Here is a 57,037-nt window from a genome sequence, read left to right as displayed (position 1 = left end):
TAGACGAGCAGCTGCGTCGCGACGTGATGAGCGACATCGTTTTGCTCAAGATTATCGGCATGCGCCCCGTCATCGTGCATGGCGGTGGTAAAGCCATCAACGAGGCGCTGAGCCATTACGATATGCCCGTCGAGTTTAAGAACGGTCAGCGCGTGACCACGCCGGCGACCATGGATATCGTGCGCGAGGTGCTGGGCGGCAAGGTTAACCAAGAGCTGGTGGCGGCAATCAACCACCACGGTAACTTGGCCGTGGGCGTATCGGGCAGCGACGCCGGCACGCTCATCGCCGAGCCGCTCGACCCCGAGCTCGGACGCGTGGGCAAAGTGACGCATGTCAACACCGACTACATCGAGAACTTGCTCGATAGCGAGTATATTCCCGTCATCGCTACCGTCGCGGCGGGGGAGGACGGTGGCTTCTTCAATATCAACGCCGACACCGCCGCCGGTGCCGTTGCGGCGGCGCTCCACGCGCACAAGGCGATCTTTTTGACCGACGTCGACGGCCTGTACAAGGACTTTAGCGATAAAGACTCGCTCATCTCCAACCTAACGCTCGACGAGGTTAATGAGATGCTCTACGGTGGCGAGGTCGATAAGGGCATGATTCCCAAACTGCGCGCGGCCGTCGATGCGCTTGTCGGCGGCGTATTTCGCGCTCACATCATTAACGGTACCACGCCGCATTCGCTGCTCCTGGAGCTGCTGACCGATGCCGGCGTCGGCACCGTGATCCACTCTACCGAGACGGCCTACGAATTTGATACGCACCCGCACCCGCTTTCGACCTTTGCGGCGCGCCTGACCGAGAACCTCGACGAGGTCGAGAAGCTCCAGACGGTCTAGCTGGTTAGAAATCGTCACACCGTTACACCCACAGTCCGCGCCACCTGGCGCTTAACGAAAGGCATCTCATGTCACTTGCAGCTCAACAATCGCTCGAATCCCACTACGTTATGCAAACCTTTGGCCGCTCGCCGGTCGAGTTTGTCGAGGGCCACGGCATGAAGCTCACCGGCGACGATGGTCGCGAATATCTCGATTTTCTTGCAGGTATTGGCGTATGCAGCCTAGGCCACGGCAACCCGGCGGTGCTCTCGGCGCTCGAGGCCCAGGCCAAAAAGCTCCTGCATGTCTCCAACTACTTCTACATTGAGCAGCGCGGCCAGGTCGCGGCGTTGCTGTCCAAGCTCGCCAACGACGATGCGGACGGTGCGCGCGTGCTTGCCGACGCGATTGCCGCTGGCGACGAGACTACGGCGGCGGCGCTTGGCGCTCCGGCTGCGGGCGAGCAGGTGTGGGAGACGTTCTTTGCCAATTCCGGTGCCGAGGCCAACGAGGGCTCTATGAAGCTCGCGCGTCTGTATGCCAAACGTGCTGGCAACGGTGGCAACACCATCGTGTGTATGCGCGGCGGATTTCATGGTCGTACGCTCGAGACCATTGCGGCGACCATGCAGGATTGGCTGCAGGACAGTTTCCGCCCGCTGCCGGGTGGCTTTGTGGCATGCACACCCAACGATGTAGATGAACTGCACGCAATCTTTAAGCAGTTGGGAAGCGAGATTTGCGCTGTGATGCTCGAGCCGATCCAGGGCGAAAGCGGTGTGCATCCCATGACCGAGGAGTTTATGGCTGCGGCGCGCGACTTGGCACACGAGGTGGGTGCCGTGCTTATCGCCGACGAGGTCCAGTGTGGTATTTTCCGCTCCGGCAAGCCGTTCGCGTTTCAGACTTATGGTGTGGAGCCCGATATCATGAGTCTTGCCAAGGGCATCGCTGACGGCGTGCCCATGGGTGCCGTGGTGGCAAAGAAAGAAATCGCTGACATCTTTAAGCCCGGCGACCATGGTTCGACCTTCGGCGGCAGCTGCTTGGCCATCGCGGCGTGTGCCGCGACGCTCTCCGCGCTTGTGCGCGGTGACTACGCAGACCATGCCGCCAAGGTGGGTACCTATATGGAGGCAAGGCTCGCCAAGCTGCCGCATGTTACCGAGGTGCGTGGTCGCGGCCTAATGCTCGGCTGCGATTTGGACGATGCTGCGGGTGATGCGCACGACGTTGTGGCTCGCGCATTGGTGGCTGGTACCGTGATTAACGCTACAGGTGCACATACACTGCGCTTCTTGCCGCCGCTCGTGTGCGAGGAAGCCGATGTGGACAGCCTAATCGAGATTCTGTCGGGTGTCTTGGGCTAACGCGGCGCAATAACTCAATTTGGACCGGATTCCGGACTGCGGACGTGCCCCATGCGGCATGATTCAGCGGTCTGGAGCCCGTTTTGCCTTAGATTTGCTAAGGCAGGGAGACCTGCTGGTCAAAAAACATCAAATATGAGTACTGTTACCGATTTGGTAGCAGCAATTTTGGACTAATAAGGCCAGATGGCAAGTCGAAATGGCGATGAATACACGATTTTGATCTGACTGTTAGTCCTTATAATGGACATATGTTGCGTAACCTAAGCAAACACTATCTGTTTATATGTTGCAAGCAAAGTAGCAGTACTCATTTTTGCCATTTTTTGACCACGGACCTTGAAATAAGGGGTCCTTAGGGTTCGAATCCCATGCGCCGGGCACAAAAAAGAAAGGCCTCCAACACCGGAGGCCTAACAATTCAATGGTGGGCGATGAGGGATGTCCGCGTGCGGCTGGCGCCGCCCGCATCCGCTTCGTCGCTCCGCTCCTCGCGTGCTGCGCTGGAAAACGCTTCGCGTTTCCTCAGCTTCGCACCCTGTCGGGTTCGAATCCCTCTGCGATGGGTCCAAAAAAGAAAGGCCCCCATTGCTGGGAGCCTATCAAATCAGTGGTGGGCGATGAGGGATTCGAACCCCCAGCCTTGTGCGTGTAAAGCACCTGCGCTAACCGTTGCGCCAATCGCCCGTGCGGAGAGAGTATAGCAAAACAATCGCCCCATTCACCTCATATCCATTAAAGGTAACCGGCGCGTGTCACAGCGGAGCTGATTCAGTTGAGATTGCCTGAACATTCCGCCCCTCTTTACGCCCTCGGGTATACTTAAAAGCTACTGATTCGATTTGATGCCCAGCAACAGCAGAGGGGATAGTATATGTGCGGTTTTGTCGGTTTTGTCGGTGGGACGGATAACCAATCCGAGGTGCTCACCAAGATGATGGACCGCATCGTCCATCGCGGTCCCGACATGGGCGGTCAGTTTATCGACGGCCGCGTTGCCCTCGGCTTCCGCCGCTTGTCGATCCTTGACCTGACCGAGGCTGGCGCCCAACCCATGGCCAACGAGGACGGTAGCGTCGTCATTGTCTTCAACGGCGAGATCTACAACTTCCAAGAACTCCGTTCCGAGCTCGAGGCCAAGGGCTACAAGTTCCACTGCGGCGCCGACACCGAGAGCCTCCTGCACGGCTACGAGGAGTGGGGCGAGGCCGTCCTCGATCGCCTGCGCGGTATGTACGCCTTCGTCATCTGGGACAAAAAGAAGAACAAGCTTTTTGGCGCCCGCGACATCTTTGGCATCAAGCCGCTTTACTACTATCCCATGGCCGATGCGGGCGACGGCGCTCCGGGCGTGCTCTTTGGTTCCGAGATCAAGAGCTTCCTGGACTACCCGCACTTCCACAAGGCGGTCAACAAAAAGGCTCTGCGTCCGTACATGACGCTGCAGTATTCGGCAACCGAGGAGACCTTCTTCGAGGGTGTCTACAAGCTGCCGCCGGCGCACTACTTTACCGTCGATATCCCGACCGGCAAGATGAACATCGAGCGCTACTGGGATTGCGATTACTCTGCCGTCGAGAAGCCGTTCGAAGAGTATGTCGATGAGCTGGACGAGGTCGTGCACGAGAGTGTCGAGGCCCATCGCATCGCCGACGTCAAGGTCGCGTCGTTCCTCTCCGGCGGCGTCGACTCCAGCTATATTGCTGCTTGCCTCATGCCCGACAAGACCTTCTCGGTGGGCTTTGACTACAAGAACTTCAACGAGACCAACTACGCCAAGGAGCTTTCCGATAAGCTCGGCGTCGAGAACGTCCGCAAGATGATTACCGCCGACGAGTTCTTCGGTGCGCTCGAGGATATCCAGTATCACATGGACGAGCCGCAGTCCAACCTGTCTTCTGTGCCGCTGTGGTTCTTGGCCGAGATGGCCCGCAAGGACGTCACCGTAGTGCTTTCGGGCGAAGGCGCCGACGAACTCTTTGGCGGCTACGCCTACTACGAGGACACGGTCCCGGTCCGCAAGTACAAAAAGATGGTGCCGCTGCCCATCCGTCGCGCGCTCGGTAACCTGGCGCTGCATATGCCGTACTTCAAGGGACATAACTTCCTGGTCAAGGGTGCCGAGATCCCTGAGAAGTCGTTCCTGGGACAGGCTCTGGTATGGCCGGAGCGCGAGGTCGACGGCGTGCTCAAGCCCGAGTACAACACCGGCGATGGCGCCTTCGAGCTTGCCGCTCCCATCTATGCGCGCGTGAAGGGTCAGCCCGAGCTGGTCAAGAAGCAGTACCTGGACATGAACATGTGGCTCCCGGGCGACATTCTGCTCAAGGCCGACAAGATGTGCATGGCACACTCACTGGAGCTGCGCGTGCCCTTCCTGGACCGCAAAGTCATGGAGTTCGCCGAGCACATTCCCGACCGCTACCGCATCAACGAGAACGGCAACAAACAGGTACTCCGCCACGCTGCCAACAAGTCGCTGCCCGATGAGTGGGCCACCCGTCCCAAGGTGGGCTTCCCGGTGCCGATTGTCTACTGGCTGCGCGAGCAAAAGTGGTACGACTATGTCAAGGAGTACTTCACCGCGCCGTGGGCAAGCGAGTTCTTCAATACCGACGAGCTCATGCACCTGCTCGATCTGCACTTTGCGGGCAAGGGCGATTTCCAGCGCAAGATCTATACGCCGCTCGTGTTCCTAGTGTGGTACAAGCGCTTCTTTATCGACGAGGGCCAGCCTTCTGTTCAGGCTGCCTAGCCTCGGCTTACGAACGCCTGCGCGTAACGGCTCCTCCGGGAGCCGTTTTTGCATGGGTGCGTTTCAGTTACTATAAAAACCGTCCCTGCCAAATGGCTGAGAAAGGTGAAAGATGCACCATTCGGATTCCGCGACCGTGACCACGGTCGATACGCTTGCCAAGCTTCTCGACGTGTGCGGCGAGCTGCGCGCATCAGAGCAGGTTGACGAGCGTGCCGTGACCGGCTGCTCGTTTGATTCGCGCGTGGTCTCGGCAGGTGACGTATTCTTTTGCAAAGGTGCTGCCTTTAAGCCCGCGTTTTTGAGCATGGCGCTCGATGCGGGCGCCGTCGCATTTGTGTGCGAGGAGTCGCTGGTCGAGTCTCTGGAGCCGCTGGCGCAGGAGAGCGGTGCTGCGATGCTGGTTGTTGATAGTGTTCGCACAGCCATGGCCCTGTTGCCGCCGGAGGTCTACGACCGTCCTGACCACGACGTCAAGATCGTGGGCATCACCGGCACCAAGGGAAAGACCACGGCCGCTTTTATGCTCCAGTCCATCATCAAGGCGGCGGGCGAGTCCTGCGGCATGATCGGCTCGGTGAGTACCGACGATGGTATCGAGTGCTACGAGAGCACCAACACCACGCCCGAGGCCCCCGAGGTTTGGCGCCATATCGCCAACTGCCGCACGTCCGGTCGCCAGTCCATGGTCATGGAGGTCTCGAGCCAGGCGCTCAAGTATCAACGCGTCGAGAATCTGCCGTTTGACGTGGCGTGCTTCCTCAACATCGGCCGCGACCACATCTCGCTGATTGAACACCCCACGTTTGAGGATTATTTTGAGAGCAAACTCAGGATCTTTGACCAGGCAAAGACCGCCGTGGTGAATCTGGGCACCGAAGAGGTCGACCGTGTGCTGGAGGCAGCGTCGACGGCCGAGCGCTTGGTGACCGTTGGTGTCGAGCATCCCGAGGCAAGCCTGTGGGCGAGCGACGTGCGCATGGTCGGCTTTAGCATCGAGTTCAACTTGCATGGCCTGTGTGCCGACGAGTCCGAGGCGGGGGAGAAGATCCTGCTGGGTATCGCGGGAGACTTTAACGTGGAGAACGCGCTGGTCGCTATCGCCGCCGCGCGCGAGATCGGTATCGGTATCGAGGCCATCAAGAAGGGCCTCTCCAAACTGCGTGTGCCGGGCCGTATGGAGGTCGTGGAGTCGAAGGACGGCCGCGTGATCTGTGTCGTTGACTATGCGCATAACCAGCTTTCGTTCCGTTCGCTTTTCTCGTCGGTCAAGCGCGCGTTTCCCGCTAGTCCAGTCATTGCGGTGTTTGGCGCTGCCGGCGGCAAGGCGCAGGAGCGCCGCGAGCAGCTTCCGCGCGAGGCCGCACCATATTCCGACCTGATGATCTTTGCCAACGAGGACCCGGCTCACGAGGACCCGATGAAGGTCTGTCGCGAGCTTGCCGAACATGTTCCCGACGATACGCCGAACAAGATCATCCTCGATCGCGAAGCCGCTGTGCATGCGGCGTTCAAGGCGGCGCGCGAGGAGTACGTCAACCCCGATGCTCCCACCATTGTCTTGCTGCTGGCAAAGGGTGACGAGGAGCTCATGCACGTGGGCGACGAGTTCGTGCCCATCGAGAGCGACCTTTCGTTGGCCAATCGCCTGATCGATGTTACCCAGTTTGACTAATGAACCATGATGGCGGCGGCGCCCTGAGTGCGCTGTCGCCATAAGCGTGTTCCCTCAATCAAAACATGCCGTCCAAGTCCAAACCCTTCTACGTAAACGGAGTGACCATGTCCCACAACACCCTGCCGACCGTTGCCGAGCTTTCGGGCGAGATGCGCGAGCGCCTTGCCAAGGTCAAGTACGTCTTTACCGATCTGGACGCCACGATGCTCGCGCCCGGCTCGTGCGTGCTGCGCGACAACGACGGCAATCCCTCGACCAAGCTCGTCGAGGCCGTCGTGGCGCTTTCCCGCGCTGGCATCCAGGTAATTCCCACCTCGGGTCGCAACCGCACCATGATCCACGAAGATGCCCGCGTGCTCGGCCTCAACTCCTACATTGGCGAGATGGGTGGCCTGGTCATGTACGACCTCAAGGCCAACGACTGGGAGTATCTGACCGGCGACATGCCTTACGACCCCGCCTGCGGCCTCACGCCGCACCAGGTGATTGAGCAGACCGGCGTGTGCGAGAAGATTCTCGCTCGCTGGCCGCACAAGATCGAGTACCACAACGACATGTCGACTGGCTATAAGTACCGCGAGGTCACCGTCGGCATGCGCGGCGATATTCCCGATGACGAGGCGCAGGCCATCCTCGACGAGGCCGGCTGCGGTCTGGTCTGGGCCTGCAACGGCCACTTGACTCATCTGTCCAAGCCGACGACCCTCGAGCTCGATCGCGTCGAGGACGGTCGTGCCTTTAACATCAATCCGTCGGGTCTCGACAAGGGCGTGGCGGTCGCGCGTTTCTGCGAGCGTCTGGGCATCGAGCGCGACGAGACGCTGGCACTCGGCGATTCCGAGTCTGATTTCTACATGGCCGACCACGTGGGCACGTTCTGCCTGGTCGAGAACGGCCTGACCAGCGCCGGCGCGTCCGAGTTTCTTGCGTCCTGCGATAACGCCTTTGTCACGCGCGGCAGGATCGTTGACGGCTGGGCGGCGACGGCGGAGCTGCTCGTCGCGGCCCGTTCATAGCGCAGTGCCGTTACGCTTGGCCATATCTTTTCGAGAGAGAATCTGGTGAGGTAATGTCCGATATCGAGAATCTGGCCGGTGATACGCGCCCCATCGGCGTGTTCGACTCGGGCCTGGGCGGCTTGACGGTTGCGCGCGCGATTGCGACGGCGCTTCCGCACGAGTCCGTCTACTACTTTGGCGATACCAAGCGCTGCCCTTACGGCACCCGCACCGAGGACGAGGTGCGCTCGTTTGCGCTACAGGCGGGGCGCTGGCTTTCGAGACACGACGTCAAGATCATGGTCATCGCCTGCAATACGGCGACGGCAGCGGCGCTTCGCCTGGCTCAGCAGGTGCTCGATGTCCCCGTGATTGGCGTAATCGCGCCGGGCGCGCGTGCCGCCATCAACAGCACCCGCACGCGCCGTGTGGGCGTGCTCGCCACCAACCTCACCATCCGCTCGGGCGCCTACACGCGCGCCATCCAGGACTTGGATGCCGGCGTGGACGTGTATGGCTGCCCTGCCTCGAGCTTTGTCGAGGTTGTCGAGCACGAGCTCGCTTCGGGCGCGCATCTGCAGGAGCAGTGGCTCGAGAACGAGGATATTTTTGATACGCCAGCCGTTCGCGCGCTGGTCAACGCCACAGTCGAGCCACTGCACGATCGTGGCATCGATACCGTGGTGCTCGGCTGTACGCACTTTCCGTTGCTGGTGGGCCCCATCCGTCATGCGTTGGGGCCCGGAGTGCGCGTGGTGAGCTCCGCCGAGGAGACCACCCGCGAGCTGACCGATATCCTCACGCGCCGTGAGCAGCTGGCGGGCAACACCGCCGAGCCGCAGCATCGCTTTGCCACCACGTCCGACAACATCGCCGAGTTTGCGGTGGCGGGCAGCTTTATCTTTGGCCAGCCGCTCAAAAGCATCGAGCATGTCGATATCGACGAACTCGGTTAGGCACGCAACGTCGCCGGAGTCTTCGCCACTCTTTTGCCGAAAGGATAGTTCCATGGAATATATGCAGGTCAACCGCGCCAACGGCCGCGCCGCAAACGAGCTGCGTCCCGTTAAGCTCACCCGCGGCGTCATGAAGCACGCCCACGGCTCGTGCCTGGCAGAGTTTGGCGACACGCGCGTGCTGTGCGCCGCCACCATCGAGGAGGGCGTTCCGGGCTGGCGCAAGGGCGCCAAGGCCGGTTGGGTAACGGCGGAATATGCGATGCTGCCGGCGTCGACCGGCAAGCGCTGCAAGCGCGAACATGCCAACCGCAAGGGCCGTTCCATGGAGATCGAGCGCTTGATCGGCCGCAGCCTGCGCACCGTCGTCAACATGAAGGCGCTCGGCGAGTACACCGTTACCGTTGACTGCGATGTGATCCAGGCCGATGGCGGCACGCGTACGGCGAGCATCACCGGCGCCTGGGTGGCGCTGCACGACGCCCTTGCCATGTGGGTCGAGGCGGGCAAGCTCGAGCGCATTCCGCTTACCGGTCAGGTTGCCGCTATTTCCATGGGCGTCGTCGACGGCAACACCCTGCTCGACTTGGATTATTCCGAGGACAGCCACGCCGAGGTCGACATGAACCTCGTCGCCACCGACTCCGGCGAGATGATCGAGCTCCAGGGTACCGGCGAGCAGGCGCCCTTCGACCGCAAGCGTCTCAACGCCCTGCTCGATCTGGGCGACAAGGGCATCGCCGAGCTCATCGAGCTTCAGCGTCAAGCCCTCGCCTAACCTGCCAAAAGGGGATGTTGATTTTGGCAGGTTTAATCTGCGAAAACGCCGAAGTATAAGACTGCCGTTGATTGAGAGGGGAGAGGCCGAGGCCCTCGTCGTCCTCTACACGGCATTGCTATAAGAGACAAGGAGGCCAGCTATGGCACTTGAGAAGATTGACATCGACACCCTCGACCCGGCGGCGACCATTGTTGTGGCCACGGGTAACGCCCATAAGCTCACCGAGATCGAGGCCATTTTGGGCAAGGTCATGCCCGAGGTGCGCTTTGTGGCGCTCGGCCAGCTGGGCGATTTTGAGGACCCCGAGGAAAACGGCACGACGTTTTTGGAGAACGCCATCATCAAGGCGCAGGCTGCGGTCGAGGAGACGGGCCTTATGGCCATCGCTGACGATTCCGGCTTGGTCGTCGACGCGCTGGACGGCGAGCCGGGTGTGTATAGCGCGCGTTATGCGGGCGTACACGGCGATGATGCCGCCAACAATGCCAAACTACTCGTTAATCTGGAAGGCGTGGCAGACGAGGATCGCACCGCACGCTTTATGAGTGTCGTTGCGCTCATCGACCAAGACGGCCTGGTCACCTATGGCGAGGGCGCCTGCGAGGGCGTTATCGCACACGAGGGCCGCGGCGACCACGGCTTTGGCTACGACCCGCTGTTCCTGCCGGTCGATACGCCGGGCAAGACTATGGCCGAGCTCACAGCGGACGAGAAGAACGCCATCAGCCATCGTTTCCATGCACTCGAGCACCTGTCCGCCAAACTCACGGGCGAGGAGTAGGCCGTGCGTGCGGTGGTGCAGCGCGTGCTCAACGCCGGTGTGACGGTCGACGGCGAGTGCGTGGGCCGCATTGGGCGCGGCTATCTGGTATTGCTGGGTGTGGGCCATGGCGATACGCGTGCCGAGGCCGATAAACTATGGGGCAAGCTCCGCGGGCTGCGTATCAACGAGGACGAGAACGGCAAGACTAACTTGGCGCTTGCCGATGTCGACGGCGAGGTGCTCGTGGTGTCGCAGTTTACGCTGTTTGCCGATTGCCGCCACGGCCGTCGTCCGTCGTTTACGGATGCTGGCGCGCCCGATGTCGCCAACGAGCTTTATGAGTACTTTCTGACGCTCGTCGCCCAGGACGTCGACCACGTGGCGCACGGCATCTTTGGCGCCGACATGAAAGTCGACCTGGTCAACGACGGCCCGTTCACCATTGTCCTCGATACCGACAATCTGTAAGTAGCCTAATTAGCTACTTGCGTGGGGTTGTAACAGGGTGCTATAGTATTAGAGTTTTGTCTATCTTAGGGGTATTATCCCCTTTTTGAATTGCACCTTCTGGAGGCCCTGTTCATGGAAGAGATGGAAGTCAATTACGTCGACGACATCCACGAGAAGCTGACCGATATGGTGGGCGATCGCGTCAAGGTGAAGGCCAACATGGGCCGTACCCGCGTTGTCGAGCGCATGGGTACCATCAAGAGCGTCCACCCGGCTGTCTTTATCGTCGAGGTTGACGAGCGCCGCGGCCGCAAGTCGCGTCAGTCCTACCAGTACATCGACGTCCTTACCGGTCAGGTTGAACTGTTCGACCCCGAGAGCGGCGAGCACATCTTTACTCCGCTCGGCAACCAGCTCGAGGAGCATTAACGGTGACCGATCGGTCCCTCATCCTTACTGCGCCGGCAAAGATTAACCTCTACCTGGGGGTTCATACCGAGCGCGATACCCGCGGCTACCACAAAGTCGATTCCCTGATGGCAGCTGTCGGCCTAGCCGATACCGTGACGGTCACGCCGGCGCAGGCGTTGACCGTCCAGACGGTTCCGGCATCAGATTTTCCCATGCAAAAGAATACTGCCTACCGCGCCGCCGTCGCCATGGCCGATCATTTCGGGCGCGAGGCAAACGTGTGCGTGACGATTGAGAAGCGCATCCCGCTGTGCGCCGGCCTGGGCGGCCCCTCGACGGATGCCGCGGCGGTTATCGTTGCCCTGGCTGAGCTGTGGGGCATCGACCGCACTGATCCTGCGCTGGATGAGATTGCGCGTGGCATCGGCGCCGACGTGCCGTTCTTTTTGCATACGAGCCCCGCATTCTACGTGGGTGGGGGAGACGTTCTGGCAACTGAGTACCCCGCGCTTCCTGTGACGCCCGTTGTGCTGGTCAAGCCGCGGGAGGCGAGCGTTTCGACAATTGAGGCCTATCGACGTTTTGACGAGGCCCCGGTGCCCGCGACTGCGCCCGGTGCCATTGCATCGGCTCTTAGCGTGAGTGATGCGAAGATGGCGTATTCGCTCATCCATAACAACTTGGGCGTCATTTCTGCTTTGATGGAGCCGCAGATCCAGGCGGTTCTCGACTGGCTGAGCGAACAGGAGGGAACCGTTGCCGTGGACGTGTGCGGGTCGGGTGCCTGCTCGTTTGCCATTTGCGACACCGCCGCCACGGCCGAAAGGCTTGCCGGGGCTGCCCAGCAAAATGGCTGGTGGTCCTGCGCGACTGAGCTTATTCACAACACGGTTCAAATCGACGCGCCAAAGAAATAAAAATTTCTCTAGCACGCGGCGAAAATCTTTGTTACTATAGTCGAGCTAACGGGTTGTGGCTCAGTTTGGTAGAGCACTGCGTTCGGGACGCAGGGGTCGCTGGTTCAAATCCAGTCAACCCGACCAGAGCATGAGGAGGGACCGCTTCTTGCGGTCCCTTTTTTTAGCTATTGTTGTGATACCGCGATACCCGCGGTATACTCATTCGAGCTTGTCTCGCTGTTTTGTGGAGGTCTACATGTTTGGACTGAGGGCTCCTGAGCTCATCATCATTCTCGTCGTTGTCCTGATTATCTTCGGGCCCAAGAACCTGCCGAAGCTCGGCAAGTCCCTCGGCTCTACCGTCAAGAATATCCGCGAGGGTATGGAGGGCGACGATAAGGACGAGACCAAGCAGGCCGAGGACGTTGTGGTCGAGGAGTCCGAGGAGGACAAGAAGATCGCAGAGCTCGAGGCCCAGCTCGCCGCCGCCAAGAAAAAGAAGGCAGAGGACGGCGACGCGGACGCAGAGTAGTCCCATCCCTTTGGGGTGAGCACCTGACCGGCTTGCCCGCAGGCTAGCCGGTCTTTTTCGTTATGTTGACAGTTGATTGTTACATCATAGTTGGGGAGATATCCGTATGGACGCAAGCCAGATCGTACTGACCGCTGAGGGCCGCCAGAAGCTCGTCGAGGAGCTCGCTTGGCGTGAGGGCGATTACGCCAAGGAGATCGTCGAGGACATCAAGGAAGCCCGCGCGTTTGGCGACCTTTCGGAGAACTCCGAGTACGATGCCGCCAAGGACAAGCAGGCTCAGAATGCTGCTCGCATTGCCGAGATTCAGGCTATTCTCGCCAACGCTCAGGTTGCTGCCACCACGGGCGATCTGACCGTCTCCATCGGTTCCACCGTTTCGCTGATTGATCCCAACGGTGAGGTCATGGAAGTCACGCTCGTCGGTACCACCGAGACCAACTCGCTCGAGCACAAGATCTCCAACGAGTCCCCGGTCGGCCACGCCATCATCGGCCACGGCGAGGGCGACTCCGTCGAGGTCGTTACGCCTTCCGGCAAGACTCGCGTCTACACCATCGCCAAGATCGCACGCTAGACCACGGTCCCGCGTAAAGGTATGTTTTCGCTCCCTGGGACCGAATCCTGGGGAGCGTTTTAGTTTGAGGAGCTAACTTATGGCAGAGAACCAAAACGCCGCCGAGCAGGCATCGACGCTCAACGACGAGCGCGCCACGCGCCTGGCCAAGCGCGCCGCCCTGTTCGAGGCGGGCCAGAACCCCTATCCCGAGCACTCCGAGATCGAGGACTACGTTGCCGACATCGAGGCTAAGTATGCCGATCTTGCCGATGGCGAAGACACCGAGGACGTCGTGAAGATCGGCGGCCGCGTGGTCGCCAAGCGTGGTCAGGGCAAGATCATGTTCATCGTCGTGCGCGACGCAACGGCCGAGATTCAGCTGTTCTGCCGCATCAACGACATGGACGAGGCAGCCTGGAATACGCTCAAGGCCCTCGACCTTGGCGATATCCTGGGTGTGACCGGTGTGGTTGTGCGTACTCAGCGCGGCCAGCTCTCCGTCGCCCCTAAGAGCGCGACCCTGCTCTCCAAGGCCGTTCGCCCGCTGCCCGAGAAGTTCCACGGTCTCTCCGACAAGGAGACCCGCTATCGTCAGCGCTATGTCGACCTGATCGCCAACGACGATGTTCGCGAGACCTTCCGCAAGCGCTCGCAGATCCTCTCCACCTTCCGTCGCTTTATGGAGTCCGACGGCTACATGGAGGTCGAGACCCCCATCCTGCAGACCATTCAGGGTGGCGCTACGGCTAAGCCGTTCATCACGCACTTCAACGCTCTCGATCAGGAGTGCTACCTGCGCATTGCTACCGAGCTGCACCTCAAGCGCTGCATCGTCGGTGGCTTTGAGCGCGTCTTCGAGATCGGTCGTATCTTCCGTAACGAGGGCATGGACCTCACCCACAACCCCGAGTTCACCACGATGGAGGCCTACCGTGCCTTCTCCGATCTCGAGGGCATGAAGGCGCTCGCCCAGGGCGTCATCAAGGCTGCCAACAAGGCCATCGGCAACCCCGAGGTCATCGAGTACCAGGGCCAGACCATCGATCTGTCCGGTGAGTGGGCAAGTCGTCCCATGACTGATATTGTCTCTGACGTGCTCGGCAAGAAGGTCACCATCGACACGCCTGTCGAGGAGCTTGCTGCCGCCGCGCGCGAGAAGGGCCTGGAGATCAAGCCCGAGTGGACTGCCGGCAAGATCATCGCCGAGATTTACGATGAGCTGGGCGAGGACACCATCGTCAACCCGACCTTCGTGTGCGATTACCCCATCGAGGTCAGCCCGCTCGCCAAGCGTTTTGAGGACGATCCGCGTCTGACCCACCGCTTTGAGCTGGTCATCGCCGGCCACGAGTACGCCAACGCATTCTCCGAGCTCAACGACCCGGTCGACCAGGCTGAGCGCTTTGCCGCCCAGATGGCCGAGAAGGCCGGCGGCGACGATGAGGCCATGGAGTACGACGAGGACTACGTGCGCGCCCTCGAGTACGGTATGCCTCCCGCGGGTGGCATTGGCATCGGTATCGACCGCGTGGTCATGCTGCTCACCAACCAGGCTTCCATCCGCGATGTCCTGCTGTTCCCGCACATGAAGCCCGAGAAGGGTTTCCAGTCCGGTGCCGCTGCCGCCAAGGCTGCCGAGGCCGGCAACGCCGCGAGCCCGTTCGTTAAGTCGCTCAAGCCCACGCTCGATTACTCCAAGATCGCCGTTGAGCCGCTGTTTGAGGAGTTCGTCGATTTCGATACCTTCTCCAAGAGCGATTTCCGCGCTGTGAAGGTCAAGGCATGCGAGGCCGTCAAGAAGTCCAAGAAGCTGCTGAACTTTACGCTCGACGACGGTACCGGTGCCGACCGCACCATCCTCTCCGGCATCCACGAATACTATGAGCCCGAGGACCTGGTCGGCAAGACCCTGCTTGCCATCACCAACCTGCCTCCGCGCAAGATGATGGGCATCCCCAGCTGCGGCATGCTCATCAGTGCCATCCACGAGGAGGAGGGCGAGGAGCGCCTCAACCTGATCCAGCTCGACGCCTCCATTCCCGCCGGCGCAAAGATGTACTAATTGGTTCCGCCGTTCTACCGAACGGCGGACCAGCCGACGCTGCGCGCCGCCCAGGGCGACAATTTGTCATTCAAAAGGCAAGGCATGACCAGAAGGTCTATGCCTTGCCTTTTTCATGCCAACTTGTTCGCCCTGGACGTCGCTCGCTGTCGTTGCCAAAACATCGGCGTTGCCGGAGTAGTCGTTGGGGACGTTCTTAAACGACTACCCAACGGCTATTGTGCACATGTCTCGCATGACAGTTGTCTCTTTTATGTTTCCTTTAGCTGTCGCTGTCTAGGATGGGGGTTAGTCGGCAGGAAGGGAGCGCCTATATGGACGATGCGAGCGAGCGCGCAATCGAAGAGGACATGCTCGATCAGTTCAATTACTTTGATGATGAGGACGAGGAGCTGATCGACCGTCGCGAGCCAGCGCCGCTTGATTCCTTTGATCTGGTCGCTGAAGAGGCTGATGAGGTTGAGGACGAATCAACGGAGTCCCCACAGTCTTCGCGCCTTAACTCGCTGCTTTCGAGAGCCCCCATGCACCACGGCGTTCGTGCCGGCGCGCTCCATATGAAAACTGACTGGCACCAGATCGTGACGGCAGGCGATGAACTTGCCGTCGATGCGCCGCTCACCGATAAATCATCCATCGTCTGCCGCACCGGTATGCTTATGCTCGCGAGTGGAACGGGTGCCTGGCGCGTACGCGATACCATGAATCGAGTCGCCGCCGTACTCGGTGTCACCATCCATGTTGACTTAAGTCTCCTGTCGTTTGAGTGTACTTGCATCGAAGATGGCCACTGCTTTAACGAGGTCGTCAGTCTGCCGACAACCGGCGTCAACACCCATCGCATTTGGATGATGGAGAGCTTCCTCAAGGAAATCGAGACCTATGGTCGTCGCTTCACGGTGCACGAGTACCACGAGATGCTCAAGACCGTTGAGAGTTCAAAACCTGATTACGCGCCCTGGCAACAGGGCCTTGCGGCAGCCTGCGCCTGTGGCGCCTTTGTCTTTTTACTTGGTGGCGGTCCCATTGAGATGGCATGCGCGTTCGTGGGCGCGGGTGTCGGCAACTTTGCCCGCTCCCATATTCTCAAGCAAGGCCTTGGTCAGTTCAGCGCTTTGACGCTCGGTGTCGCACTGGCCTGTATCTCATATTTGCTGGCATTGCTCGGCCTCGCCCAGGTTGTTCCGGGTGCAATGTCGCACCAAGAAGGCTATATCGGCGCCATGCTCTTTGTGATTCCTGGCTTTCCGCTCATTACGGCAGGTCTCGACATCGCTAAGCTCGACATGCGAAGCGGTATCGAGCGTCTTTCGTATGCTGTGTCGATTATTGTGATGGCGACCCTCGTAGGTTGGATGGTTGCCGAGTGTGTGGGACTGGCGCCGGACGACTTTGCCCCACTGGGCCTTTCGCCGCTTACCCTTACGCTCCTGCGCGTGGTGATGAGCTTCGTTGGCGTATTCGGCTTCTCGGTGATGTTCAACAGCCCGGTAAAGATGGCCGCGGCAGCTGGGTTGATCGGCGCCGTGTCCAATACCCTGCGTCTGACCCTTGTCGATGCGCCGACGATGATTCCCTTCCTGGGCCTCAGCACGGGAATGCCTCCCGAGGCAGCAGCGTTTATCGGCGCGCTGGTATCGGGTCTGCTGGCAAGTTTGGCCGAAGTCAAGCTCACCTACCCGCGCATCGCCCTCACGGTGCCTTCGATTGTCATTATGGTGCCCGGTCTGTATCTCTATCGCTCTATGTATTACATGTGCACCTTCGACACAGTCAATATGCTCGGCTGGTTTGTGCGCGCAGTGCTCATCGTAGCGTTTCTGCCCGTTGGGCTGGGTGTGGCGCGTACGCTCACCGACCCTCGCTGGCGCTACACCAGCTAATTGGTACAAGGGGGACAGGTTACTTTGCACCAAATGAGTTGCGGTGAAATAGGGACTGAATTGCTGCTTAAAGGGTCAAAACAGTCCGTATTCCACTGCAACTTATGGGGTCGGGGGATTATCGGTGCCCTGCATCTTCATAAACTCAACGCTTACGAAGCGCGCGCCGTTCGTGTTAGGGTAGTTCCACCACATAAGTAGTCGCAGACGCACGTACCACGGGCGGGCGAGATGAAGTCCCAGTAGCTCCATCTCGCCCGCCCGTTTTTGTTGTGCACCGCGGCGTAACACAGAAAGGATTTTGCCCTTTATGCCTATCAATAAACGAGAGAGCTTGCTGTTTACTTTTATCATGTGCTTTTGCATGGTGCTCTGGATGAGCATCTACAACGTTGCCCTGCAGCATGGGGCCATCAACGGCGAGGTCATTGCCGACGCGTGGCTCGGCTTCCCCGTTGCCTATATTTTTGCCATGTGCTGCGACTGGTTTGTTGCCAGTCCCCTTGCCAAGGGTTTCGCTTTTAAATTCCTGGTCACGCCGGGGTTGCTCGCTTTGTCTTCCGACGCGCCTTCCCCATGGGAACCGTCTTTGAAGAGCAGCATATGGAGCTCGTGCGCATGCCGGGCGCTTCCGTTGCCGATGTCGTCGATGACGTTGCCGAGAGCATGGACGCCGAGCCCGCCTGCTAGGCAAGAGCCTCTAATCTAGAGCGCCCGCCGCACCCGGCGATTCCTTTTTTGTAGACGTTGTCGTATGGCTGCACGCGGAAAAGGCCACAGCGGTTAACATATACTCCATATGGGTAAAGAGACCAAAGCGCCGCCACGAGTGGCGCTTTGCGTTTGAAAAACTAGCTCGTCTAAGAGGAACTAGCATGTTGGACCGTTTTACCGATCGCGCGCGCAAGGTCATGTCCATGGCCAAGCAGGAGGCGCTCGATCTTCACTCAAATAAGGTGGGTACCGAGCATCTGCTGCTCGCGCTCGCCAAGGAGGACGAGGGCATTGCCGCCGAGGCACTTCGCTCACTCGATATCTCCTACGATGACATCATGGACACGCTCAAGGAGGTCCAGACCACCGTTCCCGAGCCCAGCGAGGAGACCGAGGCCGCTAAGCTCGCCTTTACGCCGCTCGTCATCAGCGTGATGGAGCGTTCCTTCCGCGTGGCGCGCGAGAACAACCAGACCTATGTGTCGACCGAGCACCTGCTCATCGGTATCGTCGAAGAGGGCAACGGCATGGCCATGGACATTCTCATGCGCCTGGGTGTTTCGTCCGCTTCCATTAAAAAAGCCATCGAGAAGCTTACCGCCAAGGATCAAGACAAGAAGCGCCCGCTCGCCGGTGCCGGTGCCGGGCGTCCCGGTACAGGCCTGCCGTTCTTTAGCGGCTCGGACGCCTCGCAGCAAAAGGGGGGCGGCACCGACACGCTCAAGCAGTTCGCCACCAACCTTACGCAGAAGGCGCGTGACGGCGAGCTCGACCCGGTGATCGGTCGCGAAAAGGAAGTCCAGCGCATGATGGAGATCCTTTCGCGCCGCACCAAGAACAACCCGCTTATCTTGGGTGACCCCGGCGTGGGCAAGACGGCCATCGTCGAGGGCCTAGCGCAGCAGATCGCTGCCGGCAACGTGCCCGAGAACCTTATGAACCAGAACATCTGGACGCTCGACCTGCCGGGTCTTGTCGCGGGCGCCAAGTATCGCGGTGAGTTTGAGGAGCGTCTCAAGAACGTAATCCAGGAGGCAACCGAAGCCGACGACGTCATCCTGTTTATCGACGAGATGCACACCATCATCGGTGCCGGTTCTGCCGAGGGATCCATCGATGCAAGCTCCATGCTCAAGCCCGTGCTCGCGCGCGGCGCTTTCCAGATCATCGGTGCCACTACGGCCGAGGAGTTCCGCAAGTACCTCACCAAGGACCCGGCCTTCGAGCGCCGCTTCCAGACCATCGATGTTGAGGAGCCAAGCGTCGAGGACACGGTCAAGATCCTGACCGCGCTCAAGCCGCGCTACGAGGAGCACCACCACGTGCGCTATACGCAGGGTGCCATCGAGGCCGCCGCGAACCTCTCCAACCGCTACATCCAGGATCGCTTCCTGCCCGATAAGGCCATCGACCTCATCGACGAGGCCGGCGCCCGCGCCCGCATTGCCGCCAACCGTGCGCCTGAGCCGGTGCGCGAGGCCGAGCATCGCGTGGAGGAGCTCAAGGCTGCCGCGCAGGAGGCCACCGAGGGCGACGACATGAACAAGGCCGCCGAGATTACCGAGCAGCAGAAGGCTGCCGAGATTGAGCTCGCCGAGGCCAAGGCAGCTTGGACGGCCGAGCTCGACGCCAGCCCGCTCACCATCGATGTCGCCCAGGTTGCCGACATCGTGTCCGTGACCTCGGGCGTGCCGGTGTCTTCGCTCACCGAGAGCGAAAGCCGTCGTCTGTTGCAGACCGAAAGCGTGCTCAAGACCCGCATTATCGGCCAGGATGAAGCTGTCGAGGCCGTGGCCAAGGCAGTGCGCCGCAGCCGCTCGCCGCTCAAGGACCCGCGTCGTCCCGGCGGCAGCTTCATCTTCTTGGGTCCTACCGGCACAGGCAAGACCGAGCTCGCCAAGACGCTCGCCGAGTACCTCTTTGGCAGCAAGGACGCGCTCATCAGCTTCGACATGTCGGAGTTTGGCAGCGAGTTCGAGGTCTCCAAGCTTATCGGTAGCCCCCCGGGCTACGTGGGCCACGACGAGGGCGGTCAGCTCACCAAGGCCGTTCGCCGTCACCCGTACTCGGTCGTGCTGTTCGACGAGATCGAGAAGGCGCACCCCGATATCTTCAACATCTTGCTGCAGGTGCTTGAGGAGGGTCGCCTGACCGATAGCCAGGGCAAGACGGTCGATTTCCGCAACACCGTGATCATCATGACGTCCAACGTGGGCGCCCGCGAGATTGCGCAGGATGCGAGCGTTGGCTTTGGCACCACCGGTGAGCAGGGTCTTACCTCGAGCGAGATTAAGGGCCGTGCGATGGGCGAACTCAAGCGCCTGTTCCGCCCCGAGCTGCTCAACCGTATCGATGACATCGTGGTGTTTCAGAAGCTTTCGGGCGAGAACTTGACCAAGATCGCTCACCTGCTGGTGGACGACCTGCGCCAGCGCCTGATTGCCAACGGCATGAACATCAAACTCACCGATGCGGCCTACGACAAGATCGTAGCCGAGGGTACCGACCTCACCAACGGCGCACGTCCGCTGCGCCGCGCCATCCAAAAGCTCATCGAGGATCCGCTGTCCGAGGAGCTGCTGGCCGGCGAGTGGGGTAGTGGCGATACCGTCATGTGCGACGTGGCCGACGGCAAGTTCGTCTTTAGCCACGGTACGGGCGAGATCCCAGCGCCGCGTCCGGCAGGTGCGCTTGGGGGCGATACCGCTCCGGAAGCGCCGCACACCGGAAACGCCGCGCCTGTGAGCAGTGGCGTAAGCTCGGTCCCCGGCGGCATGATGCAAGCCGGTTCCGGCGCGCTGTAGGGCGTAACAAAACCTTGTGTCCACGAGGGCGTTCCAAAGGAGCGCCCTTTTTTTGTTGGAAAGGCCCCTCGTTCAAAGTAAATCTCATTAAACATACCAACGGTGTATGCATAAGCGTTGATCAAGCGTTGAGGTTGGTTGAAGGGTCCAACGTCCCTTCGGCGCGGTCCGTCTACCTGCTTTATCTTAATAAAGTGGCGTTTCTCCGCCGTTAGCCGATGATGCGAGAGCGCTCGGCGTTTTCGACTGGTTTATGCAAACGAAGTCTGGGAATATACAAGGCGCATGTCATATTGTCTAACCAGTTGCGCCAAGGAGGCACCATGGACTACAAGATCACCGGCTATGAGCCCGCCCAGCTGTTCCATTTCTTTGAGGAGGTCAGCGCGATCCCCCGTGGGTCTGGCAACGAGAAGGGCATCAGCGATTTCCTGGTTGCGTTTGCCAAGGAGCGCGGCCTCGATGTGTACCAGGACGAGGTCTACAACGTCATCATTCGCAAGCCCGCATCTGCCGGTGCCGAGAATGCCCCGACCGTAATGCTGCAGGGCCACATCGATATGGTGTGCGACAAATTGGGCTCCGTTGAGCACGACTTTACGACCGATGGTATCGACCTGCTCGTCAAGGACGGCGTTCTCACCGCTAACGGCACCACGCTGGGCGCCGACAACGGTATCGCCGTTGCTCTGATGCTCACTGTTCTCGATGACGATTCGATCGTTCACCCCGCCCTCGAGTGCGTATTCACCACCGACGAGGAGACTGGCCTGGTCGGCGCCGAGACGCTCGACAAGTCCCAGATTAGCGCCCGCACCATGATCAACCTTGACTCCGAGGAAGAGGGCGTTGCCACCGTCAGCTGCGCCGGCGGCGTCGTCGTTACCTACACTTGCCCGATCGCGCGCGAGCACAAGACCGGTAGCACCCTCACGTTCGACATCTCCGGCCTGCTGGGCGGTCACTCCGGCAGCGATATCCACCTGGAGCGCGGCAACGGCAACCTCATCATGGCCCGCATCATCGACCGCCTGATGGTTGCCGGCGAGCCCGCCATCGTTAGCTTTAACGGCGGCACCAAGGACAACGCCATCAACCGTGAGTGCAAGGCTGTTCTGGTCTACGCCGACCACGCTGCCGCCGAGGCCGCGGCCCAGATCGCAAAGGGCATTATCGCCGACGTCACTGCCGAGCTCGAGGTCTTCGACCCCGGCTTTACCTGCACTGTCGAGATTGCCGACGACGCCGAGGTCGAGGCCATGGACGAGAAGTCCGCGCTTGCCCTCATCCGCGCCCTGCGTCTTGCCCCCAACGGCGTGATCCGCCGCAACGTCGCTACCGACGGCTCCGTCGAGGTTTCCTCCAACATCGGTGTGGTTGCCACTTCTGACGACGAGGTCAAGATCATGCTGTCCCCGCGTTCCTCGATCACCTCGCTGCAGAACGAGTTCAAGGACCGCCTGCAGACGCTGGCCGATGTCCTGGGCTTCGACGCCAAGTTTGAGTTCGAGTATCCCGGCTGGAGCTATGCCGAGCATTCGCCGGTCCGCGACGTCTTTGTCGAGAGCTATCGCGAGCTCTTTGGCTCCGAGCTGCGCATCGAGTCCATTCACGCCGGCCTTGAGTGCGGCCTGTTTGCCGAGGCCCTGCACGGCCTGGACGCCATCGCCGTGGGCCCGACGCTCTCCGATGTCCACACCCCGGACGAGAACATGGAGCTCGCTTCTGCCGAGCGCTTCTACGAGCTGCTCATCGACGTCCTCAAGCGCCTTGCCGCGTAAAGGTCGCCTTGGTTAAGCCGCTCTAAAACGGCTGGCTATGAAAACGGCCGCCTGGCGTAATGCCGGGCGGCCGTTATTCGTTACAGTGCGAGGATCCCAAGGTGCTCAAGCAGGATCTTAAGCCCGATGAGGACGAGTACGACGCCACCCACGATGGTGGCGGGTTTTTCGTAGCGCGCGCCAAAGGTGTGGCCGATCGCTACGCCGGCGACGGAGAAGATAAACGTTGTGACGCCGATAAGTGATACAGAGGGCACGATATCGACCGAGAGCGCGGCAAACGAGATGCCCACGGCGAGCGCGTCAATCGAGGTGGCGATGGCAAGGATTAGGTAATCGCCCAGGTCGATCTTTTCGGCATCCTTGCCGTCGCCTTCGTCCTCATCCTCGTCTTCGGTAAAGGTTTCCCACAGCATCTTGCCGCCGATAAAGGCCAAAAGGATAAAGGCGATCCAATGGTCGATGGGACCGATGATGCCCATGAACTGGCTGCCGAGTGCCCAACCGATTACGGGCATGCCGGCCTGAAAGCCGCCAAAGAACAGGCCGAGCACAACGGCGACTTTAAGGTTGATCTTTTTCATGCCGAGACCCTTGCAGATAGAAACGGCAAAGGCGTCCATCGAAAGGCCAACGGCGAGCAACACGAGCTCTGCGAGTCCCATAGTCTGGCCCCCTCTCTGCGGGCGAACCCGATTACACGACCACTCCCTCATTTATATGAGACCCGATGCTACCACATGAGCAGCCAAAAGAGCCCCGTCCCAAATGAGCTACCTAAGCGGTGTTCGCTCATTCTGTAAGCATCGGAATTTGCGGGCGTCACAGGGGCAAACCGTGAGAAACTTATTGACGTTTATGGAGCGTATACGATGGGAGCGATGCCTTGGATAAGAACGAGCTGCAAAAGCGTATGGAACAGGCCATCCGCCTGACGGCACCTGGTCAGCCGATCCGCACCGCCCTTGACATGATCATCGCCGGTCACCTGGGCGCCCTTATCTGCGTCGGCGACACCGAAAACGTGCTCGCTGCCGGTAACGACGGCTTCCCGCTCAACATTTCGTTTACCTCGAACCGCCTGTTCGAGCTTTCCAAGATGGACGGCGCCATCGTCATCGACGGCGACCTTACCCAGATCCTGCGCGCCAATTTCCACCTCAATCCCGACCCCTCGCTCGCCACGAGCGAGACGGGCATGCGTCACCGTACTGCCGCTCGCATGTCGGTGCTCACCGACGCCATCGTGATCTCGGTCTCGGCCCGTCGTGCCGTCGTCAACGTGTATGTGCACGGCAAGAGCTATGAGATTCAGCCCGTCACCACCATCATGAGCTCGGTCAACCAGCTCGTCGCTACGCTTCAGACCACCCGTCAGTCGCTCGACCGCTCCCTGCTGCGTCTGACGGCCCTCGAGCTGGACGACTACGTCACGCTCGCCGACATCACCGGCATTTTCTCGAGTTTCGAGATCATGCAGCAGGCAAAGACCGAGCTTAAGGATTGCATTGTCAAGCTGGGCAACCAGGGCAAGCTCGTGCAGATGCAGCTCGAGCAGCTCGCCGGCTCCAGCATGGATACCGAGTACGACTTGATGATTCGCGACTACGCAAGCGATTCCTCCGAGGCAAACGCCGAGAAGATCCGTGCCGAGCTTAGCCGCATGACGCCCAAGGACTTGTCCGATCCGCAGCATGTGGCGGCGGTTCTGGGCTACGACGACTTGGACGAGGACTCCGTCATGACGCCGCTGGGCCTGCGCACGCTTTCGCGCGTGTCCGTCGTGCGCGACGGCGTGGCCGAGAAGATCGTCGACGAGTATGGCTCGCTGCAGGAGCTCATGGACGACATCAGCAAGGATCCGGAGCGCCTGGGCGACTTTGGCGTTAACAACCCTGCCATTCTTGCGGACTCCCTGTACCGCATGAAGGGCACCAAACAGGGGAACGCATAATGGCGCCCGTATGCGCCGTGGTCGTTGCCGGTGGCAGCGGCCAGCGCTTTGGTAATCCCGGTGGCAAGCAGCTCGTCAATGTAGCGGGCCGTCCGCTTATGAGCTGGTCCATCCGCGCGTTTGACCGTAGCGATAAGGTCGGCCATATCGTCGTGGTTTGCCCTGCCGAGCGTCGTGCCGAGATGCGCCGCCTGGCCATCAGCCCGTATTCGTATAACACGCCCATCAGCTTCGCCGATGCCGGCGATACTCGCCAGGACTCCACTCGTGCCGGCGTGCATGCGGTGCCGGCAGGCTTTGAATACGTCGCCATTCACGACGGCGCTCGTCCGCTCATTACTACCGAGGCCATCGATCACGCTATCGACGTGCTCGTGAGTGACCGCTCGCTCGACGGTGTCGTGTGTGGCCAGCCCGCGATCGACACGCTCAAGATCGTCGATGGGGACAACATCGTCGAGACGCCGCCACGCGAACTCTATTGGGCCGCGCAGACGCCGCAGATCTTTAGTGTCGACGCCATGAAACGCGCCCATGCCGCGGCGATTGCCGAGGGCTTTATCGGTACGGACGATTCGTCACTGGTCGAGCGCATGGGTGGGCGCGTCCGCTGCGTCCAGAGCCCGCGCGACAACCTTAAGGTGACGGTGCCCGAGGACTTGCGTCCCGTAACCGCGATTTTGCTCGGGCGGATGGCCGAGAGAGAGGACCTTCCCCATGTTCAGTAACCTGCGCATTGGCCACGGCTACGACGTCCACCGTTTGGTGGAGGGGCGTCGATGTATCATCGGCGGGGTCGACATTCCCTACGAGCGCGGCCTGCTGGGCCACTCGGATGCCGATGTGCTCGCGCACGCGCTGGCCGACGCTATTCTGGGCGCCTGCCGCGGGGGAGACATTGGCAAGCTGTTCCCCGACACCGACCCCGCCTACGAGGGTGCCGACTCGATGGTGTTACTTGCCCGCGTAATGGACTATGCGCGCGAGCTGGGCTTTGAGTTTGTCGATGCCGACTGCACCATTGCCTGCCAGCAGCCTAAGATCACCCCGCACCGCGATGCCATGCGTGCCAACTTGGCCCATGCCCTGGGCGTTGACGTCGAAAACGTGGGCGTCGCCGCCACCACGACCGAAAAGCTCGGTTGGGAAGGTCAAGGCGAGGGAATTGGCGCCTGGGCCGTCTGCCTGCTACAGAAAACCGTTAAGGAGTAACGAATGCGTATCTACAACAGCGCTACCCATAAAAAGGAAGAGTTCCAGCCCATCGAGCCCGGCAAGGTCCGCATGTACGTGTGCGGCCCCACGGTTTACGACAACATCCACATCGGCAACGCCCGCACGTTCATCAGCTTCGATGTGATTCGACGCTGGCTCATCGCGAGCGGCTACGAGGTCACGTTCGCCCAGAACCTTACCGATGTCGACGACAAGATCATCAATCGTGCCAACGAGCAGGGCCGTACGGCCGCCGAGGTCGCGACGGAGTTCTCGGATAAGTTTATTGGCGTCATGCGCGCTGCCAACGTGCTCGATCCCGATGTGCGCCCCCGCGCCACCAAGGAGATCGGCCCCATGATTGCCATGATCAAGGCGCTCATCGAGCAGGGCCACGCTTACGCCGCCGATAACGGCGACGTGTACTTTTCCGTGCGCAGCGATCCCAACTACGGTCAGGTCTCGGGCCGCAACATCGACGACCTTATGGTGGGTGCGCGCATCGAGGAGAACGAGGACAAGAACGACCCGCTCGACTTTGCGCTGTGGAAGGCCGCCAAGCCCGGCGAGCCCAGCTGGCCGAGCCCCTGGGGCGAGGGCCGTCCTGGTTGGCACACCGAGTGCGCCGCCATGGTGCACCGCTACCTGGGTACCCCGATCGACATTCACGGCGGTGGCTCCGACCTTGCCTTCCCGCATCACGAGAACGAGTGCGCCCAGGCTGCCTGCGCCTGGCACCAGGGCTTCTCCAACACCTGGATGCACACGGGCATGCTGCTGGTCGACGGCGAGAAGATGTCCAAGTCGCTTGGTAACTTCTTTACGCTGGCCGAGGTGCTCGAACAGCACTCCGCTGCCGCCCTGCGCCTGCTGATGCTGCAGACGAGCTATCGCTCGCCGCTCGACTTTTCCTGGGAGCGCCTGGAGGGTGCCGAGAATTCGCTCACGCGTATCGCCGGTACGGTCGAGAACCTGCGCTGGGCCGCGAACCATGCGACGGCCGATGCCGATGAGGCAGCATCTGAGGCGTTTGCCGCCAAGGCTGCCGAGACCCGTGCCGCCTTTAAGGAGTGCATGGACGACGACTTTAACACCGCCGGTGCCATGGGCGCCGTCTTTGGTTTTGTCACCGAGTGCAATCAGTATCTGGAGCAGGCGGGCGACGCTGCCGACAAGGCCGCGGCTCTTGCTGCCGCCGATACGCTGGTCGAGCTGCTCGATACGTTTGGCGTTGAGCTTCCCGAGCCCAAGGTCGAGCTGCCGCTGGGTCTTTTGGGCGTTGCCGCCGGCTTGGTCGCCTACACTGGTGACGACGTGGACGAGGCCGCTGCCAAGATTCTCGAGGCTCGCGCCGAGGCCCGTGCCGCCAAGAACTGGGACTTGGCAGACGCCATCCGCGATCAACTCAAGGACCTGGGCCTGACGATTGAAGATACCGCCGCCGGCACCCGTATCAAATCCCTCTAACCCCCGCGGGTTTCCCAAGCACCCGACCGCCCGAGCCACGGCACCTTGCCTTTCAATCGTCGGGCATGGCCCCAAGGTCTTGCCCTCCTCTTTCAAGGCAATCTGCCGCACCTCGGGCGGTCGGTCTATTTGTTTCGTTTGATAGTTGTATTTAGGAGGCCGTCCTATGGCCGACAATCGCAAGCGTGCGCCTCGTGGCGGCAAGCAGGCCGCTTCTGGCTCGCGTTCGATTCGCCGAAATGACCGTGCTGCCGCTTCCAAGGGCCAGCGCGATCGCACCCAAGCTGCGCGTCCGCAGCGCGATCGCAACCGCGACGCTGTCCAGGCTCCCAAGGGCGAGTTTATCGAAGGCCGTCGTGCTGCCGTCGAGGCGCTGCGCACCGGTTTTCCCATCAAGTGCGCGCTCATTGCCGAGGGCGGGGAGCGCGATGCCGCCTTGTCTCGTCTGGTCGATGACCTCAACGCCGCGGGTGTCCGCATTAAGTATGTGCCGCGCGCGCAGCTCGATGCGCTGTCGAGCCACGGCGCTCACCAGGGTATTGCGCTCGAGGTGGGCAACTTCCCTTATGCGGATGTCGCCGATATCCTCGACCGTGCAGGCGAGGGTCCGGCACTTGTCGTGGTGCTCGACCACGTGACCGACGACGGTAACTTTGGCGCTATCGTGCGCTCCGCCGAGGTCGTGGGCGCGGCGGGCGTCATTATTGCCAACAAGCGCGCTGCCGGCGTGACCGTGGGCAGCTACAAGACCTCAGCCGGCGCCGTCATGCATCTGCCTATCGCGCAGGTCCCCAATATCGCTCGTGCGCTCGACGATCTTAAGGCCGCTGGCTTTTGGGTGGGCGGTGCCTCCGAGCACGCCGAGGGCAGTTGCTGGGATGCTCCCTTCGAGGGCCGCGTGGCGCTTGTCATGGGCTCCGAGGGCGACGGCATCTCGCGCCTGGTGCTCGAGAAATGCGACTTTTTGACCAAGCTTCCTCAGCGTGGCATGACCGAGAGCCTCAACGTTGCCCAGGCAACGACGGCGCTGTGCTTTGAGTGGCTACGTCGCAACGCCGGCGAGCTCATGGGGGAGGAGTAGCGCATGTCCAAGAAGAACCGCGCCAAGTCTAAGGCCAAGCGCTTTGGCGAAGGCTCGGCCAAGCCGATTGTCTCGGCCGCGACCTATGGCGTGGGCGGCAATGCGTTTGCGCAGGTTATCGCCGACCCGGTCTCCACGGTGCACTCCAATAAGCCCGAGCTGTTGGTGGTCGACGGCTACAATGTGATCCACTGCACGCCGCGCTACGAAAAGCTCGTGTACGACCATTCCGACGATCCGTATTCCAGCGACGTTCACGATATGGCGCGCACCGCCCTTATCAACGACGTCGCCGCCTTTGCCCAGGGCCGCTACGAGGCCGTAATCGTGTTTGACGGCGCTGGCAATATCTCCAGCGAGCGCCCCAACCTGCCGGCCCGCGGCGTGCGCATCGAGTTTTCGCCGACGGGCGTATCGGCCGATACCGTGGTACAAAAGCTCTGCATCGAGGCGCGCGAGGAAGGCCGCGCGTGCTCCGTGGTGTCGAGCGACGGCACAATTCAAGCCGTCGTCATGGGCAAGGGCGTTACGCGCATCTCGAGCCGCATGCTGGTGGACGAGATCAAACAGATCGATAACGACGTCCGCGAGGCAGAGGAAGCTCCGCAGATCAAGATGACTCTGGGCAGTCGCCTGAGCCCCGAGGCATTGGCCAAGCTCAAGGCCCTTCGCGGGAGGTAGGTAAACCTTCTATGGGGAGCTGCTTTCTCGATTGATCAACCAACTGGTTTGAAATCAATGGGTTGCGGCTTGGCATCGCCAAAACGAATAGTTTTTGGTTCTGGCGAACAGATAAAACTATTCGTTCTGACGAATAGTTTTGAGATGTGGTCGGTCAAAGGGCCTGTTGCGCCTTGTCCGCAATTCCTTTATTCTTAATTGGCTTCGCGCGAAAGCGCCAAGTGTGCCAGTGTGGCGCAACGGTAGCGCAACTGATTTGTAATCAGTGGGTTGCGGGTTCGATTCCTGTCACTGGCTCCATGAGAGTTTCGGGCTCTGTTCCCCTGTGGGACAGGGTCCGTTTCTATTTATGGCGATTAGCGTCGGGCTGGGAGCCTGCCAGCTTTCCAGTTGTCTTAATCTGTAACAAGCGGAAGCAAAATATCGGTCTTGAAAAAAGTTCCGCCCAAATGCGAACGGCCCTCAAATTCTTATAAATGAGAAATGGAGGGCGTGCGCATTTGGGCGGTACAGGGTGACCTTAATTAAGTTGGCTGAAATTCTATTCAGCCTCGTAATAAGTAGGCTCAACCTTTACGGTCTGCGCGCTGACGGTGCCGTAGGCTTCGAAGCGAACCTTCTCGCCCGGTGCCCAGCTGTTGACGTCGGTGTAAGCCTCGCCCTGCCTTACGCCATCGGCGTCATACAGTCCAAGGGTGATGGTGACGTTCGAGTAGGTGTACTGCGTAGTATTTTCAACGACGGCTGAATACGTGTAGCTGCCATAGCCGTCATCAGCGCAATCCCACGGGACATTGTTGAAGTTATTGGCTAGGCCCTCGTCCTGCTCGTTTTTCTTAGTGGCAGCGGTGCCGTTGGCAACGATGTCGTCAAAATCATCCTTGTACTTATCCGAAACAGTCAGATCGTATTTTTCGACAAGAACCTTCAGCGCAGAGGAGCGCTTGTCATAGGCGTCCGACCATTCCGTGTAGAACGAATCGCTCGAGGGGGAGTTGTTCTCTACCACATCCAATTGACCCTGGAGGGAGTTGATGTAGGAGAGGACGTCCTCCTGCATTTGGGAGTCCTTGAACTTTGCGTCTTTGAGCTCCTTGTCGATATCGAGCTCTGTGTTGATGAACTTCTTGTATGCTTTGCTGGTTCCGGTGTCTTCGCCATTTTGCTCCATCTCGCTTATGGCGTCCTGGCGAGCTTCATAGCCCTTGGCGATCGTCTCCATGGCGGTGTCATCAACATACTGAGGCTCCTCGCTCTTGTTGTTCGAGGAACATGCAGCCAAGCCGATCATGACGACCAGGCATGCAAATAGTACGGTAAGGCGTTATTTCATATCGCATCCTTTCCCTTATTCCGACACGTCATAGGCTACCACCCCTTGTCATTAAAACACTGTTATAAGGGAGCTTTTCGGTAAATGGGAGCGAATCGTTTTCAATTTGTTGAGCAACAAAAAGTATTTTGTGACCGTCCGCGATGATGATCCTAAGTAAGCCGAAAGTGCCTCCCCGCCTTTGGTCTTGAATCTAGCTGGGGCTTCGAAGTCGCCGGTTTTAACGTACTGGAACTTTGGCATAGCCGCTCCTGTCTACCGTGTTTGCATCTATTTTACTGAGGCAGACGAACTCGAGGCTGCGACAAAGGTGCGAGTTGGGGGGCGGGAGCGATAAAAGAAAGACCGCCTGAGGCTGCATTGCCTGGGCGGTCTTCTGATCTTGAGTCGTTCTCTACTGGAGGTTCATTGCTTCGGAGATAACTTCCTCGCGCGATGCGACTGTTTTAATGTCGCTTGTATCGAACTTGAAATCATACGAGACGTTACTGACTTTCGCTTTTTCGCACTTCTCGATGTCAGATTTGGCTACCGAGGAGAAGCTCATTACCATGTGGTATTTATCACCGGACCCCGCAACAAGAGTATCCATGCCGCTCCAACAGCCATAGCCGGTCCCTGCGAACAGCTCATCGTACTGCCCCTTGTTCAGGTAGTAGTCGTCGGTATAGGAGTTCTTGTCGTCAAACTGTATTTCAGGCCCACACGTCCCGGCCGCGCCGCCCTTTGCCGCGTTTTCGTAATAAACGCCATTCAGGTTCTCGTCTTCGTCGGCGTCAACGGTCGAGAGCACCCATAACTCAACCGTCGAGTTTTCCGCATTCTCTACGGCGTACGCGCCCTTAAACATCACGTGGTTCTTAGCGTTGTAATCTTCGTTCGAGACGTTGCCACAGCCTGCCATGGAAAGCGAAACGGCGCCCATCAATGCGAGAAAGCCCCTTCTGGGCAGTTGATTCATCGTCGGCCTTTCTTATTGCACACTAAACAGCTCCTTTACTGTAATACGGACGTTCATTCGATTTGTTGAGCAACAAATACGAGCGGTGCATTATTTGGGGTCAAACGGAGTGGCTTTTGTGCGAGTTGAGGGGGCGGGTGCGGGGGTGATGCCTAGGTGTTTCCGTGATTTGACTTGTCTTCGAACGGTCTGCTCGCCCGCATAATATCGAACCACTCTTGCGACAGTTGCGGGACAATCCGCGCCCGTCCTTTCTCTTCTACGACAAAGGGTATGCCCCCGATGGCAGGAGGCTCCTGCCCGTCGGCTAGCGTCGGACCGAGCAGATATGCGGTTCCGCCTTTGAAGGGGCAGGCGTTGGTGACCTTGACGTTCCATGCTCGATATTTGTATTTGACCCAGGCGATGGCAATCTGTGCCCTCACGTTCCGCGACCCCCTCAGATTGCTGCATTCATTACCTATTTCCATTCGATCTTAGGACTCATGCCGCTGGGCGACGCAAGGCCTGAAGCCGATTCGATCTTAACGTCTCTTTGTGACCTCCTTCGACCATAAACGGTAGTTAAACGCTGGTCGGAGGAGGTTTTAGAGGTTCGAAAAGAAGTTCTCAAAAGCTCCTGCAAAAAGCTCGAGTGCGGCTGCAATGATTTCCGTCATAAGATTGAAAACCTTGAGTGCTAGATCTGGGCGATTAACGAACAAAATTATTGCAAGCATTAAGGCGGCGAACGCGAGCAGAGGGAGCAGGCATCCCGTAAAGCAGTCTTCATTTTCTGACTTCTTACGACGGTTTCCCGGTTTCTCTTTACGGCTCTCTGGCTTCCTCTGGCGGCTTTCCTCGGCGCGTTGTTTTTCAAGCTTTGACTCGGCAATATTGCAAGTAAGTTCTGCAACATTTGAAAGAAGCTTTGTTGCTTCTGTAGCGACTCCGAGAACTGCCAATAGCGGGCTGTCGGTATCTGCGAGGACATAAGGCTCTTCATCAGTCATGTTGGGCATGCCGCATTCGCTACAGGTATGGAGTGGTTGCCAGTCCTCGTAATCATTTTGACCATTTAGGACGGCGTCGCAGCATTCGCAGCGCTTGATGTCCGTTGTGGGGTCGTAGATGAACTCTCCGCATGCGTCGCATACATAGCTATCGTTGTCCGCAGTGAACAGGGGCTGCTCCTTTAGGTCAGCATTGCAGTGGGGACAGTGATATGAGCTCACGGAGACTCCTCCTCTTATGGGGTAAAGGCGTTATTCAATATAGCCGTTATGAGGGGTAGTGTCCGCAGTGGCTAGGTGAGTGGCTAGGCGGTGGGCGTAGTGGGCGCCGTGGTCGGTGGCGGCGTGTTCGATGATGTGGGTCGCGCGGGTGTTGGGGTTGTAGGCGACGATGCCCGCGTGGTGGCGATCGCCTTCGGGGTGGTAGGCGTAGAGCAGATCCTCGGCAGATTCATTCAATAGCTCAAACGTAAGGCCAACCCAATAACAGGTTGCACTGTCGTTCATCCGACAAACGCTTGGAAATATGAACAGGTCACCTATGAAAAACATGTGGCCGAAAACCGACTCTACTGGGGAAAGGATGGAGGTAACACCTATTCAAGATTAAAGAAATTCCTAGCGGAGATGGACGGCGCTGTTCCCGCGAATCTCTGGTCATATAAGGAAGTGGGGTCGACGGATGTAGCAAGCAAGGAAGTGAGTAGCATCCTAGACGGTAAGTACTTTGACTTTCCCAAACCCACGGCTCTAATAGATAAGATTCTTGATATTGTTGCTGATAGTAACTCATTTATTGCCGATTTCTTTTCCGGATCTGGCGCAACCGCTCGTTCCGTCATCCATCAAAACATGCTCGACTCGGGATTAAGAAAGTTTATCTTGGTCCAACTCCCCGAGGTTTGCGACAGCAATTCGACAGCGTACAGAGACGGATACGGTACGATTTGTGAAATCGGCGAGGAGTGCATCCGTCGAGCAGGCGAGAAGATCAGGGCCGAGGTCGATAAGACAAACGAGCAGCTCGAACTCGGCGCCGAGTCCAAGCCCGTGCCCGACATCGGCTTCCGCGTGCTGCGTGTAGACGAGTCCTGTCTCAAGGACGAGTACGCCACGCCCGAACAGTACGAGCAGACCGCGCTCGACCTCTTCGCCGACAACGCCGCTGAGGACGCCCCGCCGCTCGACCTTCTCTTCCAGGTCCTGCCCACGTTCCGCATCGAGTACTCCGCGAAGGTCGTCGAGCGCGAAACCGGCGGCAAGGTGTGCTTCGATGACAATGGCGGCCAGCTTATCGCATGTTTTGACGAGGATGTCGATACCGTAGCGCTGGAGGCCATCGCCAAGGAGCGCCCACGCCACATGCCGTCTTCCGCGACGCATACTTCTCCAACGCCGCCGCCGTGGCAAACCTCGAGGAGCTCTTCAAAACCTTCAGCCCCATTACGAGGCCGAGCGGCGACGTGACATTTCGAGTCTCTTCGGCATGTTCGAGCCACAGGTCGAAAGCATTCTCGGTAGAGAGCGATATGAGGAAGACGATGGAGAGTGGGCTGACGCGTCTTCCCAGATTGTCCGCTCGATGACTCCGGCTCGCGAAAAATCTGGCGGGCAGAATCCGAGATGTGGTTGAATACGCGTTTTGGCTATCGTCTAAGCAAGAAGGATTTCGAGGCCATCTTCGAGATTCGCGGGCTGGAGCCAAATGAATGGACCGGTCGGTTCGTTGAAGATCTGCTGCCGATCAAATCAAAATGACGTCGCTGGTGAATCCCGTCTTCCAATTATTGGGAGACTTGCATTGCGGTTTGGGGCGTCGCTATAAAGTCCGAATCGAACCACACGTACATGGATTGAAACGTATGGTTCGATTCCAGTGCACAGCTATTTTCGATTACCCGCCGTTAGCTTAAAAGCGACGAGGTACAAGATGCCGCCGATAACGTACATGCAGGCATCAAGCGGATCTGGGGTACTAAACTCGAGCACCATGGGCGCAAGTACTTCCCAGCAGATTGAGCATCCCACCGATAATGCCAAGCTACTTGCAAAGTTGCATATCGGCGTTTTCCCACTCACCGTTTCGCAGAGGACGTTTACGTAGGCGGGAAAAATGATTCCTCCGCACAGATCTCCGAGCTGATAATGGGCGAAGTCGTAGGGGAGGAAAAAGTCGAAGCTCGCAATGTATCTGTTAACGAGATACACGATGCCGGCAAGCAGCGGCAAAAGATTTGCGCTGGAAATAAGCGCAGATCTGAATCGTTTAGCCACAGACCGCAAACATAGTCAGGCCAAGGCAAATGCCCAAAGCAATGATGATGATCTGGCTGCAGCCGTTACCCGAAGGGACCATGACACTCTCTTTCTCGATGCTATCGATGCATTAGTGAATAAAGTATGCCACAGGAGGCAGCGTATTTGTTGAGCAACAACCTGTGGCCGATACCGTGTTATAGGGCCTTGCGTCGGCTGAGGCATCAGCCGAATGACCTGGCACCTGTCGTGATGGCGCTCGACAATGGCGTGAGCACCGTCTACGCCCGTGACGGGCTATCGGTAGAACACATCATCTGGCTTCGAATAATGGGGGGAGTGCGAGTCATTGGCGTTTCTCGAAACGCTCGTTGCGCTCGCCGATTAATAGGCAACCCGTTGGGACTCATTACGCAGCCCGATTTAAACTGCTGACTTGGGTACCGCATGCATTTCGCATAGCCGCGGGAGGCTGCGGCAACCGCCTGACGCTATTTATGAGTCATGAGCTGTTTTGGTTATGCGAGATATCGAAAGGAATTCTAGGATGTCTGTAGATCTGAAAACAGTAAAAGATGCGATGAGCCTTGCGGCGAAGGTCCTGGTTGCGGCCGCGGACGTCATTGATGGCGCAAAGCAGCTCGGCGTCGATGTCGAAGCTGTCGGCGGCGCTGTAAAGGATGCTGCGGATGGTGCCGCTAACGGTGCACGTGTCGTTGCCGATGGTATTGGCAAGGGGCTCGGTGTCGCGGCCGACGGCTTTGGCGCGGCAGTTGGCGCGCTGGGCGGCGCCGCGAAAGCGTTGCAGGACTCAAGAGAGGCCGCCGAGGCTCGCAAGAAGATCAACGCCGCAAGGCAGTCGATTTTCGAAAGTGCGTCCACGGCGATGCCCCTGCACAAGTTTGTCTGCCAGCAGAAAAAGGCTGCCGATGCCGCGTTTAACGGCTTTGATATGCCTGGCTGCTACCTTATCGCAAAGTATCAAAAAGGCGATCACGATAAGAACTACAGTGACTATCTGGGAATTTATGTGGGCTCAAGCGAGCACATGTCGGAGGATATCGTTTCCACGCCCACGCGCTTGGGCGATCCGGATGTCTATGCCGATTACAAGTACCATCAAAACGTGATGCTATTTGTGTTTCCCTGCGAGCTAAAGGACCTCGATGAACGTCGCGAGCTCCTGCTGCGCTCGTTTGAAGGCAGCAGGCTCTACAACGGATCTGAGGTACTGGCTTAAGGGCTTGGTTGGAGTTGGTCGACAATCTAGATCTGTAACACGAGGACGAGCGTTCAGCTCCCAGCTGTTACAGATTTAGACAATCTGGGGGCGAGCTGAGAAGTGTCTCAATCTGTAACAACTAGGGAAGGAAAACCGTTCTTGTTGTTACAGATTTAGATAAATGGGAAACCGCCAGGGAAACATCTCGATCTGTAACAAATAGGGGAGAAAATGTTCTCTAGATGTTACAGATCGAGACAAAGGCCGGACCGGTCCCAGTCATCCTGGTTGAGCGAGGATATTCGGACGCACGAGGATCGTTATCGAAAGTCGATACCGCAAAGGTACTCCACCACACCAAAGTGTTCCCTCGGGAAATGTCGCCAGCGCAGCCAAATTCGCCGTTCTTCATATCTAAATTCAGCAAAACCGCAGGTCAAAGGTATATAGATACGCCCGGCACCGTGTATTTATAGGTTTTCGTTGACAGCCCCCAAGGTTGCATCGTATTATCTTTTTCGTTCGCGGGGGCGGAGGCCCAAAAGACCAAAGAACCTGCGGATACTTGAACGATTGGGAGTTTGCCCGAGTGGTTAATGGGGACGGGCTGTAAACCCGTTGGCTCTGCCTACATAGGTTCGAATCCTATAGCTCCCACCCGTCAAGTGCCTGTATAGCTCAGTCGGTAGAGCACTTCGTTGGTAACGAAGAGGTCACCAGTTCAAGTCTGGTTGCAGGCTCCATCCGGCGGTGTAGCTCAGTTGGTTAGAGCACACGGTTCATACCCGTGGCGTCACTGGTTCGAATCCAGTCACCGCTACCATAGGTAACACGGTGGCTTCTCAATAGTATGTTGAGAGGCCACTATGGTATAAAGGCATAGTCCCGTCCGGGGACGACCTGTTTAGAGGAGGGCTTTATGGCCAAAGAGAAGTTTGAGCGCACTAAGCCGCATGTTAACATCGGCACCATCGGTCACGTCGACCACGGCAAGACCACGCTGACCGCTGCCATCACCAAGGTTCTCTCCGAGACCGAGGGCTGCAAGGCTGACTTCACTGCGTTCGAGAACATCGACAAGGCTCCCGAGGAGCGCGAGCGCGGCATTACGATCTCCGTCTCCCACGTCGAGTACGAGACTGCTGCCCGTCACTACGCTCACGTTGACTGCCCGGGCCACGCTGACTACGTCAAGAACATGATCTCCGGTGCTGCTCAGATGGACGGCGCTATCCTGGTCATCGCCGCTACCGACGGCCCCATGGCTCAGACCCGCGAGCACATCCTGCTCGCCCGTCAGGTCGGCGTTCCCTACATCGTCGTCTTCCTGAACAAGTGCGACATGGTCGACGATGACGAGCTCATCGACCTCGTCGAGATGGAGACCCGTGAGCTCCTTTCCGAGTACGAATTCCCCGGCGACGACATCCCCGTCATCCGTGGTTCCGCTCTGGGCGCTCTCGAGGGCGACCCCAAGTGGATGGACGCCATTCGCGAGCTCATGTCTGCCGTCGACGAGTACATCCCGACGCCTGCTCGTGACAACGACCTCCCGTTCCTGATGGCCGTTGAGGACGTTATGACCATCTCCGGCCGTGGTACCGTTGCTACCGGCCGTGTCGAGCGCGGTGAGCTCAAGCTCAACGAGCCCGTCGAGATCGTCGGCATCAAGGATACCCAGAACACCGTCGTTACCGGTATCGAGATGTTCCGTAAGTCCATGGACTTCTGCGAGGCTGGCGACAACGTCGGTCTGCTGCTCCGCGGCATCAAGCGCGAGGACATCGAGCGCGGCCAGGTTCTCTGCAAGCCCGGTTCGGTTACCCCGCACACCAAGTTCACCGGTGAGATCTACGTTCTGACCAAGGAGGAGGGCGGCCGTCACACCCCGTTCTTCGATGGTTATCGTCCTCAGTTCTACTTCCGTACCACCGACGTTACCGGTACGGTCAAGCTCCCCGAGGGCACCGAGATGGCTATGCCTGGTGACCACATCACCATCGAGGGCGACCTCATTCACCCGATCGCTATGGAGGAGGGCCTGCGCTTCGCTATCCGCGAGGGTGGCCACACCGTCGGTTCGGGCATCGTCTCCACGATCATTGAGTAAATTAGCTCTCTGATACAGCTGACTTAGAGAACCCGGCACTTATATGGGTGCCGGGTTCTTTTCTACGTGGGTCTTTTGCCTGATGATTACGCTTAGCTCGCTCTTAAGTTGAGCGTGTGGGATCGATTAGATCTCGTTGGCTCCATTGATGTGTTCCAAATATGAATGGATCTACCGAGAACCAATTGATGCGAGGTTTTCATTGACAGCACTTACGTAGAGCTGATAAAGTACCAACTCGTGCCCGTACGGGGCGGATATGAAAGGTTCAGGATACATGCGTACTCTAGTTACTCTTGCGTGCACTGAGTGCAAGCGCCGCAACTATACGACCACTAAGAACAAGGCGAACATGCCTGATCGTATGGAGATCAAGAAGTATTGCCCCTGGTGCCGTCACCACACGCTGCACAAAGAGACTCGCTAGTCTCTAGTCACATACGCCAGTAGTTCAATTGGTAGAGCATCGGTCTCCAAAACCGAGTGTTGAGGGTTCGAGTCCTTCCTGGCGTGCCAGTCATTATTCCGTAAGCTCCCATTTGGGGGCTTACGGTTTACTCATGTATAAGCGCATTGCGCGGAGGTAACCCAAATGGCCAACAAGAAGAACAAGAAGAAGGCACAGCAGCAGGCGCCTGCCAACAAAGCTGCCGCCAACTCCAAGGTTGAGGCCAAGAAGGCCGTTGCCAAGAAGAGCGAGAAGGCTGCGAAGTCCAAGAAGAACGAGAAGCCCGGTTTCTTCGCCCGCACCAAGAAGTATTTTGCTTCGGTGAAGTCCGAGATGAAGCGTGTCACGTGGCCCGATAAGAAGGAGCTCGTGAACTACTCGGTCGTCGTTTGCGCTTCTCTGATCGTCGTCGGCGTCGTCATCGCTCTGCTCGATGCTGGCTTTGGCGAGGCTCTTGCTCTGTTCTCTGGATTGAGGGGCTAAACCATGTCTAAGCGTTGGTACGTCGTCCACACTTACTCTGGATACGAGAACCGCGTTAAGTCCGATCTCGAGCATCGCATCGAGACCATGGGCATGCAGGATCGTATCTTTGATATTGAGATTCCTATGGAGCGCGTCACCGAGATCAAAGAGGGTGGCAAGCGCGAGACCAAGGATTCTAAGATTTTCCCGGGTTATGTCCTGGTTCGCATGGAGATGGATGACGATGCATGGACGTGTGTACGCAACACGCCCGGCGTCACCGGTTTCCTGGGCGGCAACGGCAAGCCCGCTCCGCTTTCCCGCGACGAGTACAATAAGATGACTCGTCGTCCCGGTAAGGGCGATTCGCCCAAGCGTACGTCGGTTGATATTGAGGTCGGTACGTCCGTCCGCGTCACCGATGGCCCGCTTACCGACTTTGATGGCAAGGTCTCCGAGGTTAACGCCGAGGCAGGCAAGCTCAAGGTCACGCTGATGATCTTTGGCCGCGAGACGCCGGTCGAGCTCGACTTTAACCAGGTCGCTGTCATCGCTTAAGTTTTCGTCCGTTCGCGCGAGCGTGCTTCTTCTGTGACTGCTCATCTCAGGAGTGCTTCTAACACGTGCGTGCTTACGATATAGCAAGTACTTCACACTCGTGATTCGAAAGGAATGACCATGGCTGAGAAGAAGGTTGCCAACGTCATTAAGCTCCAGATTCCTGCTGGTGCCGCTAACCCCGCTCCTCCCGTCGGCCCCGCCCTGGGCGCTGCTGGCGTGAACATCATGCAGTTCTGCCAGGCCTTTAACGCCGAGACGCAGGACAAGAAGGGCGACATTATCCCCGTTGAGATCTCTGTCTACGAGGATAAGTCCTTCTCTTTCATCACCAAGACTCCGCCGGCGGCTCACCTCATCAAGAAGGAGCTGAACCTCAAGTCTGGTTCCGCTAAGCCCCAGGCCGACAAGGTTGGCCAGCTCTCTCAGGAGCAGCTCACCAAGATCGCCGAGATCAAGATGCCGGACCTCAATGCCAACGACATTGACGCCGCCAAGAAGATCATCGCCGGTACCGCCCGTTCCATGGGCGTCACCATCGCTGAGTAGCGTTTTTCTAGGTAACGACGGGTGCTCCGACCGGGGCGCCCGTTGAATGTGTGCAATAGGGCACACGATACGATGTGGGAGGGCTCACGCCCGTTTAACCACAGGAGGTAATGCACATGGCTAAGCATGGTAAGAGCTATAACGCCGCTGCCGAGAAGGTCGACCGCGCCACGCTCTACACCCCCCTTCAGGCTGCCAAGCTCATCAAGGAGCTCGACACTGCCAAGTTCGACGAGACCGTCGAGGCCCACTTCCGTCTGGGCATCGATACTCGTAAGGCCGACCAGAACATCCGTGGTTCCATCTCCCTGCCCTACGGCACCGGCAAGACCGTTCGTGTTGCCGTCTTCGCCGAGGGCGAGAAGGCCCGTGAGGCCGAGGCTGCCGGTGCCGACATCATCGGTTCCGACGAGCTCGTCGCCCAGATCCAGAAGGGCGAGATCAACTTCGACGCCGCTATCGCTACGCCGAACATGATGGCCAAGGTTGGCCGCATCGGTAAGATCCTTGGTCCCCGTGGCCTCATGCCGAACCCCAAGCTCGGCACCGTGACCATGGACGTCGCCAAGATGGTCTCCGAGCTCAAGGCCGGCCGCGTTGAGTATCGCGCCGACCGTTATGGCATCTGCCACGTGCCCCTGGGCAAGAAGTCCTTCTCTGAGCAGCAGCTCGTTGAGAACTACGCTGCCCTGTACACCGAGATCCTGCGCGTCAAGCCCTCTTCTGCTAAGGGCAAGTACGTCAAGTCCATCTCTGTGTCTTCCACCATGGGCCCCGGCGTCAAGGTCGATCCCGCTGTCCAGCGTGACTTCCTGGCTGAGTAACTTCTAGTTACTGCCTGAGCAAAGCAAGCATTGCTAAAGGAACCCGGTTCTGTCTCGTGCAGGACCGGGTTCCTTGCTGTTTCGGGCCAAAACCAACGCGAAGGAGATAGGCGCCTTTGTGGTGGTTTTGGTTCAAAATCCCCGTTGCGCGTCGTTTTGCCTGTGTTAAACTTTAGCCTAGTGTAGTGAATACCCGAGGCCGAAAGGAGCCAGACATGTTCTATAACAAACAGCAGCTCCTAGGCCTAGCGCTACTAGATTGGATAACGCGCTAGGGTTGTAATTTCGCTATAACGATTAGTTGTACCCGGGTGCGCTATCTTCCGCCGCTTTTGGGCGTGATGAGCGACACGGGTATTATTCTATCTTGAGGCACTCCATCTCTCCTGAAAGCCAACTGTATCTTTAGCCTGTCAGGAGGAAATCATGAGCCGCAAAATAGCAATCTTTGACACAACGCTTCGTGACGGGGAGCAGTCTCCCGGCGCCAGCATGAATACCGAGGAAAAGCTCGTTATTGCACGCCAGCTGGTACGTATGAATGTCGACGTGATCGAGGCGGGATTTCCTATTTCGAGCCCCGGTGATTATCGTTCCGTACAGGAGATTGGCAAGATCGCGGGTGACCGGTGCACGGTATGCGGTCTCACCCGTGCGGTCGATAAGGATATCGAAGTGGCCGCAGAAGCCCTCAAGACGGCTCAGAGGCCCCGTATCCACACCGGTCTGGGTGTGAGTCCCAGCCATTTGCGCGACAAGCTCCATATGACCGAAGACGAGGCTATCGAGCGTGCCGTTCACGCTGTAAAGCACGCTCGTAAGTTTGTCGACGATGTCGAGTTTTATGCCGAGGATGCGGGCCGCTCCGATCAGGAATTCCTGGTCCGCATTATCGAGGCAGCGATCAAGGCCGGCACTACGGTCGTGAATATTCCGGACACCACGGGCTATAACATGCCCTGGGAGTTTGGTGCTCGTATTCGCGATCTGCGCGAGCGCGTGGCCGGAATCGAGGACGTTACGATTTCGGTCCACACGCATAACGATCTGGGCATGGCCACAGCCCTTGCACTCGAGGCCGTCCGCAATGGCGCGACGCAGATCGAGTGCACCATCAACGGCTTGGGCGAGCGCGCGGGCAACACGGCGCTCGAGGAGGTCGTCATGGCCATGAGGATGCACGAGCAGGATCTGGATGCACATACCGATATCGTGACGACCGAGCTTACGCGCGCATCTAAGCTCGTCAGTTCAATCACTGGTATCAACGTGCAGCCCAACAAGTCCATTGTGGGCGCTAATGCGTTTGCCCACAGCTCGGGCATTCACCAGGATGGCGTGCTCAAGGCGCGTGACACCTACGAGATTATCGATCCCAAGGACGTGGGTGCAGCGGGATCCGAGATTATCCTTTCGGCACGTTCGGGCCATGCGGCACTGCGCCATCGTCTCGCTGAGCTGGGTTATACGTTTGGCGATGAGGAATTCGAGTCGATCTATCAGCGCTTCTTGGAGATTGCAGATCAAAAGAAAGAGGTCTTTGACGAGGACCTGGAGTCGATGATTCAGGAGCGCCAGCGCGAGGTCAAGGCGATCTACACCCTCGACGCGCTCCAGGTTTCCTGCGGCGATCCGCTTATTCCTACGGCCACGGCAACCATCACGGACGAGGACGGCGCGACACGGGTGGTTTGCTCGACGGGTGCCGGTCCGGTTGATGCGGCCTACAAGGCGGTTGACAAGGCCATCTCTGCCCATGGTGAGCTGACGGAGTTCAACGTTAAAGCCATTACGCGTGGTATCGACGCCATCGGTGAGGTGACGGTGCGCATCACCGCCGAGGACGGCAAGATCTACACCGGCCGCGGCGCGGATACCGACATTATCGTGAGCTCGGCCAAGGCTTACATCAACGCTATTAACCGCATGATTCAGACTAACCGTTCCAAGGCGGGCAAGTAACGATTTTCGGCAGGGCAAAGCCCGCTTGAGAGGGGAATCACATGGCACGTCCCATGACCGTAGCAGAGAAAATTTTGGCGGCACACGCAGGCCTGGACGAGGTAAAGCCGGGCCAGCTGGTCGAATGCGACCTGGACATCGTGCTCGCCAACGACATTACCGCGCCCATTGCAATCGATGTCTTTCGCGAGCTGGGTGCCACCGAGGTATTTGATCGCGATCGCATTTGCCTGGTGCCCGATCACTATGCGCCCAACAAGGACATCAAGAGCGCCGAGCAGACCAAAAAGATGCGAGATTTTGCGCACGAGCAGCATGTGACGCACTATTACGAGCAAGGTTGCGCGGGCATTGAGCACGCCCTGCTGCCCGAGCGCGGCGTGGTGGTCCCGGGCGATCTGATTATCGGTGCCGACTCGCATACCTGCACGTATGGCGCCTTGGGTGCGTTTTCGACCGGCGTGGGCTCAACAGACGCCGGCGTGGGCATTGCCACGGGGCGCGCATGGTTTAAGGTGCCGCCGACGATTCGCTTTGAGATTAATGGCGAGCTTGAGGACGGCGCCACTGCCAAGGACATCATCCTGCACATTATCGGCATGATCGGCGTGGACGGTGCCCTGTACCAGGCCATGGAGTTTGCCGGCAGCACCATCGAGGGCCTGTCGATGGAAGGTCGCATGACAATTTCGAACATGGCGATCGAAGCGGGCGGCAAGGCGGGCATTATCGAGGTCGATGATGTTGCCCGCGCCTGGCTCAAGGGGCGCTGCGAACGTGATTACGTTGAGTATCACGCCGATCCAGACGCCGAGTATGCCCAGGTTATTGCCATTGACGCGGCCGACATTAAGCCGTGTGTATCGTGGCCGCATCTGCCCAGCAACACCCATCCGGTGAGCGAGAGCCGTCACATCATGATCGACCAGGCGGTAATCGGCTCGTGCACCAACGGACGTATCGAGGATATGCGTGCTGCGGCCGAAGTCATGCGCGGCCATAAGGTTGCCGACGGGCTGCGTTGCATCGTGATTCCGGCGACCCAGGCGGTCTTCCGCCAGTGCATGAAGGAGGGATTGACCGACATTTTCCTAGATGCCAACTGTGTGTTCTCCACGCCCACGTGCGGTCCGTGCCTGGGCGGCTACATGGGCATCTTGGCGGCGGGGGAGCGTTGCGTTTCTACGACCAACCGCAACTTTGTCGGCCGTATGGGCGACCCCACGTCCGAGGTCTATCTGGCCTCGCCGGCCGTAGCGGCTGCTTCTGCCGTGGCGGGGCACATATGCTTGCCGTCTGACCTGTAGGGGCTACGGGGTCCTTCGACCTTTGCTCGCTACTGCGGACAGTCCTGGCACTTTTTTGTTCGCCGAAGGCGAACGCTAACTTTCCATTAGCTTTTTTGTAGCCGAAACGCGAACGAGGGATTTGATATTTGCTTGCGTCGAGTTCCGCACGAGCCGGAGAGCACTTAATGTGCTCTCCGTGCGAGCAGGACTGTCCGAGTAAGTAAGTAAATATCAAATCCCCCGCATTCCATGTTTGAACGGAGAATGATATGAACTTTGAAGGTTCGGTTTTTCGATATGGTCGTGACGTTGATACGGATGTCATCATTCCTGCTCGGTATTTGAACTCGTCGGATCATGCGCATTTGGCTTCGCATGCTATGGAGGATATTGATCCCGCGTTTGCCTCTGCCGTGAGGCCCGGTGACATCATTGTGGCTGAGGAGAACTTTGGTTGCGGTTCTTCGCGTGAGCATGCCCCGGTTGCCATTAAGGCTGCAGGGGTGTCGTGTGTTATTGCCAAGAGCTTCGCACGCATCTTCTATCGCAATGCCATTAACGTGGGCCTGCCCATTATGGAGTGCCCCGAAGCCGTCGATGCGATTTGTGCCGGCGATACCGTGAAGGTCGATACCGATGCGGGTGTCATCACCAACGAGCGTACTGGCGAGACTTTTACAGCTGAGCCGTTCCCGCCATTTATTGCCGAGATTATCGAGGCCGGCGGTTTGGTTGCGCGCACGCGTGCCAAGATTGTCGCGGCAAAGGGTCAGGAGGCGTAAGCGATTATGACGGTCAAGCTGGATAATCCGTTTGCAAACGGGCCGAGTAGCGAGAGCTGGAGCTGCAACGTGAAGAAGACCTATAAGATCTGCTGTCTTCCTGGTGACGGAATTGGGCCCGAGGTTATTACCGAGGGTAAGAAGGTGCTGGCTGCCGCGGGCAAGCGCGCTGGCATAGAGTTTGCCTTTGAGGATCACCTGATTGGTGGCGCGGCGATCGATGCGTGCGGCAATCCGCTGCCCGATGAAACCCTTGCGGCGGCAAAGGCGTCGGACGCCGTGCTGTTGGCATCCGTCGGTGGCCCAAAGTGGGATTCGACCGATCCGGCGGCCCCGCGCCCCGAGCAAGGCTTGCTGCGTATCCGCAAAGAACTCGGCCTCTATACCAACCTTCGCCCCGTAAAAATCTACGACGCACTTGCCAGCGCATCGACGCTTCGTCCCGAAGTCATCAAGGGTGTTGACATGGTACTCGTCCGCGAACTTACCGGTGGCATTTACTTTGGCAAGCACGAGCGCTTTTATGACGAGGGCGGCGCGGGCACCGACGGTGTGGCTGGCCAGCGCGCGGTTGACGTAATGGAGTACCGCGAGTACGAAGTTGAGCGCATCGCCCGCCAGGCGTTCGAGGCAGCTCGCAAGCGCCGCGGCAAGGTGACAAGCGTGGACAAGCGCAATGTATTGGAGACGAGCCGCATGTGGCGTGAGATCGTGCATCGCGTGCATGACGAGGAGTATCCAGATGTAGAGCTTGAGGACCTGCTCGTCGACAACGCCGCCATGCAGCTCATTAACCGGCCGGCCGACTTTGACGTCGTAGTTACGGAGAACATGTTCGGCGACATTCTCTCCGACGAGGCGGCACAGATTACCGGATCGCTCGGCATGCTTGCCTCGGCTTCGCTGGGCGATGGCGTGTCGCTGTTTGAGCCGAGCGCCGGCAGCGCGCCCGACATCGCGGGGCTCGGTATCGCTAACCCGCTCGCGCAGATCCTGTCGGCGGCAATGCTGCTCACGTACGCGCTCGACATGGGTGGGCAGGCTGCTTGGATCGAAAATGCCGTGGCACGTGTGCTTGATGAAGGCTGGCGCACCCGCGACATTGCCGATGCCAGTACCCCTGCCGATAAGATCATCGGCACGACCCAGATGGGCGATAAGGTCATCGCCGCGCTGTAGTGTTGAGATGTCCGGAACCACCACAAAGGCACCTGTCCCCTTTGTGGTGGTTACCAGGGGGTTCTGGCGGTTGAGGACTCGATTGCCTCGTGGCGCTTGAGCTCGCGGCGCATGGTTTGCGAATTGAGCCAGGCTGCCTGCCATCCACGGATGGGGTAGCGCGCCTCGTCCAGCTCAAACTGCGTATAGCCGCAGGCGTTGATAATCGTCGTCCCGCATGCGTGCTGGCGTTCGCGTTGAAAGTCGCGAACATAGCATTGGTGCACATGCCCGTGCACCATGTAGTCGGGATTCCATGTCTCGAGTGCTGTGTTAAAGCATTCGAATCCCCGATGCGGCAGATCGTCCAGATCGCCCATGCCGGCGGCGGGCGCATGGGTGAGCAAGATGTCGCAGCCGCCGACCATCCTCACTTTGCGGGACAGCTTACGCATGCGCTTGGCCATCTCGCGCTCGGTGTACATGTTAGTGCCATCTCGGTAACGCATGGAGCCGCCAAGCCCCGCAATGCGGACGCCGCGATACGCGTACACGGTGTCTTCGACACAGATGCAGCCGCCCGGTGCATGACGCGCGTAGCGGTCATCGTGATTGCCACGCACGTAGATGAGCGGTCTGTTGATGACCGTGACCAAAAACTCAAGATAGTCCGGGTCCAGATCGCCAGCGGACAAAATTAGGTCGACACCCTCAAAGCGTTCCTTGCGAAAGCACTCCCACAGGCATCGCTCTTCGGTATCGGCTATGGCAAGGATTTTCATAGGGCGCGGACCTTCGGCTCATCGTCAGGCTGCGGAATGGTGCCCACCACGTTGTCTGCCAGCCAGTCCATCTCGACGATTTGCGTGCTCGGCAGTGGGGGAAAGCCCTCAATCTGCACCACGCCGTCTTGGCTATGGAGCTCGCCGCCAAATGGATTGATGGAGCCCTCGACGATGCCATTGCGGAGGAGCTGAACAAGCTTGCGCGTCTGATAGGGCAGGCCCGGAGCGTAGCGAATGTCGATAACGCCCGAGCTCATGCCATACCAGTAGTTGACGGCGCGGACCTGGCTGTCGTCACTGGTCTCGTCCCAGGTGCCATGCAGCAGACTTCGCACGATAAGCTCGTAGTATCGGCCCCAGTTCCACACCGGCATGGCAATGCCGACGACCTTGCCATCGACCAGACGGTGGAGTCCGTAGGCCGTGGGGTCTTCGAGCGACTTTGACATGTCGGCGCCGGTCATGACGCTCACGCCTTCGCGGCACATGGCCTCGGCAAGGCCTCCGGCGGGCACATCGCCCCAGGTCAGGATAATTTGCGCACGGGGGTCGAGCAGCGAGGCTCCAATCGCAAAGGCGTTGATCTCGCTGAGTGCACCCGAGGCGAAGACCGACGCGTGGTAACCGATGCGGTGGTTGTCCGCCATGCTGGCGGCAAGGGCGCCCAGGAGAAACTTTGCTTCGTACATCTTGCCAAAGTACGAACGGACGCTTTGGTGAGGAAGGCCGATGGAGCAGTTAAGGAACCGAACCCGGGGATATTCAACGGCAGCCCTGAGCGTGTATTCCATCAGGCGGTGCGAGGTCGAGAAGATGACGTTTGCTCCATGTTTGACAGCCGTTTCCACGGCGGCGTAGAACACGTCCGGATCGTGGCAGTCCTCAAACGCCTCGGTGCGCACGATACCTCCAAAATGCTCATCGAGATACTGACGCCCTTGGTCGTGCAGGCTGTCCCAGCTCGACGTCGCACAGGTGAATTCATGGATAAAGGCGATGCGCAGGGGGTTGGCCGCCGAATAGACGGTCTTGCCCATAAAGAAGTTGAGCATGCCGGAGGTGGACTTGGCGGGCAACCCCTCCTCATCGACGTTCGGCGCTTCGACAAGATCGACCTTGTCCTCGTCACTTTTCCCGGCGATGACCAGTTCGCGCCAGATCTTGCACAGGCGGTTTACGACGATATCCGTCGGCGTATCCAGCAGGCGGTCCTGGTTGTACACATTGAGGTAGACGAGCATGGCGTCGGCGGGCGTAATGTCCAGGTGGTCGCCGCCCGCGCGAAGGTAGGCGCGCTTAAAGAGTAGGAAGGTGTGGCGCAGGTAGTCGACCTTTTTTTGGGGCCATTTTTCGATAAGGTTCTGACCGAGCATCTTGGCGAGCGTTTCGTAGCTTCCTTCGCGCGAGAACTCGATCTCGTATAGGGGGCAGACACGCCAAAACGCGCAGAACTCGCCGTACAGGCGACTTTCGACGGAATCCCATTTGCCGGGGTAGAGGCGGGTGACCTTGGCCGAAACCGTCGGGGCGTCCAGGAATTTGAGGACGCTGACGCGCTTGTTGCCCTCTTGGACATAGAACCTATGCATGAACTCGGTGACAATGATGGGGTCGCGATAGCCCTCGGTTACCTGAATGTCGTAGAGGTTGGACCACTTGCGGGCGAACTCGGTGCTAAACGGCAGCAGGGGCATAAAGTTGCATGAAAAGGCGGACTGACGGCCCTTGGTAACCGTGCCGACAACCATTTCGAGCGGAATATCCCGCAGGCCGACATTCTCTCGCTGACCTAGGGGGAGCTGGGCAACCAAACTGTCGAGGTCCGTAAGGTATGGATGCTCGCTTTGGCTAATGGCGCGTCGACGTCCTTGCTCGCCGCGCTTGCGTGCTTGACGGTAGGCCTCTTCCATAGTTTGCTCCCTTAGTCGTTTAAACAACTGTATGAACTATGGTACCACGAATGAAAACCTCCCATTTTCCGATGTCAAAGAAATGGGAGGCAGTTCACTGTCCCCTTTGTGGTGCTTTAGGCGATGATGGGAGCGATAGCGCGGATGCAGGCGTCGGCAGCGGTGAGTGTGGTGCTGTCGTCACTGACGATAAAGATGATCTTGCCCTTGATGCCAAAGTCGCCGATTTCGCTAAAGAGCACGTAGGGCTCCTGGTCAAAGCCCGAGATGGGAAGCACGGCGGCCTTGGTGGCGCTGGTCAGCTCGTCTGCCAGCGCGTCAAGGGAAGCCCATTTAGACGTGTCCTTTACGGCAACGGGCACGGCCACGCGCCCAAAGGGCATCAGATGCACGAGCGTGTCCTTGGAGATGTTGGAGTTGGGCACAATGATGGTCTGCCCGTAGGCATCCTCGATGGTCGTGTGGCGCCAGGTGATGTCCTGTACCACGCCCGACACGCCGCCGACCTCGATATTGTCGCCGGGCTTGATGATGCCCATAAAGGTCACCTGCATGCCGCCGATAAGGTTCGACAGCGTGTCCTGAAAGCCGAGCGAGATGGCAATGCCGCCGACGCCAAGAGCGGCGACGAGCGCGTTTGCGTTAATGCCAAAGCAGTTGTCGAGGATAAAACTGCCGCCGATCATCCAGATGACGGCGCGCGCAATGTTGATGAAGATACTCGATGCCGGAAGCGGGTTATCGTCGCGGTTGAGCAGGTGACGCAGCGTCTTGGAAACGACTTTGGCGGCGACGGCGGTGCCTATCGCCAAGATGCCAGCCCAGATGATGTTGTGGACCCACCGCTGTTCAAAGAAATGAAGAATCGGCTCAAACAATTCCATGTAGGGAAAACCTCCTCAAGATCGTTCAACCATGATACCCACCAAAAAGCCCGTCCGATCACATTGGACGGGCCGATAGCTTGAGATGGGGCGTCCGCGGTGGCGTAAGCTGGGACGCCGGCGAGTACGCCGGCAAGGAGTGCGGCGGTCAAGCAAGACGAGGAAGAGATCCTCTCATGGCAGTTTCTTTAGTTCTTAACCAGTGGTCCCTGCTGACGCTGGATTATCGACATAATATGCGAAAACCGCCGCAAAGGTGTCTGTCCCTTTGCGGCGGTTTTGACGTCTGCGCAGATAAAACCTGCCAAAATAAACCTGTCCCTTTTTGGTAGGTTTAGCTCAGCAGCATGCGGTCGTTGGCGAGCTCGCCGCCCGAGACCTCCTCGAACTTCTGAAGCAAGTCGGCCACGGTGAGCGATTTCTTCTCATCGCCCGCCACGTCGTAGATTACGTGGCCCTCGTGCATCATGATCAGGCGATTGCCCAGACGGATAGCGTCGTTCATGTTATGCGTGACCATGAGCGTGGTCAGGTGGTTCTCGTCGACGATCTCCTCGGTCAGATTGAGCACCTTAGAGGCCGTCTTGGGGTCAAGTGCCGCGGTATGCTCGTCGAGCAGCAGCAGGCGCGGCTTGGTGAGCGTGGCCATGAGCAGGGTGAGTGCCTGGCGCTGGCCGCCCGAGAGCAGGCCGACCTTGGCGTTGAGGCGCGTGTCCAGACCAAGGTCCAGGCGTTTGAGCAGCTTGACGTACTCGTCCTTCTCGGCCTTGGTGACGCCCCACGAAAGGCCGCGACGCTGGCCGCGACGCTTGGCGAGTGCCAGGTTCTCGGCAATTTGCATGTCGGCTGCGGTGCCGCGCATGGGGTCCTGGAACACGCGGCCCAGGTACTTGGCACGCTGCGACTCGCTCAGACGCGAGATGTCGGTGCCGTCGAGCTCGATAACGCCCGAATCGAGCGGATATACGCCGGCGATCATGTTGAGCAGCGTGGACTTGCCGGCGCCGTTGCCGCCAATCACGGTTACAAAGTCGCCGTCGTTGAGGGTAAGGTCGACGCCGGTAAGAGCGCGCTTTTCGGTGACGGTGCCCTTGTTAAAGGTCTTCTTGACGTGCGAGAGCTTAAGCATCTGCCTCATCCCCCTTCGTGTAGGAGCTGCGGAGCTTATAGCGCTCCCAAACCACGGGCACGCATAGGGCCACGGCGACAATCACGGCGGAGAGCAGCTTCATGTCGTTGGCGTCCATGCCCAGCTGCAGCACGATGGCGCGGATGAGGAAGTACACCACGGAGCCAAAGACGGCGGAGGCAAGACGGACGCTAAACTGCGTGAGACCGCCGGGCAGCAGGCGGCCGAGCACCTCGCCGATAACAATGGCGGCGAGACCGATAACGATGGCGCCGGTGCCCATGCCAATGTCGGCGTACTTCTGGCTCTGGCAGATGAGCGCGCCCGAAAGGCCAATGAGGGCGTTGGAGAGCACGAGGGCGATCATCTTAGTGGAGTTGGTGTTGACGCCCAGGGCACGGATCATGTACTCGTTGTTGCCGGTGGCGCGCAGCGCCGAGCCGATCTCGGTGCCAAAGAACCAATACAGGATGGCAACGATAGCCACGGCGAGCAAGATGCCCAGGATGATGGCAACGGTGGACTGCGGCAGGCCCGTCATATTGCTGACGGCCGAGAACACGGTGCCCTTGGCAAGGATGGGCGTGTTGGATTTGCCCATGATGCGCAGATTGATGGACCACAGGCTGATCTGGGTGAGGATTCCGGCGAGGATCGCGGGAATCTCAAAGACGGTGGTCAGAATGCCCGTCACCGCGCCCGCAATGGCGCCGGCGCACATGCCGGCCAAAACGGCGAGCAACGGGTCGGCATTGTTGTTGACGATGAGCACGGCGCAGACGCAGCCGCCGAGGGCAAAGCTGCCGTCGCAGGTCATATCGGGGATGTCGAGCAGGCGGAACGTGATAAACACGCCAAGCACCATAATGCCCCAGAGGACACCCTGCGAAACGGCGCCCTGCAATGCAATGAGCATGCTTCATACCTCCTAGGATAGGGTGGACACGTGATTTTCCATAATAGCGGTACCAATGCATAAAAGAGCAGCGGACGGACATTTTGTTTTACCAAAAACAAGCAGGGCGAACGCCGGTCTTTAGCGTTCGCCCCAATGACTCAGATATTGAATAACACAGCTATGGCGCAAGCGCGTGCCTAGCTGCGTTACCGCGCATGGTGCTACTCGTCTAGAGCGGAAAGGTCGATGCCCAGGGCCTCGGCCATCTCGTCGTTCTTGACGACGACCAGATCCTTGCTTGGGAGGTGCTTGATCGGCATATCCTCGGGCTTGGCCTCGCCCTTCAGAATCTTAACGGCCATCTCGCCCGCGGCGTAGCCCAGGTCCTCATAGTTGATGGAAAGGGTGAACAGGCCGCCGGCCATGCACATGCCCTCCTCGCCGGTCACAAAGGGAAGCTTGTTCTCCTTGCAGATCTGACCGACCTGCGAAGCGCCCGCGGCGATGGTGTTGTCAGTAGGGGAGTAGAGCGCGTCGACCTTGCCTACGGCAGACTCGACGACGGACTGGATCTCGTTGGAGCTCGAGACGGTGAAATCGGTGTACTCCAGGCCCAGCTTGTCGAGTTCCTTCTTGGCGGCCTTGATCTGGACGTCGGAGTTGGACTCGGCGGTGCAGTAGAGCAGACCGACCTTTTTAACGTCGGGCAGGACCTTCTGCATCATCTCGAGCTGCTCGGCGACCGGGGTGAGGTCGGAGGCGCCGGTGACGTTGGTGCCGGGCTTGTCGTTGTCCTGGACCAGGCCAGAGGCGGCGTAGTCGGTGATGGCGCAGCCCACGATGGGGATATCGGCCGTGGCGCCGGCGGCAGCCTGTGCGGCAGGCGTGGCGATGGCGTAGATCAAGTTGACGTTGTCGCCCACAAACTTGTCGGCGATGGACTTACACGTGGACTGGTCGTTCTGGGCGTTCTTCTGGTCGATCTTGACCTTGAGTCCGCTCTTCTTGATGGCCTTGACAAAGCCGTCGTTGGCGGCGTCGAGCGCGGGGTGCTCAGTGAGCTGCAGAACGCCGATGGTGTAGTCGGAACCGGCGGCTGCAGAGCCGGAACCAGAGTTGCCGCCGCATCCGGCGAGCGGGGCCAGTGCGAGCAGGCCGGCGGAGACCAGAAGGCTCCTGCGGCTGATGGTGATGTCGTTCATGTCATTACCCCCAGTATAGAAATTGCTGGAAACACTGCACTCAAACAAAGTGCAAGTGGGTCTATAGTAGCGCCGATGCCCATTTTTTCAACAACCTGTCGGGTTTTTTAATACTGAACCGGATGGACGGCGGGGGATTTGGCGGGCAACGGCAAGACTTAGGCGGCGGGCGCGGGCCGCTCCCCCTCGTCCAGCGCGGCAAAGAGCTTCTTGCCGTCGAGCAGGCGCGTGCTAACGTTTCTCATGCGGCCGACCTCGACGGTGCGTAGGGTGTCGTCTGAGCCGTGCCCGTCGACGACCGTTCCCAGCAGATACGAGACGTCGTCTCGCTGTTTGATGGCAAAAGGCCGAACGGTCATCCTCGTCACTTCGATCTTGTCATGTGTCGTGACGCTTGAAATGTCAAAGCTCACCGTGGTTCCGTGGTCGATGGCCCGCTCGATGAGCTCGCAGGTATCGATGCGTTTGGCGGGCGGTCGCGTGGTCTTGGCGGGTTTGCCTTCTGCGCTTGGTGCCGGCTCGGACGTATCGAGATAGCCGCGAACGTCGGCGCTTGCCATGGCGACCAGATGGCGCGCTATGCTTTTCCTGGTCGCGATGGGTGTGGAGCGGTTGCGCATGACCATGCCATGGAGTCGAATGATTTCCTCGTCGGAGAGCGGTCGGGTGAGAAGTCGGTAACCCGCGCCGCGCTTGTACTCAATCTCGTATCCGGCATGTCGCAGGGCGGAAATCGCGGTATGGATACTGCGCCGCGCTGCCGAGATGGGCATGCGAGCGGGGTCGTCGGGATGGGCGAGACGCTCGATCAGCTCATCGGGAGGAAGCGCTTTGTCCTCACCGGTATGCTCGCTTAAGAGTTGCAGGATGCGCACAGCGCGATAGGCTGCCATGGAAGCAGCACCCCTGGTCGTGGCCTCGTAGTTCTCAACAGCGGGTTTGGCCATTGCGTTCACGTCCTTTCCGTTTTTGGGTGATGACGCTACGGAGCCTAGGACACGGGGTTTGCTTAGGGGCGCAGGGCACTCTGGGTGGTCGGTAGTCGTCGGCAAGCGGCGGATCGAGTTTTCAACAGACCTGATCAGCTGACCAAAAGCTTGACAAAAGCCTGACGGATGCTGTTGAAAAAAGCGCCCCTCGGCTTGCCGAGAGGCGCTGGTGCGACACGCTGTAACGCGCGGGACGGAGCTGTGGCGATTAGAAATCGGCGTTGCCCACGGTGCGGGGGTGCGGAAGGACGTCGCGGATGTTGCCCACACCCGTCAGGTACATGACCAAACGCTCGAAGCCCAGGCCATAGCCGGCGTGTTTGCAGGAGCCATAGCGGCGCAGGTCAAGATAGTACTTGTACTGCTCGGGGGCCATGCCAAGGTCCTTGATGCGGGCCTCGAGAAGATCCAGGCGCTCCTCGCGCTGGGAGCCGCCGATAATCTCGCCGATACCGGGAACCAGGCAGTCGGCGGCGGCGACGGTCTTGCCGTCGTCGTTCATGCGCATGTAGAAGGCCTTGATCTCGGCCGGGTAGTCGGTCACGAAGGTCGGGCGCTTAAAGTGCTCCTCGGTCAGGAAGCGCTCGTGCTCGGTCTGCAGGTCAATGCCCCAGCTGACAGGATAGTCAAACTTGTGACCGGCGGCGACGGCCTGCTCCAGGATCTCGACGGCCTCGGTGTAGGTGACGCGGGCAAAGTCGGAGTTGGCAACGTGGTTCAGGCGCTCGATCAGGCCCTTGTCCACAAACTTGTTGAGCATGTTGAGCTCGTCGGGGCAAGTGGCCATAACGTCCTTAAGAACGTACTTGAGCATGGCCTCGGCGTTATCCATGTAGTCGTTCAGGTCGGCAAAGGCCATCTCGGGCTCAATCATCCAAAACTCGGCGGCGTGGCGCGTGGTGTTGGAGTTTTCGGCGCGGAAGGTGGGGCCAAAGGTGTACACGTCGCCAAAGGCCATGGCAAAGTTCTCGGCATTGAGCTGGCCGGACACGGTAAGGCTTGCGTGCTTGCCAAAGAAGTCCTGGCTCCAGTCGACCTCTCCGGACGCGGTGAGAGGCGGATTTTTGGGGTCGAGCGTGGTCACGCGGAACATCTCGCCGGCGCCCTCGCAGTCACTCGTGGTGATGATGGGGGTGTTGACGTAGACAAAGCCCTGCTCTTGGAAGAAGCGGTGGATGGCGGCAGCCGCGACAGAGCGGATGCGGAACACGGCGCGGAATAGGTTGGTGCGCGGGCGCAGGTGCTGCTGGGTGCGCAGGAACTCGACGGTTGCGCGCTTCTTCTGCAGCGGGTAGTCCGGGGCGCTCGTGCCCTCTACCTCGATGGAGGTGGCAGAAAGCTCGAAAGGCTGGGGCGCATCGGGGGTCAGCTTGACGGTGCCGGTGCAAATGAGTGCAGCCGAGACGTTTTGGTGGGCGATCTCGTCGTAGTTGCCGAGCGTCTCGCGGTTCATGACGACCTGCAGGTCGCGGAAGCAGCTGCCGTCGTTGAGCGTGACGAAGCCAAAGTTCTTCATGTCGCGGACGGACTTGACCCAGCCGGCGACAGTGACGGTCTTGCCGCCGAGCGACTCGGCATCGGCATAGAGCTGCGCGATTTTGGTGCGGTTCACGTATCCTCCCATAACGGTTGAATGATAGTTATCCATATAGTTCGATATTCTAGCAGCTCGGCTCATTTGGGTTATACAGATAAGATATTGACGGGACGGTTTTCAAACGAAAAGCGCCCGCGGCCAGATGGTCGTGGGCGCTTGGCGTGTTGCCTATTGGCTGTACGGCGCAGGACTCGTTACTTGGTCTTAGCCACCAGCAGCGGGTCGCCCAGCTTGACGAGCGGGTTGCCGCCGATAAGCGTTCCAGACTCGCCGACATGGTCGATGCTCTTAAGACGATCGAGCTCGGAGATGATGACGGTCACGATGTCCTCGTGGCCAGCGGCCTTAATGGCATCGCGGTCGAAACTGATGAGCGGCTGGCCTGCCTTGACCACATCGCCCATCTCGACAAAGCGGGCAAAACCCTTGCCGTTCATTTGTACGGTGCCCAGGCCGACATGGATGAACACGCGAAGGCCGTCCTCGGTGATCATGCCAATAGAGTGGTTGGTGACGGTGGTGGCGCCGATGCGGCCGTTAGCGGGCGCATAGATGGTGCCGGTGATGGGCTCGATGCCGTAGCCCTGGCCGAGCATACCCGAGGCGATGGTCTCGTCGGGAATCTCGTTTAGATTGACGAGCACACCGTTAACGGGAGCGTAGATGACGCCTTCGCGGGTGGCGAAGCTTGCTGCGGGCGGTACGGACGCCTCGCCCGACGAGTTGAACGTGGACTTGAGCGAATCGAGTAGACCCATAGATGCCTCCAACGTATCAAGTGCGCATGTAGCGCACGCGTAGTTTTGCCGGAAACGTTTCGTGTGTGTTACCGGCTCGGTCAGCGTCTCTATTTTACGCTGCTCAACGACGGCCCTGAGCTGGGATTATGTGATATATCAGTTGAAGGGAACTTATTGCGGATACGTTTCGATGCCGTGCGTCCAAGTGGGGTACGCTTGAAGGCGATACATAACGTGCGCACGAATCGCGCGAAGGGAGCATATATGATCGTCGAGAGCCATGCGCTGTGGGGCGAGGAGCCGACCGAGGAATATCCGGCGACGTTTACCTATATGGGGGCCGAACCGCTGCCCGGCAAGCCCAATGGTCGTCGCCCGGCAGTGATCATCTGCGGCGGAGGCGCGTTTACGCACATCGCTCCGCACGAGCAGGACCCGGTGGCGTTTGCATTTTTGGATCACGGGTACCAGGCCTTTGTTCTCAACTATGTCACGAGTGGCACGGGTGATGTGAGCTTTCCGCACCCCCAGGCAGATCTTGCCAAGATGGTCGCCACGGTTCGTGCGAATGCCGACGAGTGGCATGTCGATCCCAAGCGCGTGTGCGTCGTGGGATTCTCGGCGGGTGGCATGATCTGCGCTTCGCTGGCAACGCAATGGAAGACCGGCCCCTTCGCGGCACTTGCCGGGGCGCGTCCGGACGACATTCGTCCCGATGCCGTGGTGCTGGGCTATCCATTGCTCGACTTTGCCTATGTCCGCGACATGCAGACGCGCGATCCGCGCATCGACTTGCGCGTGCCCAAGACAGGGGGCAAGACGGGGCGCGATTTGCTCAACGATTACCTGTCGATGGTGACCGGCGGCGAGGCCACCGAAGAACACCTGGCCGATATCTGCCCTACCACGCATGTTTCGCGCCAGATGCCGCCGACCTTTGTGTGGGGCGTGTCCGATGACAAAACGGCGCCGATCGCGCAGGTCTATCCGTTTGCTCAGCGTATGGCCGAGGAGGGCGTCGCTTGCGAGATGCACGTCTTTGACCAAGGCGGTCACGGCCTTTCGCTCGGCAATGCCAATACCGCGGTCGACAACGAGGACAAGCAGGTGGCGGTTCGCCCTTGGATTCGCCTAGCCTTCCGCTTCCTGGAGCGCCATCTGTAAGAGTAAGAGGGCCAGTCCCTCCCGTCCCTCATAACTTGCGGTGAAATAGTTCCTGTTTTTGCTGGTTAAAGCCCCAAACAGGAACTATTCCACCGCAACTTCGTTTTGATGCCCGGACCGGAAACCGCGTCCCAGTTTTGCCCCTCAAGGTGGGATACATTTTCCCGCAGAGGGTCGATCGGGAAACCGCATCCCAGTCTGAGCGA

52 protein-coding genes and 7 tRNA genes (1 of these 59 cut by a window edge) are annotated in these 57,037 nt (G+C 59.0%); 42 read left to right on the top strand and 17 right to left on the bottom strand.

What is annotated here, in order from left to right:
* Positions 1–848, top strand: the 3' portion of a protein-coding gene (gene argB, locus ACQRAP_RS05235) for an acetylglutamate kinase (RefSeq protein WP_427718310.1). Its footprint begins 133 nt before the window's first position; the window shows 848 of its 981 coding nt (coding positions 134–981); its start codon lies off the left edge, out of view; the stop codon is at positions 846–848.
* 68 nt (positions 849–916) lie between these two features.
* A complete protein-coding gene (locus tag ACQRAP_RS05230; RefSeq protein WP_427727006.1) occupies positions 917–2,200 on the top strand; it encodes an aminotransferase class III-fold pyridoxal phosphate-dependent enzyme in 1,284 nt (427 codons plus the stop codon).
* A 611-nt stretch (positions 2,201–2,811) separates the two neighbouring features.
* Here ACQRAP_RS05230 and ACQRAP_RS05225 read toward each other — a convergent pair.
* Positions 2,812–2,887: transfer RNA gene (locus ACQRAP_RS05225), tRNA-Val, on the bottom strand.
* Between the two features lie 187 nt (positions 2,888–3,074).
* Between ACQRAP_RS05225 and asnB the strand changes: the two genes are divergently transcribed.
* The 14 genes from asnB (at position 3,075) to ACQRAP_RS05155 (ending at position 16,927) form a co-directional block, all read left to right on the top strand.
* Positions 3,075–4,955, top strand: a complete 1,881-nt coding sequence (gene asnB, locus ACQRAP_RS05220; RefSeq protein WP_161115110.1) for an asparagine synthase (glutamine-hydrolyzing) — start codon at positions 3,075–3,077, stop codon at positions 4,953–4,955.
* A 112-nt stretch (positions 4,956–5,067) separates the two neighbouring features.
* Positions 5,068–6,630, top strand: coding sequence for a Mur ligase family protein (locus ACQRAP_RS05215; protein WP_427727009.1), 1,563 nt, complete (start codon positions 5,068–5,070; stop codon positions 6,628–6,630).
* A 107-nt stretch (positions 6,631–6,737) separates the two neighbouring features.
* Positions 6,738–7,649: an HAD family hydrolase gene (locus ACQRAP_RS05210; protein ID WP_427727012.1), complete on the top strand. Its 912-nt coding sequence runs from the start codon at positions 6,738–6,740 to the stop codon at positions 7,647–7,649.
* Positions 7,650–7,702: 53 nt separating this feature from the next.
* Positions 7,703–8,587: a glutamate racemase gene (murI, locus tag ACQRAP_RS05205; protein WP_117769301.1), complete on the top strand. Its 885-nt coding sequence runs from the start codon at positions 7,703–7,705 to the stop codon at positions 8,585–8,587.
* Between the two features lie 52 nt (positions 8,588–8,639).
* Positions 8,640–9,365 carry a ribonuclease PH gene (gene rph / locus ACQRAP_RS05200; RefSeq protein WP_117799672.1) on the top strand — a complete coding sequence of 242 codons (726 nt, stop codon included), beginning with the start codon at positions 8,640–8,642 and terminating at the stop codon, positions 9,363–9,365.
* Positions 9,366–9,507: 142 nt separating this feature from the next.
* Positions 9,508–10,149: an RdgB/HAM1 family non-canonical purine NTP pyrophosphatase gene (gene rdgB / locus ACQRAP_RS05195; RefSeq protein WP_118206636.1), complete on the top strand. Its 642-nt coding sequence runs from the start codon at positions 9,508–9,510 to the stop codon at positions 10,147–10,149.
* 3 nt (positions 10,150–10,152) lie between these two features.
* A complete protein-coding gene (gene dtd, locus ACQRAP_RS05190) occupies positions 10,153–10,599 on the top strand; it encodes a D-aminoacyl-tRNA deacylase (RefSeq protein WP_117797049.1) in 447 nt (148 codons plus the stop codon).
* Between the two features lie 114 nt (positions 10,600–10,713).
* Positions 10,714–11,010 (top strand): Veg family protein, encoded by a 297-nt coding sequence (locus ACQRAP_RS05185; RefSeq protein ID WP_118206416.1) that lies wholly within the window; start codon positions 10,714–10,716, stop codon positions 11,008–11,010.
* Between the two features lie 2 nt (positions 11,011–11,012).
* A complete protein-coding gene (ispE, locus tag ACQRAP_RS05180; RefSeq protein WP_427795078.1) occupies positions 11,013–11,909 on the top strand; it encodes a 4-(cytidine 5'-diphospho)-2-C-methyl-D-erythritol kinase in 897 nt (298 codons plus the stop codon).
* A 49-nt stretch (positions 11,910–11,958) separates the two neighbouring features.
* Positions 11,959–12,035 (top strand) — tRNA-Pro (locus tag ACQRAP_RS05175).
* 112 nt (positions 12,036–12,147) lie between these two features.
* Positions 12,148–12,423 carry a twin-arginine translocase TatA/TatE family subunit gene (gene tatA, locus ACQRAP_RS05170; protein WP_195838497.1) on the top strand — a complete coding sequence of 92 codons (276 nt, stop codon included), beginning with the start codon at positions 12,148–12,150 and terminating at the stop codon, positions 12,421–12,423.
* Positions 12,424–12,529: 106 nt separating this feature from the next.
* Entirely contained in the window at positions 12,530–13,000 is a 471-nt protein-coding gene (gene greA / locus ACQRAP_RS05165) for a transcription elongation factor GreA (RefSeq protein WP_006234960.1), read from the top strand.
* A 79-nt stretch (positions 13,001–13,079) separates the two neighbouring features.
* Positions 13,080–15,044 carry a lysine--tRNA ligase gene (lysS, locus tag ACQRAP_RS05160; protein WP_154514782.1) on the top strand — a complete coding sequence of 655 codons (1,965 nt, stop codon included), beginning with the start codon at positions 13,080–13,082 and terminating at the stop codon, positions 15,042–15,044.
* A gap of 314 nt (positions 15,045–15,358) precedes the next feature.
* Entirely contained in the window at positions 15,359–16,927 is a 1,569-nt protein-coding gene (locus ACQRAP_RS05155) for a threonine/serine ThrE exporter family protein (protein ID WP_427793588.1), read from the top strand.
* A gap of 102 nt (positions 16,928–17,029) precedes the next feature.
* Here the strand turns inward: ACQRAP_RS05155 and ACQRAP_RS05150 are convergent, their stop codons facing one another.
* The gene (locus tag ACQRAP_RS05150; RefSeq protein WP_427727022.1) at positions 17,030–17,311 is read right to left on the bottom strand and encodes a hypothetical protein; all 282 of its coding nucleotides are present in this window, start codon (positions 17,309–17,311) and stop codon (positions 17,030–17,032) included.
* Positions 17,312–17,802: 491 nt separating this feature from the next.
* Here ACQRAP_RS05150 and ACQRAP_RS05145 point away from each other — a divergent pair, with 491 nt between their 5' ends.
* Positions 17,803–20,445, top strand: a complete 2,643-nt coding sequence (locus tag ACQRAP_RS05145; protein ID WP_427795076.1) for an ATP-dependent Clp protease ATP-binding subunit — start codon at positions 17,803–17,805, stop codon at positions 20,443–20,445.
* Between the two features lie 323 nt (positions 20,446–20,768).
* A complete protein-coding gene (locus ACQRAP_RS05140; protein WP_427795074.1) occupies positions 20,769–22,226 on the top strand; it encodes an aminoacyl-histidine dipeptidase in 1,458 nt (485 codons plus the stop codon).
* An 80-nt stretch (positions 22,227–22,306) separates the two neighbouring features.
* On the opposite strand, the gene ACQRAP_RS05135 is transcribed toward ACQRAP_RS05140, so the two are convergent.
* Positions 22,307–22,891, bottom strand: coding sequence for a manganese efflux pump MntP family protein (locus tag ACQRAP_RS05135; RefSeq protein WP_427795073.1), 585 nt, complete (start codon positions 22,889–22,891; stop codon positions 22,307–22,309).
* A gap of 248 nt (positions 22,892–23,139) precedes the next feature.
* On the opposite strand from ACQRAP_RS05135, the gene disA reads away from it, so the two are divergent.
* From disA to ACQRAP_RS05100, 7 genes are all read left to right on the top strand, one after another.
* On the top strand, positions 23,140–24,180 hold the full coding sequence (gene disA / locus ACQRAP_RS05130; RefSeq protein ID WP_370450554.1) for a DNA integrity scanning diadenylate cyclase DisA: 1,041 nt from the start codon (positions 23,140–23,142) through the stop codon (positions 24,178–24,180).
* Positions 24,180–24,908 carry a 2-C-methyl-D-erythritol 4-phosphate cytidylyltransferase gene (gene ispD, locus ACQRAP_RS05125; RefSeq protein WP_154514770.1) on the top strand — a complete coding sequence of 243 codons (729 nt, stop codon included), beginning with the start codon at positions 24,180–24,182 and terminating at the stop codon, positions 24,906–24,908. Before disA ends, ispD begins: the two co-directional genes overlap by 1 nt.
* Positions 24,898–25,392 carry a 2-C-methyl-D-erythritol 2,4-cyclodiphosphate synthase gene (gene ispF, locus ACQRAP_RS05120; RefSeq protein WP_006234975.1) on the top strand — a complete coding sequence of 165 codons (495 nt, stop codon included), beginning with the start codon at positions 24,898–24,900 and terminating at the stop codon, positions 25,390–25,392. Before ispD ends, ispF begins: the two co-directional genes overlap by 11 nt.
* A 3-nt stretch (positions 25,393–25,395) precedes the next feature.
* The gene (cysS, locus tag ACQRAP_RS05115) at positions 25,396–26,862 is read left to right on the top strand and encodes a cysteine--tRNA ligase (RefSeq protein ID WP_427795072.1); all 1,467 of its coding nucleotides are present in this window, start codon (positions 25,396–25,398) and stop codon (positions 26,860–26,862) included.
* 166 nt (positions 26,863–27,028) lie between these two features.
* On the top strand, positions 27,029–27,943 hold the full coding sequence (gene rlmB, locus ACQRAP_RS05110) for a 23S rRNA (guanosine(2251)-2'-O)-methyltransferase RlmB (RefSeq protein WP_427795071.1): 915 nt from the start codon (positions 27,029–27,031) through the stop codon (positions 27,941–27,943).
* A 3-nt stretch (positions 27,944–27,946) separates the two neighbouring features.
* Positions 27,947–28,624, top strand: coding sequence for an NYN domain-containing protein (locus tag ACQRAP_RS05105; protein ID WP_427795070.1), 678 nt, complete (start codon positions 27,947–27,949; stop codon positions 28,622–28,624).
* 225 nt (positions 28,625–28,849) lie between these two features.
* Positions 28,850–28,924: transfer RNA gene (locus ACQRAP_RS05100), tRNA-Thr, on the top strand.
* 241 nt (positions 28,925–29,165) lie between these two features.
* Here the strand turns inward: ACQRAP_RS05100 and ACQRAP_RS05095 are convergent.
* From ACQRAP_RS05095 to ACQRAP_RS05075, 5 genes are all read right to left on the bottom strand, one after another.
* Positions 29,166–29,906, bottom strand: a complete 741-nt coding sequence (locus ACQRAP_RS05095) for an FxLYD domain-containing protein (protein WP_427727034.1) — start codon at positions 29,904–29,906, stop codon at positions 29,166–29,168.
* A gap of 445 nt (positions 29,907–30,351) precedes the next feature.
* Positions 30,352–30,918, bottom strand: coding sequence for a hypothetical protein (locus ACQRAP_RS05090; protein ID WP_427747693.1), 567 nt, complete (start codon positions 30,916–30,918; stop codon positions 30,352–30,354).
* A gap of 152 nt (positions 30,919–31,070) precedes the next feature.
* The gene (locus ACQRAP_RS05085; protein WP_427727039.1) at positions 31,071–31,343 is read right to left on the bottom strand and encodes a hypothetical protein; all 273 of its coding nucleotides are present in this window, start codon (positions 31,341–31,343) and stop codon (positions 31,071–31,073) included.
* Between the two features lie 162 nt (positions 31,344–31,505).
* Positions 31,506–32,132, bottom strand: a complete 627-nt coding sequence (locus ACQRAP_RS05080) for a hypothetical protein (protein WP_427727041.1) — start codon at positions 32,130–32,132, stop codon at positions 31,506–31,508.
* 30 nt (positions 32,133–32,162) lie between these two features.
* Positions 32,163–32,417, bottom strand: a complete 255-nt coding sequence (locus ACQRAP_RS05075) for a hypothetical protein (RefSeq protein ID WP_427727043.1) — start codon at positions 32,415–32,417, stop codon at positions 32,163–32,165.
* Positions 32,418–32,462: 45 nt separating this feature from the next.
* On the opposite strand from ACQRAP_RS05075, the gene ACQRAP_RS05070 reads away from it, so the two are divergent.
* The 16 genes from ACQRAP_RS05070 (at position 32,463) to leuB (ending at position 45,554) form a co-directional block, all read left to right on the top strand.
* The gene (locus ACQRAP_RS05070) at positions 32,463–33,377 is read left to right on the top strand and encodes a DNA methyltransferase (RefSeq protein WP_427747694.1); all 915 of its coding nucleotides are present in this window, start codon (positions 32,463–32,465) and stop codon (positions 33,375–33,377) included.
* A gap of 1,336 nt (positions 33,378–34,713) precedes the next feature.
* A complete protein-coding gene (locus ACQRAP_RS05065; RefSeq protein WP_427727045.1) occupies positions 34,714–35,406 on the top strand; it encodes a hypothetical protein in 693 nt (230 codons plus the stop codon).
* A gap of 557 nt (positions 35,407–35,963) precedes the next feature.
* Positions 35,964–36,045: transfer RNA gene (locus ACQRAP_RS05060), tRNA-Tyr, on the top strand.
* Between the two features lie 10 nt (positions 36,046–36,055).
* A tRNA-Thr gene (locus ACQRAP_RS05055) sits at positions 36,056–36,131 on the top strand.
* 3 nt (positions 36,132–36,134) lie between these two features.
* A tRNA-Met gene (locus ACQRAP_RS05050) sits at positions 36,135–36,211 on the top strand.
* Between the two features lie 96 nt (positions 36,212–36,307).
* Entirely contained in the window at positions 36,308–37,498 is a 1,191-nt protein-coding gene (gene tuf, locus ACQRAP_RS05045) for an elongation factor Tu (RefSeq protein ID WP_427795069.1), read from the top strand.
* Positions 37,499–37,757: 259 nt separating this feature from the next.
* Positions 37,758–37,925: a 50S ribosomal protein L33 gene (rpmG, locus tag ACQRAP_RS05040; protein WP_427795067.1), complete on the top strand. Its 168-nt coding sequence runs from the start codon at positions 37,758–37,760 to the stop codon at positions 37,923–37,925.
* 13 nt (positions 37,926–37,938) lie between these two features.
* Positions 37,939–38,014 (top strand) — tRNA-Trp (locus tag ACQRAP_RS05035).
* Positions 38,015–38,090: 76 nt separating this feature from the next.
* A complete protein-coding gene (gene secE, locus ACQRAP_RS05030; protein WP_154514754.1) occupies positions 38,091–38,429 on the top strand; it encodes a preprotein translocase subunit SecE in 339 nt (112 codons plus the stop codon).
* 3 nt (positions 38,430–38,432) lie between these two features.
* Entirely contained in the window at positions 38,433–38,969 is a 537-nt protein-coding gene (nusG, locus tag ACQRAP_RS05025) for a transcription termination/antitermination protein NusG (RefSeq protein WP_427718370.1), read from the top strand.
* A 120-nt stretch (positions 38,970–39,089) separates the two neighbouring features.
* Complete coding sequence (gene rplK / locus ACQRAP_RS05020; RefSeq protein WP_022093893.1) at positions 39,090–39,518, top strand: 50S ribosomal protein L11; 429 nt, start codon at positions 39,090–39,092, stop codon at positions 39,516–39,518.
* A 116-nt stretch (positions 39,519–39,634) separates the two neighbouring features.
* A complete protein-coding gene (rplA, locus tag ACQRAP_RS05015; protein WP_427795066.1) occupies positions 39,635–40,342 on the top strand; it encodes a 50S ribosomal protein L1 in 708 nt (235 codons plus the stop codon).
* A gap of 426 nt (positions 40,343–40,768) precedes the next feature.
* A complete protein-coding gene (locus ACQRAP_RS05010) occupies positions 40,769–42,304 on the top strand; it encodes a 2-isopropylmalate synthase (RefSeq protein WP_427795065.1) in 1,536 nt (511 codons plus the stop codon).
* 41 nt (positions 42,305–42,345) lie between these two features.
* Entirely contained in the window at positions 42,346–43,611 is a 1,266-nt protein-coding gene (gene leuC, locus ACQRAP_RS05005) for a 3-isopropylmalate dehydratase large subunit (RefSeq protein WP_427795064.1), read from the top strand.
* Between the two features lie 251 nt (positions 43,612–43,862).
* A complete protein-coding gene (locus ACQRAP_RS05000) occupies positions 43,863–44,375 on the top strand; it encodes a 3-isopropylmalate dehydratase small subunit (RefSeq protein WP_427795063.1) in 513 nt (170 codons plus the stop codon).
* 6 nt (positions 44,376–44,381) lie between these two features.
* A complete protein-coding gene (leuB, locus tag ACQRAP_RS04995; RefSeq protein ID WP_427795062.1) occupies positions 44,382–45,554 on the top strand; it encodes a 3-isopropylmalate dehydrogenase in 1,173 nt (390 codons plus the stop codon).
* 50 nt (positions 45,555–45,604) lie between these two features.
* Here the strand turns inward: leuB and ACQRAP_RS04990 are convergent, their stop codons facing one another.
* From ACQRAP_RS04990 to ACQRAP_RS04950, 9 genes are all read right to left on the bottom strand, one after another.
* Entirely contained in the window at positions 45,605–46,315 is a 711-nt protein-coding gene (locus ACQRAP_RS04990; protein WP_427795061.1) for a metallophosphoesterase family protein, read from the bottom strand.
* Positions 46,312–48,228, bottom strand: a complete 1,917-nt coding sequence (locus ACQRAP_RS04985; RefSeq protein ID WP_427795059.1) for a BMP family ABC transporter substrate-binding protein — start codon at positions 48,226–48,228, stop codon at positions 46,312–46,314. Before ACQRAP_RS04985 ends, ACQRAP_RS04990 begins: the two co-directional genes overlap by 4 nt.
* Positions 48,229–48,344: 116 nt before the next feature.
* A complete protein-coding gene (locus tag ACQRAP_RS04980; protein ID WP_427718391.1) occupies positions 48,345–49,112 on the bottom strand; it encodes a mechanosensitive ion channel family protein in 768 nt (255 codons plus the stop codon).
* A 334-nt stretch (positions 49,113–49,446) separates the two neighbouring features.
* Positions 49,447–50,241 (bottom strand): ABC transporter ATP-binding protein, encoded by a 795-nt coding sequence (locus tag ACQRAP_RS04975; RefSeq protein ID WP_117839998.1) that lies wholly within the window; start codon positions 50,239–50,241, stop codon positions 49,447–49,449.
* Complete coding sequence (locus ACQRAP_RS04970) at positions 50,234–51,157, bottom strand: ABC transporter permease (protein WP_427718394.1); 924 nt, start codon at positions 51,155–51,157, stop codon at positions 50,234–50,236. Before ACQRAP_RS04970 ends, ACQRAP_RS04975 begins: the two co-directional genes overlap by 8 nt.
* A 203-nt stretch (positions 51,158–51,360) precedes the next feature.
* Positions 51,361–52,341, bottom strand: coding sequence for an ABC transporter substrate-binding protein (locus tag ACQRAP_RS04965; protein ID WP_427727074.1), 981 nt, complete (start codon positions 52,339–52,341; stop codon positions 51,361–51,363).
* 158 nt (positions 52,342–52,499) lie between these two features.
* Positions 52,500–53,288 carry a hypothetical protein gene (locus ACQRAP_RS04960; protein ID WP_427795058.1) on the bottom strand — a complete coding sequence of 263 codons (789 nt, stop codon included), beginning with the start codon at positions 53,286–53,288 and terminating at the stop codon, positions 52,500–52,502.
* Between the two features lie 250 nt (positions 53,289–53,538).
* Positions 53,539–54,942, bottom strand: a complete 1,404-nt coding sequence (gene asnS, locus ACQRAP_RS04955) for an asparagine--tRNA ligase (RefSeq protein WP_427795057.1) — start codon at positions 54,940–54,942, stop codon at positions 53,539–53,541.
* Between the two features lie 179 nt (positions 54,943–55,121).
* Positions 55,122–55,685: a PTS sugar transporter subunit IIA gene (locus ACQRAP_RS04950; RefSeq protein WP_154514730.1), complete on the bottom strand. Its 564-nt coding sequence runs from the start codon at positions 55,683–55,685 to the stop codon at positions 55,122–55,124.
* 246 nt (positions 55,686–55,931) lie between these two features.
* Between ACQRAP_RS04950 and ACQRAP_RS04945 the strand changes: the two genes are divergently transcribed.
* Positions 55,932–56,831, top strand: coding sequence for an alpha/beta hydrolase (locus ACQRAP_RS04945; RefSeq protein ID WP_427793558.1), 900 nt, complete (start codon positions 55,932–55,934; stop codon positions 56,829–56,831).
* Positions 56,832–57,037: the final 206 nt, after the last annotated feature.

It is taken from the genome of Collinsella sp. SGI.180, from assembly GCF_050313455.1.
GTDB lineage: Bacteria > Actinomycetota > Coriobacteriia > Coriobacteriales > Coriobacteriaceae > Collinsella.
This window is presented reverse-complemented; position numbering and strand designations above follow the sequence as displayed.

Bases quoted from the DNA above. Each gene is read 5' to 3' on its own strand.
- ACQRAP_RS05010 (WP_427795065.1), top strand. From the start codon at position 40,769: ATGAGCCGCAAAATAGCAATCTTTGACACAACGCTTCGTGACGGGGAG.
- greA (WP_006234960.1), top strand. From the start codon at position 12,530: ATGGACGCAAGCCAGATCGTACTGACCGCTGAGGGCCGCCAGAAGCTC.
- nusG (WP_427718370.1), top strand. From the start codon at position 38,433: ATGTCTAAGCGTTGGTACGTCGTCCACACTTACTCTGGATACGAGAAC.
- ACQRAP_RS05065 (WP_427727045.1), top strand. From the start codon at position 34,714: ATGTCTGTAGATCTGAAAACAGTAAAAGATGCGATGAGCCTTGCGGCG.
- ACQRAP_RS05215 (WP_427727009.1), top strand. From the start codon at position 5,068: ATGCACCATTCGGATTCCGCGACCGTGACCACGGTCGATACGCTTGCC.
- ACQRAP_RS04945 (WP_427793558.1), top strand. From the start codon at position 55,932: ATGATCGTCGAGAGCCATGCGCTGTGGGGCGAGGAGCCGACCGAGGAA.
- ACQRAP_RS04950 (WP_154514730.1), bottom strand. From the start codon at position 55,685: ATGGGTCTACTCGATTCGCTCAAGTCCACGTTCAACTCGTCGGGCGAG.
- ACQRAP_RS04975 (WP_117839998.1), bottom strand. From the start codon at position 50,241: ATGCTTAAGCTCTCGCACGTCAAGAAGACCTTTAACAAGGGCACCGTC.
- ACQRAP_RS05135 (WP_427795073.1), bottom strand. From the start codon at position 22,891: ATGGGACTCGCAGAGCTCGTGTTGCTCGCCGTTGGCCTTTCGATGGAC.
- tatA (WP_195838497.1), top strand. From the start codon at position 12,148: ATGTTTGGACTGAGGGCTCCTGAGCTCATCATCATTCTCGTCGTTGTC.
- rlmB (WP_427795071.1), top strand. From the start codon at position 27,029: ATGGCCGACAATCGCAAGCGTGCGCCTCGTGGCGGCAAGCAGGCCGCT.
- rpmG (WP_427795067.1), top strand. From the start codon at position 37,758: ATGAAAGGTTCAGGATACATGCGTACTCTAGTTACTCTTGCGTGCACT.
- rplK (WP_022093893.1), top strand. From the start codon at position 39,090: ATGGCTGAGAAGAAGGTTGCCAACGTCATTAAGCTCCAGATTCCTGCT.
- ACQRAP_RS04960 (WP_427795058.1), bottom strand. From the start codon at position 53,288: ATGGCCAAACCCGCTGTTGAGAACTACGAGGCCACGACCAGGGGTGCT.
- lysS (WP_154514782.1), top strand. From the start codon at position 13,080: ATGGCAGAGAACCAAAACGCCGCCGAGCAGGCATCGACGCTCAACGAC.
- secE (WP_154514754.1), top strand. From the start codon at position 38,091: ATGGCCAACAAGAAGAACAAGAAGAAGGCACAGCAGCAGGCGCCTGCC.
- ACQRAP_RS04985 (WP_427795059.1), bottom strand. From the start codon at position 48,228: ATGGAAGAGGCCTACCGTCAAGCACGCAAGCGCGGCGAGCAAGGACGT.
- ACQRAP_RS05185 (WP_118206416.1), top strand. From the start codon at position 10,714: ATGGAAGAGATGGAAGTCAATTACGTCGACGACATCCACGAGAAGCTG.
- ACQRAP_RS05075 (WP_427727043.1), bottom strand. From the start codon at position 32,417: ATGAACGACAGTGCAACCTGTTATTGGGTTGGCCTTACGTTTGAGCTA.
- ACQRAP_RS05000 (WP_427795063.1), top strand. From the start codon at position 43,863: ATGAACTTTGAAGGTTCGGTTTTTCGATATGGTCGTGACGTTGATACG.
- asnB (WP_161115110.1), top strand. From the start codon at position 3,075: ATGTGCGGTTTTGTCGGTTTTGTCGGTGGGACGGATAACCAATCCGAG.
- ACQRAP_RS05155 (WP_427793588.1), top strand. From the start codon at position 15,359: ATGGACGATGCGAGCGAGCGCGCAATCGAAGAGGACATGCTCGATCAG.
- ACQRAP_RS04965 (WP_427727074.1), bottom strand. From the start codon at position 52,341: ATGAACGACATCACCATCAGCCGCAGGAGCCTTCTGGTCTCCGCCGGC.
- ACQRAP_RS05140 (WP_427795074.1), top strand. From the start codon at position 20,769: ATGGACTACAAGATCACCGGCTATGAGCCCGCCCAGCTGTTCCATTTC.
- ACQRAP_RS04980 (WP_427718391.1), bottom strand. From the start codon at position 49,112: ATGGAATTGTTTGAGCCGATTCTTCATTTCTTTGAACAGCGGTGGGTC.
- ACQRAP_RS05230 (WP_427727006.1), top strand. From the start codon at position 917: ATGTCACTTGCAGCTCAACAATCGCTCGAATCCCACTACGTTATGCAA.
- leuC (WP_427795064.1), top strand. From the start codon at position 42,346: ATGGCACGTCCCATGACCGTAGCAGAGAAAATTTTGGCGGCACACGCA.
- murI (WP_117769301.1), top strand. From the start codon at position 7,703: ATGTCCGATATCGAGAATCTGGCCGGTGATACGCGCCCCATCGGCGTG.
- disA (WP_370450554.1), top strand. From the start codon at position 23,140: ATGGAACAGGCCATCCGCCTGACGGCACCTGGTCAGCCGATCCGCACC.
- ispF (WP_006234975.1), top strand. From the start codon at position 24,898: ATGTTCAGTAACCTGCGCATTGGCCACGGCTACGACGTCCACCGTTTG.
- ACQRAP_RS05090 (WP_427747693.1), bottom strand. From the start codon at position 30,918: ATGAATCAACTGCCCAGAAGGGGCTTTCTCGCATTGATGGGCGCCGTT.
- leuB (WP_427795062.1), top strand. From the start codon at position 44,382: ATGACGGTCAAGCTGGATAATCCGTTTGCAAACGGGCCGAGTAGCGAG.
- ACQRAP_RS05105 (WP_427795070.1), top strand. From the start codon at position 27,947: ATGTCCAAGAAGAACCGCGCCAAGTCTAAGGCCAAGCGCTTTGGCGAA.
- ACQRAP_RS05145 (WP_427795076.1), top strand. From the start codon at position 17,803: ATGTTGGACCGTTTTACCGATCGCGCGCGCAAGGTCATGTCCATGGCC.
- ACQRAP_RS04970 (WP_427718394.1), bottom strand. From the start codon at position 51,157: ATGCTCATTGCATTGCAGGGCGCCGTTTCGCAGGGTGTCCTCTGGGGC.
- ACQRAP_RS04990 (WP_427795061.1), bottom strand. From the start codon at position 46,315: ATGAAAATCCTTGCCATAGCCGATACCGAAGAGCGATGCCTGTGGGAG.
- rph (WP_117799672.1), top strand. From the start codon at position 8,640: ATGGAATATATGCAGGTCAACCGCGCCAACGGCCGCGCCGCAAACGAG.
- ispD (WP_154514770.1), top strand. From the start codon at position 24,180: ATGGCGCCCGTATGCGCCGTGGTCGTTGCCGGTGGCAGCGGCCAGCGC.
- tuf (WP_427795069.1), top strand. From the start codon at position 36,308: ATGGCCAAAGAGAAGTTTGAGCGCACTAAGCCGCATGTTAACATCGGC.
- ACQRAP_RS05150 (WP_427727022.1), bottom strand. From the start codon at position 17,311: ATGCTCATCCAGAGCACCATGCAAAAGCACATGATAAAAGTAAACAGC.
- cysS (WP_427795072.1), top strand. From the start codon at position 25,396: ATGCGTATCTACAACAGCGCTACCCATAAAAAGGAAGAGTTCCAGCCC.
- rplA (WP_427795066.1), top strand. From the start codon at position 39,635: ATGGCTAAGCATGGTAAGAGCTATAACGCCGCTGCCGAGAAGGTCGAC.
- rdgB (WP_118206636.1), top strand. From the start codon at position 9,508: ATGGCACTTGAGAAGATTGACATCGACACCCTCGACCCGGCGGCGACC.
- ACQRAP_RS05210 (WP_427727012.1), top strand. From the start codon at position 6,738: ATGTCCCACAACACCCTGCCGACCGTTGCCGAGCTTTCGGGCGAGATG.